The organism is Terrabacter sp. Root85 (assembly GCF_001429185.1).
Lineage (GTDB): Bacteria > Actinomycetota > Actinomycetes > Actinomycetales > Dermatophilaceae > Terrabacter.
Map to the genome: position 1 here is coordinate 626,726 of NZ_LMIW01000001.1, position 57,208 is coordinate 683,933.

At 72.7% G+C, this 57,208-nt stretch carries 55 protein-coding genes (2 of these 55 cut by a window edge); 19 read left to right on the forward strand and 36 right to left on the reverse strand.

The annotated features are described in order from the left end of the window. The 14 genes from ASE25_RS02975 to ASE25_RS03040 form a co-directional block, all read right to left on the reverse strand. Positions 1–771, reverse strand: the 5' portion of a protein-coding gene (locus ASE25_RS02975; RefSeq protein WP_056772078.1) for a lipopolysaccharide biosynthesis protein. 516 nt of this gene lie to the left of the window's left edge; the window shows 771 of its 1,287 coding nt (coding positions 1–771); it begins with the start codon at positions 769–771; its stop codon lies beyond the left edge, outside the window. 1 nt (position 772) lies between these two features. Next, entirely contained in the window at positions 773–2,164 is a 1,392-nt protein-coding gene (locus ASE25_RS02980; RefSeq protein ID WP_056822601.1) for an O-antigen ligase, read from the reverse strand. Then, positions 2,161–3,162, reverse strand: a complete 1,002-nt coding sequence (locus tag ASE25_RS02985) for a phosphotransferase family protein (protein WP_056822603.1) — start codon at positions 3,160–3,162, stop codon at positions 2,161–2,163. Before ASE25_RS02985 ends, ASE25_RS02980 begins: the two co-directional genes overlap by 4 nt. Then, positions 3,159–3,581 (reverse strand): hypothetical protein, encoded by a 423-nt coding sequence (locus tag ASE25_RS02990; protein WP_157623297.1) that lies wholly within the window; start codon positions 3,579–3,581, stop codon positions 3,159–3,161. The genes ASE25_RS02985 and ASE25_RS02990 overlap by 4 nt, the downstream gene beginning before the upstream one ends. Next, the gene (locus ASE25_RS02995; protein ID WP_056772095.1) at positions 3,578–4,753 is read right to left on the reverse strand and encodes a glycosyltransferase; all 1,176 of its coding nucleotides are present in this window, start codon (positions 4,751–4,753) and stop codon (positions 3,578–3,580) included. The genes ASE25_RS02990 and ASE25_RS02995 overlap by 4 nt, the downstream gene beginning before the upstream one ends. Beyond that, positions 4,750–5,808 (reverse strand): hypothetical protein, encoded by a 1,059-nt coding sequence (locus ASE25_RS03000; RefSeq protein WP_157623298.1) that lies wholly within the window; start codon positions 5,806–5,808, stop codon positions 4,750–4,752. The genes ASE25_RS02995 and ASE25_RS03000 overlap by 4 nt, the downstream gene beginning before the upstream one ends. Next, positions 5,805–7,157 (reverse strand): hypothetical protein, encoded by a 1,353-nt coding sequence (locus ASE25_RS03005; RefSeq protein ID WP_056822610.1) that lies wholly within the window; start codon positions 7,155–7,157, stop codon positions 5,805–5,807. Before ASE25_RS03005 ends, ASE25_RS03000 begins: the two co-directional genes overlap by 4 nt. A gap of 28 nt (positions 7,158–7,185) precedes the next feature. Continuing rightward, on the reverse strand, positions 7,186–8,649 hold the full coding sequence (locus ASE25_RS03010) for an RtcB family protein (RefSeq protein WP_056772103.1): 1,464 nt from the start codon (positions 8,647–8,649) through the stop codon (positions 7,186–7,188). 34 nt (positions 8,650–8,683) lie between these two features. Further along, positions 8,684–10,177 (reverse strand): polysaccharide biosynthesis protein, encoded by a 1,494-nt coding sequence (locus ASE25_RS03015; RefSeq protein WP_235508514.1) that lies wholly within the window; start codon positions 10,175–10,177, stop codon positions 8,684–8,686. Further along, positions 10,174–11,298, reverse strand: coding sequence for a DegT/DnrJ/EryC1/StrS aminotransferase family protein (locus ASE25_RS03020; protein WP_235508515.1), 1,125 nt, complete (start codon positions 11,296–11,298; stop codon positions 10,174–10,176). Before ASE25_RS03020 ends, ASE25_RS03015 begins: the two co-directional genes overlap by 4 nt. A 155-nt stretch (positions 11,299–11,453) precedes the next feature. After that, positions 11,454–12,161, reverse strand: coding sequence for a DNA-binding response regulator (locus ASE25_RS03025; protein WP_082622654.1), 708 nt, complete (start codon positions 12,159–12,161; stop codon positions 11,454–11,456). An 85-nt stretch (positions 12,162–12,246) separates the two neighbouring features. After that, positions 12,247–12,897 carry a response regulator transcription factor gene (locus ASE25_RS03030; RefSeq protein WP_156415433.1) on the reverse strand — a complete coding sequence of 217 codons (651 nt, stop codon included), beginning with the start codon at positions 12,895–12,897 and terminating at the stop codon, positions 12,247–12,249. Further along, on the reverse strand, positions 12,894–13,574 hold the full coding sequence (locus ASE25_RS03035; protein ID WP_056772116.1) for a sensor histidine kinase KdpD: 681 nt from the start codon (positions 13,572–13,574) through the stop codon (positions 12,894–12,896). Before ASE25_RS03035 ends, ASE25_RS03030 begins: the two co-directional genes overlap by 4 nt. 445 nt (positions 13,575–14,019) lie before the next feature. After that, on the reverse strand, positions 14,020–14,796 hold the full coding sequence (locus ASE25_RS03040) for an SDR family oxidoreductase (protein WP_056822622.1): 777 nt from the start codon (positions 14,794–14,796) through the stop codon (positions 14,020–14,022). Between the two features lie 52 nt (positions 14,797–14,848). Here ASE25_RS03040 and ASE25_RS03045 point away from each other — a divergent pair, with 52 nt between their 5' ends. Then, positions 14,849–15,673 carry an exodeoxyribonuclease III gene (locus tag ASE25_RS03045; protein ID WP_056822624.1) on the forward strand — a complete coding sequence of 275 codons (825 nt, stop codon included), beginning with the start codon at positions 14,849–14,851 and terminating at the stop codon, positions 15,671–15,673. Then, a complete protein-coding gene (locus ASE25_RS03050; RefSeq protein WP_056822627.1) occupies positions 15,670–16,560 on the forward strand; it encodes an alpha/beta fold hydrolase in 891 nt (296 codons plus the stop codon). Before ASE25_RS03045 ends, ASE25_RS03050 begins: the two co-directional genes overlap by 4 nt. Before the next feature lie 98 nt (positions 16,561–16,658). Here the strand turns inward: ASE25_RS03050 and ASE25_RS03055 are convergent, their stop codons facing one another. Continuing rightward, a complete protein-coding gene (locus ASE25_RS03055; RefSeq protein WP_056822629.1) occupies positions 16,659–18,410 on the reverse strand; it encodes an MFS transporter in 1,752 nt (583 codons plus the stop codon). 7 nt (positions 18,411–18,417) lie between these two features. After that, positions 18,418–19,128: an LppX_LprAFG lipoprotein gene (locus tag ASE25_RS03060; RefSeq protein WP_056822630.1), complete on the reverse strand. Its 711-nt coding sequence runs from the start codon at positions 19,126–19,128 to the stop codon at positions 18,418–18,420. 120 nt (positions 19,129–19,248) lie between these two features. On the opposite strand from ASE25_RS03060, the gene ASE25_RS03065 reads away from it, so the two are divergent. After that, complete coding sequence (locus tag ASE25_RS03065; protein WP_056822632.1) at positions 19,249–19,908, forward strand: hypothetical protein; 660 nt, start codon at positions 19,249–19,251, stop codon at positions 19,906–19,908. Next, positions 19,905–20,501 (forward strand): HAD family hydrolase, encoded by a 597-nt coding sequence (locus tag ASE25_RS03070; protein ID WP_056772135.1) that lies wholly within the window; start codon positions 19,905–19,907, stop codon positions 20,499–20,501. Before ASE25_RS03065 ends, ASE25_RS03070 begins: the two co-directional genes overlap by 4 nt. Positions 20,502–20,511: 10 nt before the next feature. Here the strand turns inward: ASE25_RS03070 and clpB are convergent, their stop codons facing one another. The 10 genes from clpB to ASE25_RS22190 all read right to left on the reverse strand — a co-directional run bounded on the left by clpB (position 20,512) and on the right by ASE25_RS22190 (position 32,729). Then, on the reverse strand, positions 20,512–23,073 hold the full coding sequence (clpB, locus tag ASE25_RS03075; RefSeq protein WP_056772136.1) for an ATP-dependent chaperone ClpB: 2,562 nt from the start codon (positions 23,071–23,073) through the stop codon (positions 20,512–20,514). Positions 23,074–23,171: 98 nt separating this feature from the next. Next, on the reverse strand, positions 23,172–23,603 hold the full coding sequence (locus tag ASE25_RS03080; protein ID WP_056823798.1) for a VOC family protein: 432 nt from the start codon (positions 23,601–23,603) through the stop codon (positions 23,172–23,174). Between the two features lie 9 nt (positions 23,604–23,612). Next, entirely contained in the window at positions 23,613–23,870 is a 258-nt protein-coding gene (locus tag ASE25_RS03085) for a hypothetical protein (RefSeq protein ID WP_056822634.1), read from the reverse strand. Positions 23,871–23,879: 9 nt separating this feature from the next. After that, entirely contained in the window at positions 23,880–24,569 is a 690-nt protein-coding gene (locus tag ASE25_RS23355) for an ANTAR domain-containing protein (protein ID WP_056822635.1), read from the reverse strand. Positions 24,570–24,757: 188 nt separating this feature from the next. After that, entirely contained in the window at positions 24,758–27,907 is a 3,150-nt protein-coding gene (locus ASE25_RS03095) for an ATP-binding protein (protein WP_056822638.1), read from the reverse strand. Between the two features lie 117 nt (positions 27,908–28,024). Then, on the reverse strand, positions 28,025–28,477 hold the full coding sequence (locus ASE25_RS03100; protein WP_056772738.1) for a heat shock protein transcriptional repressor HspR: 453 nt from the start codon (positions 28,475–28,477) through the stop codon (positions 28,025–28,027). A 17-nt stretch (positions 28,478–28,494) separates the two neighbouring features. Further along, positions 28,495–29,505 carry a DnaJ C-terminal domain-containing protein gene (locus ASE25_RS03105; RefSeq protein ID WP_056772146.1) on the reverse strand — a complete coding sequence of 337 codons (1,011 nt, stop codon included), beginning with the start codon at positions 29,503–29,505 and terminating at the stop codon, positions 28,495–28,497. A gap of 89 nt (positions 29,506–29,594) precedes the next feature. Beyond that, positions 29,595–30,290, reverse strand: coding sequence for a nucleotide exchange factor GrpE (locus ASE25_RS03110; protein ID WP_056772148.1), 696 nt, complete (start codon positions 30,288–30,290; stop codon positions 29,595–29,597). Beyond that, complete coding sequence (gene dnaK, locus ASE25_RS03115; RefSeq protein WP_056772150.1) at positions 30,287–32,200, reverse strand: molecular chaperone DnaK; 1,914 nt, start codon at positions 32,198–32,200, stop codon at positions 30,287–30,289. The genes ASE25_RS03110 and dnaK overlap by 4 nt, the downstream gene beginning before the upstream one ends. Positions 32,201–32,381: 181 nt before the next feature. Then, positions 32,382–32,729: a hypothetical protein gene (locus tag ASE25_RS22190; protein ID WP_082622655.1), complete on the reverse strand. Its 348-nt coding sequence runs from the start codon at positions 32,727–32,729 to the stop codon at positions 32,382–32,384. Here ASE25_RS22190 and ASE25_RS03125 point away from each other — a divergent pair. Beyond that, positions 32,719–33,705: a sorbosone dehydrogenase family protein gene (locus ASE25_RS03125; protein WP_082622656.1), complete on the forward strand. Its 987-nt coding sequence runs from the start codon at positions 32,719–32,721 to the stop codon at positions 33,703–33,705. The genes ASE25_RS22190 and ASE25_RS03125 overlap by 11 nt on opposite strands. A gap of 34 nt (positions 33,706–33,739) precedes the next feature. Next, positions 33,740–34,087: a hypothetical protein gene (locus tag ASE25_RS23125; RefSeq protein WP_056772156.1), complete on the forward strand. Its 348-nt coding sequence runs from the start codon at positions 33,740–33,742 to the stop codon at positions 34,085–34,087. A 98-nt stretch (positions 34,088–34,185) separates the two neighbouring features. Here the strand turns inward: ASE25_RS23125 and ASE25_RS03135 are convergent, their stop codons facing one another. Genes ASE25_RS03135 through ASE25_RS03145 form a run of 3 tightly spaced genes read right to left on the reverse strand, consistent with a single transcriptional unit; the run spans position 34,186 to position 37,455 of the window. Continuing rightward, positions 34,186–35,028 carry a hypothetical protein gene (locus ASE25_RS03135; RefSeq protein WP_056822643.1) on the reverse strand — a complete coding sequence of 281 codons (843 nt, stop codon included), beginning with the start codon at positions 35,026–35,028 and terminating at the stop codon, positions 34,186–34,188. 4 nt (positions 35,029–35,032) lie between these two features. Further along, positions 35,033–36,718, reverse strand: coding sequence for an alkaline phosphatase D family protein (locus ASE25_RS03140; RefSeq protein ID WP_235508516.1), 1,686 nt, complete (start codon positions 36,716–36,718; stop codon positions 35,033–35,035). After that, positions 36,715–37,455 carry a dienelactone hydrolase family protein gene (locus ASE25_RS03145; protein WP_056822646.1) on the reverse strand — a complete coding sequence of 247 codons (741 nt, stop codon included), beginning with the start codon at positions 37,453–37,455 and terminating at the stop codon, positions 36,715–36,717. The genes ASE25_RS03140 and ASE25_RS03145 overlap by 4 nt, the downstream gene beginning before the upstream one ends. 49 nt (positions 37,456–37,504) lie before the next feature. On the opposite strand from ASE25_RS03145, the gene ASE25_RS03150 reads away from it, so the two are divergent. After that, positions 37,505–38,341 carry a DUF3626 domain-containing protein gene (locus tag ASE25_RS03150; protein ID WP_056822649.1) on the forward strand — a complete coding sequence of 279 codons (837 nt, stop codon included), beginning with the start codon at positions 37,505–37,507 and terminating at the stop codon, positions 38,339–38,341. Here ASE25_RS03150 and ASE25_RS03155 read toward each other — a convergent pair. Both ASE25_RS03155 and ASE25_RS03160 read right to left on the reverse strand, forming a co-directional pair. Then, a complete protein-coding gene (locus ASE25_RS03155) occupies positions 38,308–38,958 on the reverse strand; it encodes a hypothetical protein (protein WP_056823803.1) in 651 nt (216 codons plus the stop codon). The genes ASE25_RS03150 and ASE25_RS03155 overlap by 34 nt on opposite strands. 32 nt (positions 38,959–38,990) lie before the next feature. Next, complete coding sequence (locus tag ASE25_RS03160; protein ID WP_056822650.1) at positions 38,991–40,691, reverse strand: alpha/beta-hydrolase family protein; 1,701 nt, start codon at positions 40,689–40,691, stop codon at positions 38,991–38,993. Positions 40,692–40,818: 127 nt separating this feature from the next. On the opposite strand from ASE25_RS03160, the gene ASE25_RS03165 reads away from it, so the two are divergent. The 5 genes from ASE25_RS03165 (at position 40,819) to ASE25_RS03185 (ending at position 44,624) form a co-directional block, all read left to right on the forward strand. After that, positions 40,819–41,658 carry an alpha/beta fold hydrolase gene (locus tag ASE25_RS03165; RefSeq protein ID WP_056822652.1) on the forward strand — a complete coding sequence of 280 codons (840 nt, stop codon included), beginning with the start codon at positions 40,819–40,821 and terminating at the stop codon, positions 41,656–41,658. An 85-nt stretch (positions 41,659–41,743) separates the two neighbouring features. Then, positions 41,744–42,463, forward strand: a complete 720-nt coding sequence (locus ASE25_RS03170; protein WP_056822654.1) for a DsbA family oxidoreductase — start codon at positions 41,744–41,746, stop codon at positions 42,461–42,463. 38 nt (positions 42,464–42,501) lie between these two features. After that, a complete protein-coding gene (locus ASE25_RS03175) occupies positions 42,502–42,909 on the forward strand; it encodes an MmcQ/YjbR family DNA-binding protein (protein ID WP_056822657.1) in 408 nt (135 codons plus the stop codon). Between the two features lie 75 nt (positions 42,910–42,984). Continuing rightward, on the forward strand, positions 42,985–43,776 hold the full coding sequence (locus tag ASE25_RS03180; RefSeq protein ID WP_056822659.1) for a CAP domain-containing protein: 792 nt from the start codon (positions 42,985–42,987) through the stop codon (positions 43,774–43,776). 20 nt (positions 43,777–43,796) lie between these two features. Continuing rightward, positions 43,797–44,624: a 2-phosphosulfolactate phosphatase gene (locus ASE25_RS03185; RefSeq protein ID WP_056822662.1), complete on the forward strand. Its 828-nt coding sequence runs from the start codon at positions 43,797–43,799 to the stop codon at positions 44,622–44,624. On the opposite strand, the gene ASE25_RS03190 is transcribed toward ASE25_RS03185, so the two are convergent. From ASE25_RS03190 to ASE25_RS03200, 3 genes are all read right to left on the reverse strand, one after another. After that, positions 44,617–46,221 (reverse strand): GntP family permease, encoded by a 1,605-nt coding sequence (locus ASE25_RS03190; protein WP_082622658.1) that lies wholly within the window; start codon positions 46,219–46,221, stop codon positions 44,617–44,619. The two genes, ASE25_RS03185 and ASE25_RS03190, sit on opposite strands and share 8 nt — an antisense overlap. Next, positions 46,221–46,760 (reverse strand): gluconokinase, encoded by a 540-nt coding sequence (locus ASE25_RS03195; protein ID WP_056772184.1) that lies wholly within the window; start codon positions 46,758–46,760, stop codon positions 46,221–46,223. The genes ASE25_RS03190 and ASE25_RS03195 overlap by 1 nt, the downstream gene beginning before the upstream one ends. 144 nt (positions 46,761–46,904) lie before the next feature. Further along, a complete protein-coding gene (locus ASE25_RS03200) occupies positions 46,905–48,287 on the reverse strand; it encodes an FAD-binding oxidoreductase (protein WP_056822664.1) in 1,383 nt (460 codons plus the stop codon). A 152-nt stretch (positions 48,288–48,439) separates the two neighbouring features. Here ASE25_RS03200 and ASE25_RS03205 point away from each other — a divergent pair, with 152 nt between their 5' ends. Beyond that, complete coding sequence (locus ASE25_RS03205) at positions 48,440–49,795, forward strand: aspartate aminotransferase family protein (RefSeq protein ID WP_056772187.1); 1,356 nt, start codon at positions 48,440–48,442, stop codon at positions 49,793–49,795. An 18-nt stretch (positions 49,796–49,813) separates the two neighbouring features. On the opposite strand, the gene ASE25_RS03210 is transcribed toward ASE25_RS03205, so the two are convergent. Both ASE25_RS03210 and ASE25_RS03215 read right to left on the reverse strand, forming a co-directional pair. Continuing rightward, on the reverse strand, positions 49,814–50,572 hold the full coding sequence (locus tag ASE25_RS03210) for a YqjF family protein (protein ID WP_082622660.1): 759 nt from the start codon (positions 50,570–50,572) through the stop codon (positions 49,814–49,816). Between the two features lie 44 nt (positions 50,573–50,616). Further along, positions 50,617–51,099: an AAA family ATPase gene (locus ASE25_RS03215; RefSeq protein ID WP_056822667.1), complete on the reverse strand. Its 483-nt coding sequence runs from the start codon at positions 51,097–51,099 to the stop codon at positions 50,617–50,619. A gap of 56 nt (positions 51,100–51,155) precedes the next feature. Between ASE25_RS03215 and ASE25_RS03220 the strand changes: the two genes are divergently transcribed. The 6 genes from ASE25_RS03220 to ASE25_RS03250 all read left to right on the forward strand — a co-directional run. Further along, positions 51,156–52,136 carry an L-lactate dehydrogenase gene (locus ASE25_RS03220; RefSeq protein WP_056822669.1) on the forward strand — a complete coding sequence of 327 codons (981 nt, stop codon included), beginning with the start codon at positions 51,156–51,158 and terminating at the stop codon, positions 52,134–52,136. 7 nt (positions 52,137–52,143) lie between these two features. Continuing rightward, positions 52,144–53,202, forward strand: coding sequence for a glycerophosphodiester phosphodiesterase family protein (locus tag ASE25_RS03225; RefSeq protein WP_162260583.1), 1,059 nt, complete (start codon positions 52,144–52,146; stop codon positions 53,200–53,202). Positions 53,203–53,236: 34 nt separating this feature from the next. Continuing rightward, entirely contained in the window at positions 53,237–53,947 is a 711-nt protein-coding gene (locus tag ASE25_RS03230) for a TetR/AcrR family transcriptional regulator (RefSeq protein WP_056772195.1), read from the forward strand. 30 nt (positions 53,948–53,977) lie between these two features. Continuing rightward, positions 53,978–54,802: a thioesterase family protein gene (locus tag ASE25_RS03235; RefSeq protein WP_056772197.1), complete on the forward strand. Its 825-nt coding sequence runs from the start codon at positions 53,978–53,980 to the stop codon at positions 54,800–54,802. Positions 54,803–54,986: 184 nt separating this feature from the next. Continuing rightward, positions 54,987–56,363, forward strand: coding sequence for a L,D-transpeptidase family protein (locus ASE25_RS22195; protein ID WP_157623300.1), 1,377 nt, complete (start codon positions 54,987–54,989; stop codon positions 56,361–56,363). Between the two features lie 69 nt (positions 56,364–56,432). Beyond that, a protein-coding gene (locus ASE25_RS03250) for a helix-turn-helix transcriptional regulator (protein WP_056772203.1) crosses the window boundary here: on the forward strand, positions 56,433–57,208 show its 5' portion. The gene runs 148 nt beyond the window's last position; 776 of the gene's 924 nt are visible here — the first part of the coding sequence; its start codon is at positions 56,433–56,435; the stop codon falls past the right edge of the window.

Consider the following 57,208-nt stretch of genomic DNA (forward strand, 5'->3'; position numbering starts at 1 on the left):
GATGGAGCCCAGGACGAGGAAGTCCAGGCGCAGGTTGAGCAGGTTGACCAGGCCGCCGACCTGACCGAGCAGGCCGAACGACACGATGCTGCGGCCGAGCGGGCGGTCGGGACGCCCGGTCATCCGCATCCCCCGGCCGTGCACCTGGCGCACGAGACGGGCCCACCCCGCCCCGGCGACGACGACGTCGGCGACGATGAGCACGACGACGAGCAGCAGGGGCCCGCGCAGTCCGAGCAGCCAGGCGACACCGAAGGCGGGGAGGAAGGCTGCTTCCTCCCCGGCAGTGACCGCGTTGGACCCCTTCCGGTCGTCGAGCCCCTGGAGGCTCGACTTGGCGACGGCGAGCGGCAGCTGGGTCGCGACACTGACGCCGGCGAGGAGCATGACCAGCGGGCTCGCCGTCGGGAGCAGGACCGCATGGATGACGGGAACGAGCAGCAGCCACACCGCGGTGCCGATCCCCATGCCGGCGCCGAGCAGCACGAGGATCGTGGGCCACAGCCGCGGGTGCCCGGCGTGGGGGCCGGCGAGGAAGTAGCCCATCGCACCCGGCAGACCACAGGCGGCGAGGACGCCGACCAGACCCGGCAGGACGCGCAGCAGGGCGAGGACCCCGACGTCCTCGGCGCCTCCGACCCGCGCGACGAGGATCGTGCCGATCCCGAGCGCGACCACGGCGACGAGCCGGGCGCCGAGGTTGTCGAGGACGGCCCGCCCCGGGATGCGGAGGCGACGGGAGGCGTGGCTCGGGTTGAGACGCACCGACACGTCATCGCCTCCCCGGAACGGAGGCGGGCAGGACCTCCGGAGCCGGTCGCCGCGACACGGCCACATCGGCGAGGATCAGGTCGAGACCGGCGACGAGGCCCAGGACCGCCCACAGGTGCCGGAAGTGCAGCACCTCGTAGAAGAGGCCCGACATGAGGAACGCCGCGCCGAGGGCGGCGAGGAAGTGCGGCGACGGGACGAGCCGCGTCACCGGCCCCGGGTCGCCGCTGCGTCCCCGACCTCCCTCGGCCACGCCACGTCCCCGGCGTCCCGCGACGCGCGCCAGCCGTGCCGCCACGGACGCGAGCAGGACGACGAGGCCGACGCCTCCGATGAGGCCGAGCTCGACGAGCGTCGCCACGTAGTCGTTGTGCGCCTCCTTGACGTAGGGAGCAGGGATCGACGCCAGGGCCTCCTTCGTCCGCCCGGGACCGACACCGACCAGGGTCCCGTCCCAGAAGAGCCGGACGCCTTCGGAGAAGAGGACCTGCCGGTCCTGGCTCGACGAGTCCCCCCGACCGAACGAGTCGTGCAGGACCGGACCACCGGCGGCGGCGCTCGCCTGCACCGACCCCCAGTCGACCGAGGTGACGACCAACCCGGCGGCCGCCGCCAGGACGCACGCGAGCCCGGTCGCGGCGATGGCACCATGCGACCGCCATGACCCGACGACGACCCCGACGCCGAGGCCCACCAGCATGCCGAGCATGGCGCCGTTCGACCCGGTGAGGACGGTCGCGACGACGAGGAGGAGCACGGTCGCAGCGCGCGCGAGGCGGCGGCGCGGGTGTCGCGAGGCGAGGACGACGAACAGGCAGGCGACGAAGTAGTTGCCGGCGAGGTTGGGGTCGCCGAAGGTCAGGGCGGACCGCGAGCCGTCCCGGGTGGTCTGGCCGGCGAGCCACGGGATCCCGGCGAGGCGACCGGCCACCAGCAGGCCGGCGCTGACGATCCCGCTCCAGCACCACGTGACGCACACGAGTCGGACGAGGGAGTGGTCGGCACGCACGGCGTTGGCGATGGTGGCGGCCCAGAGCAGGAGGAACAGGTCCTGTCCGAGGACCGTCGTCGAGAGGAGGTCCCGGCTGGCGAGCGCGGCGACGGCACCGGCCAGGACCAGGAGCCACATGCCTGCGGCGTACGGCACGTGGAGGCGTACGCCGTTGCTCGACAGCCAGAGGAGCACCCCACCCATCGCGAGGAGGATGGGCAGGTCCGCAGGTGAGGTGTTGCCGGGACCGGTGGGCGTGAGGACCGGCATGCACGCGATGGCTGCGGCGATGAGGAGGCGCACGGACCGTGACGCCGGCACCACGGTCCGGCGCGCCGGCAGCGGTGCGGACGCAGCGGCCCGTCCTGTCGTCGTGGGCGCAGCGGCCGCCGTCGTCGTCACGACCCCACCTCCGCGAGGAGGGACGCGTGGGCGCGGGCGAACGGCGGTGAGTCGCTCGTCGTCGCCACCTCGCCGAGACCCACGAGCACGGCGTCCCGCCAGGCCGTGGTGCTCGGGTCGCGCCCGAGCGCGGGCGCGATGAAGTCGGCCACACCGGCGGCATACCACCCCTCGCCCCTCAGCAGATGCCGCACGGGGTCACCCCATGCACCCGCGCGGAGGCCCGCGTGCCCGTGGACCCGGGCACCGCTCGGGGTGTGCCGGTCGAGGTAGAGCGTGTAGGCGAGGGCGAAACGCACGCGGTCCCACAGTGGGGATCCACCGAAGCGAGCGTGCTCCCAGTCGACGACGCCGGTGACCCGACGACCCGTCCGCAGGAGGTTGCCGCACCAGAAGTCGCCGTGGGTGACGTGACCCGTGTCGAGGTCGCCCACCCGAGCCCTGGCGCGCCGGCACGCCTGCGCCGCCGCCATCCCGGCCTCGTCCGGCCAGCGGCTCTCGAGCGCAGCGGCGCCGTCGACCTCCGGCTGCGGCGGGACCGTGAGGCCGTGCAGCTGGGAGAGCCACCCGGCCGCCGCGTCGAAGTCGGCCCGCACGTCACGGCGACGGCCCGTGTGGTGCCAGCGGTGGTAGTCGACCGAGAACGGACGACCCGACGAGACCGTCGTGACGAGGAACGTGCCGGCCACGGTCTCGTGCAGGGCGAGCAGGCGGGGGACCGTCCCGCCGACGAGACCGGGGTCGAGCTGCCCCAGCTGATCGAGTGCGGCGGCCTCGGCACGGACCGACCGGGCGGCCCCACCGGTCAGGGCCACCTTCACCGCGAGGACCGGCGTCGTCGCACCGGAGGGTGTCGCCATGACGACCGCCTTGGGATGGTCGTCCCGCGACATGGCCACGACCGCGAGCCGGACCGTCCGGTCGTCCAGGTGCCGCCGCAGGACGTCCTCGACGGCCCCGAGGTCGGGGAACGCCGTCTGCCTCGTCGACGTGGTCATGGTCGGTGGACGATGACCATGCGCCCGGCCACGAGCGGACCGACCCAGCGGACGAGGTGGCGGTTCCGGCCGAGGCACGTCGTGGCCGTGATGAGCAGGGATCCGCGGGACCGCCCCGGGGGGACGGTCGCGAAGGCGTTCCAGAACCACGTCAGGCTCTCGACCGAGTCCTCGACGACGAAGGCTGCCGTCCTCAGGCCCGGCAGCACGACGAGCTCACGGTCGACGACGAGGCCGGCGTCCCGTGCGAGACGTGTCAGGCGCCTGGCGCTGAGCCGCCGCCCGTCGAGGAGGACGAGCCGCTTCGCCGACGACACTCCCGCGATCGCCGCCGCCGAGCCCCGTCGGGAGCCGCGGACCTCGACCACCGGCGTGCCACCCGGCACGAGCAGGGCCAGCGCGGCCTCGAGGGCGCTCACGACGCCCTCCCCCACCCGGGCACCGACGTCAGCAGCGGCCGGCGGACCTCGGGGTCGCCGGTGTAGACCTCCTGCAGGGTCGCGCCCAGGGTGCTCGCGTCGTAGCGGGTGCCGAGCTGGGCCCTGGCCCGCTCCGCCCAGGCAGCGGCCTGTCTCGGGTGGGTGAGTGCGTGGTCGAGCGCCCGGGCCAGCTGGTCCGGGTCCTGGGGCGCCACGAGCAGACCGGTCACTCCGGGGACCACGACGTCGGAGACCGCGTTCACCGACGTCGCGACCACGGGTATGCCGCACGCCTGGGCTTCGACGATGGCGCACGGCAAGCCCTCGTAGCGGCTCGACATGGCGAAGACGTCGAACGCCGGCAGCAGCTCGGCCACGTCCGTGCGGTGACCGAGCAGCAGCACGCGACGTTCGAGGCCCGACGCCTGCGCTCGACGGGCGGTCTCCTCCAGGAGGGGACCGCCACCGACCCAGACGAGCACGGCCGGCGTCGCCATCCGGGCCAACGCCTCGAGCATGACCTCCGGCGCCTTCTGGAAGTCCATCCGTCCGACCGTGCCGACGACCGTCGCGTCGGCGGGCAGCCCGAGCAGCGCCCGCGCGCGCAAGCGTGACGCCGGCGACGCGGTGACCGACGCGGGCTCGACCGCCGGACCGATCGTGACGAGCTGCTCGGGGCGGACCACCTTCCGCCGCAGCGCCTCGACCGCGACGCCGGTGCCGATGGCGAGATAGGCGTCCGTGACGTGCGAGAGCTCGCGCTCGGTACGGATGTAGGCGTGCCGCACGGCAGCGGACTGGAAGTCGTGCCAAGGGAATCCGTGCAAGGTGTGCACGATGCGGGGCACGCCTGCTCTCGAGGCCGCCACGCGTCCCAGGACGCCCGCCTTGGCGCTGTGGGTGTGCACGACGTCGAAGCCCTCGGCCCTGAGCAGCCGCGAGATCGACCGGAAGGCCCTGGCGTCCTGGGCCGGGTTGATCGGTGAGACGAGCTCCGGCACGACGACCACGTCGACGCCGCTCGAGCGGGCGACGTCGAGGAGAGCGTCACCCGAGCCGACGACGAGAGTGCTCGCGTACAGCTCTCGGGGCAGGCTCACCGCCCCGCGCACGGCGACCCCGCCGGCCCCGGCGACGCACCGGGTGATGATGTGCGCGACACGCTGCGTCATGCCCGCGCTCCTGTCATCCCCGGGTTCGTCGCTCGCCCGGCTCGCGCGGCCTGCTCGGCGCGGTCGACGAGCTCGACGAGGGACGTCCCCGGACGTGCCGGGAGGACGACCTCGACGCAGTGGAGGGACCGGGCGAGGCGCTCCGACTCGCCCACGATCGACGGATGCGCCGGGCCGAGGCCGGTGCCCAGTGCCAGCGTCGCGGCGAAGGCCCAGTACCGGCGCAGCTCGCCCGCGGCGTACGTGCCCGTGGCGAGGGCTCTCGCGGCGACCACCGGCGGGACCGGCCTCACCGAGGGTCGCGCCCCGGAGCCACGTCGGAGCACGAGGAGCAGGGACGGCGTCATGGCGGGCAGCGTGCCGTCCCACGGCTGCTCCACCCGGCCGTGGGGCATCGACCGACGGCCGGCCCGGACCGGGCCCGCGTCGACGCGTCGGGGCTCACGCAGCCCGTAGATCATCGCCCCGTCGTAGGTGCAGAGGTTGTCGCTGACCGACGCGCCCTGGTCCGGCCCGAGGCCGGCGACGAGCGTCGACTTGCCCACGCCCCCCGGCCCGGCGAGGAGCACGCCCAGACCTGCGACCTGCGCCGCCGAGACGTGCAGCGGAACGGCTCCCCCGACACCGGCCCACCACAGGGTCGGGTACTGCAGGAGCGCGGCACGCCAGAGCAGCTCGGTGCGCCCGGGAGCCACGAGGCGCAGGGCGCGGTGGGAGGGCCCCGGGCGGGAGCGTGCCGTCACCGAGACTGCCCTCGGCGACGGCTCGACGAGCAGGTCCAGACCGCTCGCGCAGGCGTCGGTGAGCACGACGCGACGGCCGTCTGCGAAGGCACCGCGGGTGAGCGGCGTCAGGCCGTGCACCTCGAACGGCTCGCGAGAGGACTCCAGCTGCACGACGACATCGGCGTCCCGGCCCGGCTGCGGCACCTCGGCCCGGTGCGGCGCCTCCGCTCGAGGAGGGTCGCCGAGGGCGCGGTCGATGACCTGCGACCAGCCGCGTGGCACCGACCGGACCTCCAGGGTCAGGCCGCAGGACTTGGCGCGCCGGCTCACGGCATCCTCCACATCTTGTGGCTGCTCAGGGCCCCGTGGTCGACGCGACGTGGCTCGGGGACGCCGTCGGCCGGATCCACCGGGATCTCGGGGGTGACCTCCGTGAGGGGGGTGATGGGGGGACGGTGGACCCGGCCACCCTCCGCGAGCGTCTGCCGGTCGATGAGCCACCGGCGCCGGAAGGTGAGCACGCCGACGACGGGCCAGTCCATCACCGCGGCGGTGCGGGCCAGCTCCTCGAGGCGGCGCTGCGCCTCGACGGTCGGGCTGAGCACGATCACGACGGGGTCGGCAGGGCGACCGACGTCCTCGGCCGGCCGCGCGACCGTCGCGTCGGGGGCGTGGTCGACATGCAGGCCGGTGAGCGCCTCGAGCTCGGCGCAGACGCGCGCAGCCCACCGGTCGTGCTTCCTCTCGACCGGGAGCAGCAGCAACGGCCGCCCGGTGAACCGGGCGGCGAGCACGGCTGCAGCACCGCCGAACTCACGCAGGGCGCGGGCACCCCGTGGTCCCCCGAGGTCGAGCGTGGGCAGGTGCCCGAGGAGCGGGGCGTGCAGCTCGGCCGCCACCCACCGACGGCCCCGGACCCGGGGGTGGAGTGCCTCGAGGATCGCCACGAGGCCCAGCGCGAGGATCAGCGCGGCCAGACCCGCCAGAGCCACGAGCTGGCCGACCTTTGGGCCGACCGGATCAGAGGACGCCGTCGCGGGATCGAGCAAGCCGATGCTCGATCGCTCCGACGCCGCCAGGACGAGGTCGGAGCGCTGCCGCAGCAGGTCCGTGAGGGTCGGCGCGTCCGCCGCGATCCGCGCCTGCAGCTCGAGTACCGCGCCCGGGGCAGCCGCCGCCAGCTGGTGGATCAGGCCGTCTCGCTCCTTCGTGAAGCGGCTGATCTGGTGGTCGAGAGCGGTCATCTTCACGGCGTCGCTCTGGTGAGCGGTGTTGGCGTACTTGAGAGCCTGCTGGACGAGCGAGTTCGCGACGATGACCGAACGGTCCGCGTTGCCCGTGGTGACGAGGACGTCGTTGACCGTGGAGACGCCCACTCGGTTCACGACGATCGAGTGGGTGGCGAAGGGAGTCGGGTCGCCCTCGAGCCCAGCTGCAGCCATGGCGTGACGCACCGTGTTGGGGGTCGTGATCACACCCTGGAGCCACTGTGTCGCAGCGTCCGCCTGGACATTGGTGCTGGCGAGACCACCGGACATCTGGACCCGCGCCGAGGCCTGGTACTGCAGGTCCTGGTTGGTGGCGTAGACGCCCGCCGCCAATGACGCCACCAGGACCAGCAACCCGATCAGCCACCAGTAACCACCGATCATGCGGCGGAAGGCTTCATCGATGCGCATGTCTTCTCTCTCTCAAGACGTCCGGGAATCAGTGCAGGACGGCGAACGGCCGCATCCGCGCCACCGGGCGGATGATCCGGTGCGAGGACAGGACCGACATCGCCGCGTTGACGCCGGCGTCGTCGAGGTGCGCCGTCTCGCTCGGAGCGGTGTCGTCGTAGCGGAACCGGAGCGTGGAGCGCCCCGCGGGATCGGGCTGGGAGGCCCCGCTCGTCGCGAACTGGTCGATGACGGTGCCCGCCCCGTGGCAGGCGGAGTGGAGGCTCTGGCCGCTGGACGGGCCGGCGACCGCGAGGTACGACGACGTCCGGTGCGTCCCGGGCAGCAGGACCGCCTGACCCGTCTGCGCGAAGGTGGTCCCGGGCACCATGAGGTGCGCCGGGTAGGCGCGGCACGAGTTGTGGCGGTGCACGACGGCACGTTCGCCGGCGACGTCCTCCTCGTAGATCGAGTTGTGGGGCGAGTCGACGACGAGCCTGCCCGGGGCGCCGCCGAAGGCGTCCGCCGCCAGCTGCCGGAGTGCCTGGTAGGTCGCCATGCGGAAGGCGAAGCCGTAGTTCATCGCCGCCGCGTTGGCGAGCATGAGCCGCTTCCCCTCGTCCGAGTCGAGACCGACCGGCGGGCACGCCGAGCTGAAGAAGAGGCGCATCCGCTCGCGGACCTGCTGGGTGGATCGCGCCGTGGCGAGGTGGAACAACGGCTTCTGGACCGCCATCGCCGCCCTCATGACGCGGGCGGTGTCACGCCGGCGGGCGAACAGGTGACCGATCTCGCCCGTCAGCACGCCGCCGCCGGCGTGGTACTGCAGCGTCACCTGGCCCTCGTGGACGCCGAGCTGCCGGGCGGCGACCGGGTCGAGGATCTCCTCGACCACCTGCAGCTCGACGAAGTGGTTCGTCGGACCCACGGTGCCGAAGCGGAGCCGGGCCAGCTGCCACGTGAGCGCGGGGACCTCGGCGACGAGACGCTCGCTGCCGCCCCACGCCGCGAGGTCGATCCGGCCGCTCTCCTCCACCCGCTCGAGCTCGGCGGGGTCGACCCCGTTCCGCTCGACGGCGAAGCCGGCGCCCTCGGTGGCGGCGGCGACCACGTCCCGATACGACAGGTCGCGCCGGTTGGTCGTGGGATAGGGGTAGCGCTCGCGCACCCGGCGGTAGAAGTCGCTGACGGCGGCATCGCTCGGTCGGTCGCAGCCCAGGGCGATGAGCGCCATGCCGCAGTTGACCGAGGAGCTCGTCAGCGTCGGTCGGATCGTCCCTGCCGTCGCCACGGCGATGCTCGAGGGCATCTCCATGGCCGACTTGTGGTGGAAGTCGGGAAGCACGACCGGTGGCGCCACGAGGTCCATCCCGAGCGTGGCGGAGTTCAGCGACGCGACGAGGTCTCGGTCCGCCGGGACGCGGTCGCTGTCGAACACGCGTGCCTCGTGGTGGCCTGCCGGCCGGACCGACGTCGGCTCCGCGGCGCGACCGGCGATGACGGTGATCTTCATGGGGCGAACCTGTCCTCGTGGGGTGCGGGCTGCATCAGTAGTCGTCCGGGTACGGGGCGGACGTCTGGAGGGCGAACACGTCGCCGGGTTCGGGGCGGTAGACCGGCAGCACCGCAGCGAGGGCGCGGCGCACGTCGTCCGCCGCGTTCCGCCGGGCGGCGTCGTAGAGCGCGAGCATCAGGGCGTCGAAGTGCTCGTGCACGGGGACGGCCTGCGCGCCGAAGATGCGTGGATGACTCGTGGGGAGGCATTCCTCGTCGTCGCTGAACAGCGACTCGTGGAGCTTCTCCCCGGGACGGAGCCCGGTGAACCGGATGTGGACGTCGCGGACGCCGAGCTGCCGTGCGAAGTTGGCCACGAGGTCGACGATCCGGACGGGTGAGCCCATGTCGAGCACGAACGTCTCCGAGCCGGTCGTCAGGTGCGCGGCCTCGAGCACGAGCCCGACCGCCTCCTCGATCGTCATGAAGTACCTCGTGACGTCCGGATGCGTCACGGTCACGTCCCGTCCGGCCGCCATCTGGGCCACGAGCACGGGAAGGAGCGAGCCGCGGCTGCCGAGCACGTTGCCGAAGCGTACGGCCGAGACCACGGTGCGGCCCCCCGCGTGCTTCTTGACCACCTGCTCGGCCAGGGCCTTGGTCGCTCCCAGGACGGAGGTCGGGTCAGCGGCCTTGTCGGTGGAGATGGCGACGAAGCGCTCGACTCCCGCCTCGACCGCGGCGACCAGCACGTTCTCGGTGCCCTGGACGTTCGACTTCACGCCCTCGCACGGATGCTCCTCGAGCATCGGCAGGTGCTTGAGCGCCGCCGCGTGGAAGACGACCTGCGGCTTGTACTGCCCCATGACCTGCCGCATGCGTTCGGCGTCGCGGATGTCGGCCACGACGGTGTCGTGCGACTCGAGGAACGCCTCTCCCCGCAGCTCGAGCTGGAGGCGGTGGAGGTTGGACTCGTCGTGGTCGAGCATGACGAGGCGGTGGGGCACGAAGCCGTTGACCTGGCGGCACAGCTCGCTGCCGATCGAGCCACCGGCCCCGGTCACGAGCACCGTTCTGCCCGTGATGATCTCGGCAACCTCCGGTGACGCGACGTGGAGCTCGCAGCGGCCGATCAGGTTGGCGACGTCGAGCGAGCACATGTCCGTGCCCACGACGTCGCGTCGCAGCAGGGCCACGAAGGACGGCAGCCTGCGGACACTCGCCCCGACGCGGGCGGCGGCGGTGGCCAGCCTCGTCACCTCGGCCTCGGGAAGCCCCGGGATCGCGAGGACGACGACGTCGATCCGCTCGGCCGTCGCGACCCGCAGGACGTCGGCCAGCCGGCCGAGCACGGGGAGGTGGCGAACCCGGCGCTTGTCGGGGTCGTCGTCGAGGAAGCCCACGGGACACAGCCCGAAGTCGTCGACTCGCTGCAGGTCCCGCGCGAGAGCCTTGCCTGCTGCCCCGGCTCCGACGATGAGGGTCCGGAGGCTGAGTCCCGGACCGGCGCTGCCGAGCCCCGGCAGGGTGACCAGCTGTGACGTCATCGCGTGCCCCCGATCCGCCAGAGCGCCGCACAGACCTCGTCGACGTCGTCATCGGTGAGGTTCTGGTCGAAGGGCAGCGACAGGGTGGTGGCGAAGACGGCGTCGGCGCCGGGAAGCCCGCCGGCAGGCACGACGCAGTGCTCGACGTGCCACGTCAGCCGGTGCAGGGGGATGAAGTGCACCGAGGTCCCGATGCCCTGGTCGTTGAGCCGGTCGATGAGCTCGTCGCGGGCGACCGGGAAGCCTGAGTGGACCCGCACCGCGTAGAGGTGCCAGGCGTGTCGGCCCTCGACCGGGCGCGGCGGCAGGCTGACCCAGGGGAGGCTGCTGAGCTGCGCGTCGTAGCGCGCCGCCACCTCGCGACGGCGTGCCTGGTCGGTGTCGAACCGGCGCAGCTGCGCACGACCGATCGCTGCCTGGACGTCCGTGAGGTTCGCCTTGAGGCCGTCGTCGGCCACGTCGTAGCGCCAGCTCGCCCCGGGCGAGTAGCGGCGCCAGGCGTCGCGGGACATCCCGTGCAGCCGGGTGCGGGCCATGACCTCGGCGAAGTCCTCGTCGAGGGTCGTCACCATGCCGCCCTCCCCGATCGCCAGGTTCTTCGTGGCGTAGAAGCTGAAGCAGGTCGCGCGGGAGATCGACCCGACCGGTCGCGTCCCGACGCACGTGCCGAGCGCGTGCGCGGCGTCCTCGATGACGTGGTCGAGTCCGATCCCGGCTGCCGCGGCGGCGGCCTCCACGTCGACCGGGTTGCCGCCGAGGTGCATGACGACCATGGCCGACACGCCACCGACGTCGCGCACGGCAGCGCGGATGTGCTCCTCGGCCGGGACGGCCGTCCAGGGGTCGACATCGACGAGGACCGGCACGAGGCCGGCATGGGTGATGGCTCCGGCTGCGCCGCAGAACGTGTTCGTCGACATCAGCACGCGCGACCCACGGGCCAGACCCAGGCCCCGCAGAGCGAGCTCCAGTCCCGCGGTGCATGAGCTGACCGCGACGCCCCGGGCGGCACCGACGTGGTCGGCGAACTCTCGCTCGAAGTCGGCGACCTGCTGCCCCGTCGTCACCCACCCCGACTCGAGGACCTGGGCGACGGCGGAGCGGGCATCGGGACCGATCACCGTGCGCGCGAAGGGAATCGAGCGAGCCGCGGCCACTCGTGGTGCGGATGTGTGGACCGTCATGGCTACCCCTGGACGTGAAGAGACTGCGAACGTGGGCGCGGGTGGTGCCCGCTCCCTCGACGGTAGGAACAGGGCGGCAGCCCCACACCCGCTCAGCGCCCGAGTCCGCCTACGCCATTCGCGGTAGACGCTCCCTCGGCACTCCGACCGAGGAGCCCACCGCGGCGGGCCTCCGCCACGGCCGCGAGCGTCGAGTGGACCTGGAGCCGCCGCAGGATGGCTCCCACGTGCGTGCGGACGGTGTTGGGCGACATGTCGAGCAGCCGTCCCGTCTCGTCCCGCGAGCACCCGTCCATGAGGCAGCGCAGGACGTCCTGCTGACGCGGAGTCAGGCGCAGGAGAAGGCGGTTCGACGCGTCCGACGTCGTCGGGACGCTCTGTGGGGCCAGCACGGCGGTCATCCGGGACACCGGCATGAACACCTCGTGCGCCCCGACCTCGCGAACGGCGGCCACGAGTCGGTCGAGCGACTCGTCGCTGCACACCCATCCACGGATGCCGGACTCGAGGGCGTCACGCACGAGGTCGGCCGCGCCCGCCTCGGTCAGGAGCACGATCCCCAGGTCGTGATCGCGTGCGAGTGCAGTGCGCACGAGGTCGGACGACAGCTCCTGGCGCGTGACCGCGTGCAGGACGAGCACGTCCACCCGGCCCGAGCCGAGGAGCTGGGGCAGACCCGCCGACGTGCTCGTGCGGCCCACCACCCGCATGCCGGGTCGCGTCTCGAGGGCCTCCGCCAACGCCTCCAGTACCAGCTGCTGTCGGGCGAAGACCGCAACCCGAACAGGTTGGGGCGCCATCGACACAGCATCGTTCGGGACGGTGCCTCGCGCACCCGCCGTCTGGACGACCTCCGGCTACGTCACATGGCCGACCGTGTCGTCCTCAGGCGCGCAGTCGCGCCGGCCAGATCGCCGCGCTCCCGTGGTCGGCGAGCAGCGCTGCAGCCTCGAGCCGGGAGTGGACCCCGAGCTTGGTGAGCAGGTTCTGCACGTGCGTGCGCGCCGTGCTGTTCTGTACGCCGAGCCGGTGGGCGATCTGCTGCGTCGCCAGTCCCCTCGTGATGCACCACAGCACGTCCCACTCCCGGTCGGTCAGGAAGCGGAGGGCCCAGAGCGGGTCGTGGGCGGACGGAGGCAGGAAGGCGCGCTGCAGCAGCGTCGCCTCCACGGCGACCTGCCCCTCGACGGCCCGGTCGAGCATGAGGCAGATCGCATCGAGGGACATCGCCTTGCAGAGGAAGCCGGCAGCACCGACGGAGAGGGCCCCGACGACCGCCTGGGGGTCGGCCGTCGCCGAGAGGACGACGACCTTGGTGCCCGGATGGCGTGCCGTCAGGACGCGCACCGCCTCGAGGCTCGTCCCGTCCGGGAAGTGCAGGTCGATGAGGCACACGTCGGGTGCGTACTCGGCGACCGCGGCGACGGCGGCGTCGGGCGCCAGGGTCAGCGCCACGACGTCGTGGCCGCGGGCCTCGAGGGAGGCGCCGAGAGCCTCGAGCAGGAGGCGATGGTCGTCGCAGACCACGATCCTCATCGCGCCTCGGCCCACGGCAGGAGTGGCAGCTCGACCGTCGCGACAGCGCCCCCGTGGACACCGTTCTCGAGCCGGAGCCGTCCACGACACTCCTCGAGGACAGCTGCCACCGTCACGAGACCGATGGAGTGCTGGGGCACGAGGCGCCCCAGCCCCGGCCCGTCGTCGACGACGGTCAGCACGGCCCACGGGGCGTTCGCACCGACGGCGACCGCCACGTGCCCGTCCGTTCCTGCGGCCCGAGCAGCGTTGTCCAGCAAGCAGATCAACGCGCGGACGAGCGAGATGCGCGACGCGAGCACGGGCACGGGCCCCTCCGCCTCGATCGTGACCGTGGACGACGTGACGAGGGCACAGCACGACACCGCGTACGTCGCGACGTCCCTCAGGTCGAGCAGTCCCGGGTCGTCTCCGGGTGCGTCCCCCAGGACGGATCCCACGAGCTCGGTGAGCCAGGCGACCTCGTGCTGGATCCGGCTCAGGCGCTCCTTGCTGTCGAGGACCTGCGGGTCGGCGAGCAGGCTGATCGTGGCCAACGGCTGGATGAGGTCGTGGCACAGCGCGCGCATCGCGTCATCGCCACCCGGACGACGCGGCGCCCGGTGACCACCCTCGATGAGTACGTCGCGACGAGGCTGCGCCTCACGACGGATGTAGTCCGACTTTCGGTTCGACATGCGGTCCCCCCGGACTTGTCTTGTGTACTCAGGCCGAGAACCCCGCTCGGCCCGGGTCAGGCGGTGACACGGCAGAGCACCGTCGCGTCCGGCGACGGATCATCACCCATCCCAACGGGTGACGTGACGGGATCTGACCGACGCGGCGGCAGCCGCCGGGCGCCCCAGCACCCGACGCACATCCGACCCCCCAGGTCGGAAGGCTGCCGTCTCACTGTCATCACTCAGGTCCAGAACTGTAGGAGCCAAGGCCCACTCCCGGCCCTCCGCCGGTCGTGGACCTAGTGGTGAGGAGTCGGCGACCTCCTGCCGTTTCACGGTAACACCGGGTGACGGCGACTGAGCACGATCGAGCGAGGATCGCCGAGTTCCCTTGCACGAACTGGACATCCGACACAACTCTCCCGTTCGCAGGCGCAAGAACGCCGACGAGGAGATCCTCGGCTCAGCGGCGGACGAGACGCGCCCGGCGGCGCACGACCGACCGAGGCACGACGCGGAGCAGCCCGACGATCGCCTTGTACTGCAGGCCAGGGACCGAGACGACCCGGCCCTTGTCGACGTCGTCGAGGCAGTCGGAGACGAGCCGCGTCGGGTCGAGCCACATGAAGTCGGGGCCCGGCTTGCTGATCCCCGCGCGCTGCTGGAACTCGGTGTTGGTGAAGCCGGGGCACAGGGCCGTCACCGTGACCCCCGAACCGGCGAGCTCGCTCGCGAGCCCCTCGCTGAAGGTCGTGACCCACGCCTTGGCTGCGGAGTAGGACCCGGAGGCGATGAAGCCGGCCACCGACGAGACGTTGACGATGCGGCCCCGGCCGCGCTCGCGCATCGCGACACCGGCCGCGTGCGAGAGGACGAGCACCGCCCGCGTCAGCACGTCGAAGGCGGCCTCCTCGACGGCGACGTCGTTGCGCAGGAAGCTGCGGCGCTGGCCGTAGCCGGCATTGTTGACGAGCACGTCGACGGGACGCTCGGGGTCGGCGACGCGGTCGGCGACCGTCTGCAGGGCCGACCGGTCCGAGAGGTCGGCGACGAGCACCTCGGCCGTGACGGCGTACCTGCTCGTCAGCTCGGCGGCGACGGCGTCGAGGCGCTCACGGTCGCGCGCGACGAGGACCAGGTCGTGCTGGCGGGCGGCGAGCTGCCGCGCGAACTCGTGTCCGATGCCGGCGCTCGCGCCGGTGACGAGGGCCGTGGGTCGCGTCGTGCGCGGTGCAGTCATGTGGCTCACCCTAGGGATCGGCCGTCGGCGCGGCGGTCTAGGGTGGCCGACTGTGCGCATCGCCACCTGGAACGTCAACTCCATCCGATCCCGCGTCGACCGCGTCGCCGCCTGGCTCGAGCGCAGCGACGTCGACGTGCTCGCGATCCAGGAGACCAAGGCGCGCGCCGACCAGTTCCCGCTCGAGCGGTTCGAGGCTCTCGGCTACGAGGTCGCCCACCACGGGCTGAGCCAGTGGAACGGCGTCGCCGTCGTCTCGCGCGTCGGTCTCGAGGACGTGCAGGTCGGGTTCGACGGGATGCCGGGCTGGGGCGACCCGGTCGCGCCCGAGGCGCGCGCCATCAGCGCGCTGTGCGACGGCGTACGCGTGTGGTCCCTCTACGTCCCGAACGGCCGCTCGCTCGACGACCCGCACCTCGCGTACAAGCTGGGCTGGCTCGAGGCGCTGGCGGCTGCCGGTCGCGGATGGCTGGCCGACGACCCCGGGGCGCAGATCGCCCTGCTCGGCGACTGGAACATCGCGCCGACCGACGCCGACGTGTGGAGCGTCCCGTACTACGAGGACAAGACCCACACCTCGCCCGGTGAGCGCGCCGCCTTCCAGGGCGTCGTCGACGCCGGCTTCAGCGACGTCGTGCGCCCGCACACGAGCGAGCCCGGCACCTTCACCTACTGGGACTACACGCAGCTGCGCTTCCAGAAGCGGCAGGGCATGCGCATCGACTTCGCGCTGTGCTCCCCCGCCCTCGCCGACCGCGTCGTCGGTGCCGCCATCGACCGCGAGGAGCGCAAGGGCAAGGGTGCCTCCGACCACGCGCCCGTCGTCTTCCAGGTCGGCAACGCCGAGCCCGTCGGGACGACGGGGTCCGACGCGTGAGGCGCCACGACCGCCGCGGCATCGTCACGCCGGACGGCGCCATCCTGTCGGTGCACACCCACGTCGACCCGGAGCTGCCGTCGGACGCGCCGACGCTCGTCCTTGCCCACGGGTGGGCCGTCGACCACGAGAACTGGATGCCGGTCGTCGAGCAGCTCGCCGACGAGCCGATCCGGGTCGTGCTGTGGGACCAGCGGGGGCACGGACGCTCGACGCTCGGGCTGCGTCGGGCCGAGATCGCGTCGATGTCGGTCGGGCACACGGGACGCGACCTCGAGGTCGTGCTGCGCAGTGTCGTGCCGCCCGCCTCCCCGGTGCTGCTCGCCGGACACTCGATGGGCGGCATGACCGTCATGGCGCTCGCCGAGCAGCGGCCCGACCTCTTCGGCACACGCGTGCGGGCGGCGCTCCTCGTCGCGACCGCGGCCTCCCACGTCGCCCTCGGCGAACGCACCGGTGAGGCGGCCGTCATGCGGCTGGCCGCCCGCGGCCTGCCCCTTCCCCCCGGCGGCAACGCCAGGATCCGCGCCCTCGTGCGCGGCCTCTTCGGCGAGGACGCCGACCCGGCGGACGTGGAGACCGCCTGCGAGCAGGTGGCCGCCACGAAGCTGACGACGTTCGCCGCCTTCTACGGTGCGCTGCTCACCGTCGACCAGCGGGCCGGCTTCCCCGCCCTCGAACGCGTGCGTGTCGCCATCGTCGCCGGCCGCCTGGACCCGCTCATGCCGGTGACGCGGGCGCGCGCGCTGCGCGTCGCCCTGCCGCACGCGACGTTCGTCGACATCCCCCGCGCCGGCCACATGCTGCCGTGGGAGGCGACCGACGTCGTCGCCGACGAGGTACGCGGTCTGCTCGCCGAGCTGCGCGCCCGGCCCGCCACCGTCTGAGTCCCGGGCAGGACGTCCGAGCGGCGTCGCCTCAGAGGGCGACGAAGCGGGGCCCGCCACCGTCTGAGTCCCGGGCAGGACGTCCGAGCGGCGTCGCCTCAGAGGGCGACGAAGCGGGGTGCGTCGGCGTCTGCAGGCTCGGCAGCGCTCGTCCGGCGGCCCACCCCCAGGGTGAACGCCACGCCGGCCCCGAGCAGGGCGGCGATCGCGCCCCCGAGGAAGACCGTCTGCACCTGCACGACGCCGGCCCCGATGAGCGCGTCCGTGTCGAGCTGGTCCGGCAGCCGGCGCACCGCGTCGAAGTAGCGGTTGAGCCCGATCGACGTGAGGAGCGCGAGCCCGACGACCATGCCGACCATCCGGGCCACGACGACGAGCGAGCTCGCGACCCCGTGCGCGTCGGCCGGGGAGTCTGCGAGCGCCGCGTTGTTGACCGGTGCGAGCGCGAGGCCCATGCCCAGGCCGACGACGACCAGGACGACGGTCGCCGGGACGGTGTCGCCGACCGACGCGAGCGTCCAGCGCGACATGACGACGAGGCCGACCCCGGCGAGGAGCAGCCCGGCGCCGGCGACGGCACCGTCACCGAGGCGGCGCAGCGACCAGCCGCCGACGAGGGCCCCGACGGGCACGGCGAGGAGGAAACGGACGAGGACGAGCGCCGCACCGGTCTCGTCGTAGGTGTCGGTGAGCCGCGCGAGGAGCGGCACGTCGACGACGACCGAGACGAGGGCCGCCCCGACGAGGAGGCTGACGACGAGCGAGCGGCTGCCACGGGCCCCGACGACGCCACGAGGGATGAGCGGGTCGGCCGCGTGACGGTGCCACCACACGAGGGCGACGAGGGCGACGGCGCCGACGGGCAGCAGGCTGTAGCCGAGTGGGCCGACGACCTCCTTCTCCGGGTCGGAGGACGCGAAGGTCAGCACCAGGCTGCCGAGCGCGACGGCCACGAGCAGTGCGCCCACGAGGTCGGCCCGCCGCAGGACGGCCCACCACCGGGGCGCCGTCAGCACCGCGACGACGACGAGCAGCGCGAGGCCGACGACACCGACCGGGGTCAGCACGCGCGAGCTGCCGGCGAAGGGCACGAAGGGCGCGCCGAGGGTCACGTCGGTGACGAGCGCCTCAGGAGCCGCGAGCGCGAGCCCGGTCACGGCGAGACCGACGACGAGCAGCACGGCCGTGATCGCCGACAGGACGCGGCGGCTACCGGAGGGCGTGGGGCGCGGCACGTCAGCCGACCCCTGCGTGCCCGCGCGGGGACCGAGGAGGTGGATGACGGCATACAGCACGAGGGCAGCGGCGACGTTGAGCCAGAAGATCGCCCGCCATCCGGACCACGCCAGCACGACCGCGCCGAGGACCGGCCCGAGCACCGAGCCGAGCTCCTGCACGGCGCCGACGACCCCGAGTGGCGTCCCACGACGGTGCGGCGGCCAGAGGTCCGCGACAAGGGCGAGGGTGGCCGGGACGAGACCGCCGCCACCGATGCCCTGGAGCACCCGACCGGTCACGAGCACCGGCATCTCGACGGCGAGCGCCGTGACGGCCGAGCCGGCGACGAAGACGAGGAGGCACCCGAGCAGGATGCGCCGGCGGTCGAGCAGGTCGGAGAGCCGGCCGATGAGGGGCAGCACCGCGATGTAGCCGAGGAGGAAGCCGGAGATGATCGGTGTCGCCCGCTGGAGGGCGTCGATGCCGATGCCGACGCCGGCCATCATGTCGGTGAGCGCGAGGACGACGACGTACGTGTCGGCGGCGGCCAGCGCGACCGCGGCGGACGCGGCCGAGAGCAGCGCGAGGCGATGCGTGCCGGCAGCGGCCCCGGACGGGTGTGGTGTCGTCACCGGCGCGTCAGGGCTTGGTGATGGTGACGGGCTGGCCGTACTGGTCGAGCGTCAGGGTGTAGGTCGACGTCGTGCCGGCGCCGAAGAACGGGCCCGTGATGACGACCTGGCGCAGCTCCTGGGAGTCCGTGAGGCCGTAGGTCGCCTGGAACGTGCCGTTGGGGTCGCCGATGAGGAAGAGGTCGGTGACGGCCTTGCCGGGCACGGTGCCCTTGATCGTCGTCAGCACCTCGGAGCCCTGGCGCACCTTCTCGCCCGCGACCGGGGAGGTCGTCGCGGTGAGGAGCGTCGTCAGCCCCTTGTCGGGTGAGAAGAGGACGGCCGGGTCGGGAAGGCCGAAGGTCTTGGGGTCGATCTTGTTGGTGCCCGGGACGAGCGGCAGCTTGGCGTAGACTTCGCCGTCGAGCGAGGTGATCTCGGCGTCGGCCTGGATACCGTTGAGCGTCACCTTGAAGGTGCCCTTGAAGGCCGGTGGGTGCTTGCCCCAGCCGTCCGCCGACACGACACCGCTCGCACCCTGCGGGACGTTGCTGCTCGCGAGCCCCAGGTGCACGGACGGTGCGGCGTCGACCGTGGCCTTGGCGGCCGCGAGCTGCTGGGCCGGCGAGAGCTGCGACGCGCTCGGCGTCGACCCGTCCGGGCTGCTCGAGCAGGAGGCCACCCCGACGACGCAGAGCGCCGAGAGGGCAGCGGCGGCGAGCGTTCCCGTGATGCGCATGGGGGTCAGGCTAACCGAGGAGGCTCCTCCCCTCGGTCCGCCACGGCAATGTGGGTATGGCTAGGGTCGGGGACGATCACGGCGGGACAACCCTGCCACCAGACGAAGGAGCACGAACCCATGGCCCTGCTCGGAGTGATCCTGCTGCTCGTCGGCGCCGGAGTCGGCGTCGTCTCCTACCTGGCGACCCACGCCGCCGCCGGGACGGTCGCCGTCACGGCCTTCGGCTTCACGCGCAACGCGACGCCGCTCGAGCTCGTCGTCTACGGCGCCGCCGCGGTCCTGCTCTTCGCGCTCGGCTGGGCCATGGTCTCGGCCGCCGCCCGCCGCCGTGCCCGCCTGCGCCGCGAGGACAAGGAGGCGACCCACGTCACCGAGCTCGAGGAGAACGCCGAGGCCGCACGCCTCGACCACGAACGCCGCTTCGAGGAGGCCGGCCTGCGGGACGAGGACCTGCGCCGCCGCGAGAGCGAGCTGTCGGCCCGCCACGAGGGCCTCGACACCCGTGAGGCCGAGCTGTCGCGCCGCGAGGCGGAGTGGCGCGAGCGCGAGGGCCCGTCGGTCGCCGACGTCGTGACCGGCCGCGCCGACGGGAGCGTCAACGAGGGCACCGCGTCGTGGGCGGACGAGCCGCGTTCGGCCGGCAGCGTCGAGCGCCCGGCCGAGACGCGGGGCAGCCGTCGCACCGACCGCACCGACGCGCTCGACCCGACTGACACGGCTGACACGGCTGACACCAGCTCCTCCGACGAGCGCGAGCAGCGCGACTCGACGGTGTGAGGGACCACACCGCCTACGTCTTCGACCTCGACGGCGTCGTCCGGGACTTCGCCCCGGGCGACGCCGACCCCGCGATCGAGGCAGCGCTCGGGCTGCCCGCGGGGCACGTCTCGGCGACGGCGTTCCGCAGCGAGCTGCTCCTGCCGACCATCACGGGCCGGCGCACCTTCGACGAGTGGTATGCCGCCATCTGCGCCGCGCTCGAGGAGGTCGTCCCCGAGCCGGCGCGGGTGCGCGAGCACATGGCGCAGTGGCACGCGAACCGCGGCACGGTCATCGACGAGACCGTCGAGCGCCTCGAGCAGCTGCGTGCGGACGGCCACCGCACGTACGTCTTCACCAACGGCACCGACCAGGTGCCGCAGGAGATGGAGCTGCTCGGGATCACCCGGCTCTTCGACGGCCTGCTCAACACCGCCGACTTCGGCGTGGCCAAGCCCGACCCGATGGCGTATGCCGCCGCTCACCGCGCCATCGAGGCCGACCTCGGGCGCGGGGTGGCCCGCGCCGAGGTCTGGTTCACCGACGACCGCGAGGACAACGTCGAGGCCGCCCGTGAGTTCGGTTGGGACGCAGAGCTCTTCACTCGCTGAGTGCCGTGTGTCAGACGAGGTCGAGCGCCTCGCCGTCGGGGTCGACGCCCACCGCGACCGTCGAGCCGTCGCGCACCTCGCCCGAGAGCAGGCCGCGGGCGAGGCGGTCGCCGATCTCCCGCTGCACGAGCCGGCGCAGCGGCCGGGCGCCGTAGGCCGGGTCGTAGCCGCGGGCCGCGAGCCACTGGCGTGCGTCGTCGGTGACCTCGAGGGTGATGCGCCGGTCGGAGAGCCGCTCGGCGAACGCCCGCACCTGCAGGTCGACGATGTGGGCGAGGTCGTCCCGGCTCAGGGCGTCGAAGACGACGACCTCGTCGAGGCGGTTGAGGAACTCGGGCTTGAACGACGAGCGCACCACACCCATGACCGACTCCCGGCGTGCGTCGGGGCTCAGCGTCGGGTCGGTGAGGAACTGCGAGCCGAGGTTGGAGGTCAGCACGAGGATGACGTTGCGGAAGTCGACGGTGCGGCCCTGGCCGTCGGTGAGGCGTCCGTCGTCGAGGACCTGGAGCAGGATGTCGAACGTCTCGGGGTGGGCCTTCTCGACCTCGTCGAGGAGGATCACGGAGTAGGGACGACGGCGGACGGCCTCGGTCAGCTGGCCACCCTCCTCGTAGCCGACGTAGCCGGGGGGCGCCCCGATGAGGCGCGCGACGGAGTGCCGTTCGGAGTACTCCGACATGTCGATGCGGACCATGGCCCGCTCGTCGTCGAAGAGGAAGTCGGCGAGGCTCTTGGCCAGCTCGGTCTTGCCGACACCGGTGGGTCCGAGGAAGAGGAAGCTGCCCGTCGGCCGGTCGGGGTCGGAGACCCCGGCGCGCGTGCGGCGCACCGCGTCGGAGACCGCACGCACCGCGTCGGCCTGGCCGATGAGCCGGGCGCCGATGTGCTGCTCCATGTGCAGCAGCTTCTCGGACTCGCCCTCCATGAGCCGGCCGGCGGGGATGCCGGTCCAGGCTGAGATGACGTCGGCGATGTCGTCGGCGCCGACCTCCTCCTTGACCATCGGCTCCTCGTCGCCGGTCGTGGCCGCGGCCTCGCGCTCCTGGGCGGTCGCGAGCTCCTTCTCGAGGGTCGGGATGTCGCCGTAGAGGATCTTGGAGGCGGCGCCGAGGTCGCCCTCGCGCTGGAGCCGGTCGGCCTGGGTGCGCAGGTCGTCGACGCGGGCCTTGAGGTCACCGACGGCGTTGAGCCCGGACTTCTCGGCCTCCCACCGGGCGTTGAGGGCGGCGAGCTCCTCGGAACGGTCGGCGAGGTCCTTGCGCAGGCGCTCGAGGCGGTCCTTGCTCGCCGCGTCGCTCTCCTGCTCGAGGGCGAACTCCTCCATCTTGAGCCGGTCGACGGCACGCCGGAGCTCGTCGATCTCGACGGGGCTCGAGTCGATCTCCATGCGCAGCCGGGAGGCGGCCTCGTCGATGAGGTCGATGGCCTTGTCGGGCAGCTGGCGGCCGCTGATGTAGCGGTCGGACAGGCTGGCCGCGGCGACGAGCGCCGAGTCGGCGATCGTCACCTTGTGGTGGCCCTCGTAGCGCTCCTTGAGCCCACGGAGGATGGCGATGGTGTCCTCGACGGAGGGCTCGCCGACGAAGACCTGCTGGAAGCGGCGCTCGAGGGCGGCGTCCTTCTCGATGTGCTTGCGGTACTCGTCGAGGGTCGTCGCGCCGACGAGACGCAGCTCACCGCGGGCGAGCATGGGCTTGAGCATGTTGCCGGCGTCCATCGCGCCCTCCCCGCCGGCGCCCGCGCCGACGACGGTGTGGATCTCGTCGATGAAGGTGACGATCTGGCCGTCACTGCCCTTGATCTCCTCGAGGACGGCCTTGAGACGCTCCTCGAACTCACCGCGGTACTTCGCCCCGGCGATCATCGAGCCGAGGTCGAGGCTGTAGAGGGTCTTGTCGCGCAGGCTCTCGGGCACGTCGCCCTCGACGATGCGCTGGGCGAGGCCCTCGACGACGGCGGTCTTGCCGACGCCCGGCTCGCCGATGAGGACGGGGTTGTTCTTCGTCCGGCGCGAGAGGACCTGGACGACGCGGCGGATCTCGGCGTCCCGGCCGATGACGGGATCGAGCTTGCCCTCTCGCGCGCGGGCGGTGAGGTCGGTGCCGTACTTCGACAGCGCCTCGAAGGTTCCCTCGGGGTTGTCGGACGTCACGGGACGCCCCCCGCGCAGCTCGGGGATGGCCCCCTCGATGGCGTCGGCGTCGAGGCCGAACTGGCCCGTGCGCGCGAGCGCGAGCAGGAGGTGGTCGGTGGAGACGTAGGAGTCGCCCATCGCCGTCATGTACTGCTGGGCCTGCTGGACCACGCGTCCCGCCGTCGCCGAGAGCTGCGGCTGCTGGGCGCCGCCGGTGACCTGCGGCATGGCGGCCATGGCCCGCTCGGCGACGGCGGTCGCGGCGGCGACGCTCGAGCCTCCGGCGGTGAGCAGGGCCGGGGTGGTCGTGCCGCTCTGGGCTGCCAACGCGAGCAGCAGGTGTGCCGGCTCGATGTTCGGGTGGTGCTTGCCCGTCGCGGTCGTCGCGGCCTGGGCGAAGGCCTCCTGAGCCTTGTTGGTCAGCTGTAGGTCCATGCGTACTCCTGGTGAGGGGATCGGTTCACTGGGGTCAACTGGCGCTGACTTGAGTCTATTCCACTCAACTTCGTGCCTGACCTGACGGTGACCGGCCTTCAGGTCAGGCAGAACTCGTTGCCCTCGGGGTCCTGCATGACGAGGTAGTGGTCCACCTCGGTGAGCGTCTCGCGCACGACCGTGGCGCCGAGGGCGACGAGTCGGTCGGCCTCCGCGTGCAGCTGCTCGCCCTTGCCCTCGGCAGGACCGGGCACCCCGCTGACCCGGACGTCGAGGTGCAGGCGGTTCTTCGCCGTCTTGCCCTCCGGCACCTTCTGGAGGAAGACCCGCGGCCTCGCTCCGTCGGGGTCCACGACGGCATACGCGTCGTTGTGGCGCTCGGGCGGCAGCCCCCAGGCGGTGAGCGCTTCGGTCCACGTCGCGAACCCCGGCGGCGGGGCGTCCTCGACGTAGCCGAGCACCTCGGCCCAGAAGCCGCCGAGGGAGCGCGGGTCGCTGCTGTCGATCGTCACCTGGAACGCGCGGGACATCGTCACTCCTCAGTCGTGCGGATCGGGGTCGTACCAGCCGTCGTGGACCGCGGCGAGCGCCTGGAAGCGGACGGCATACGCCCGGTCGGACGGGGTGCGCACGTAGACGGCCCACTCGTGGGCCTCGGAGTCGTCCTCGCCCGCGAGCGCCTCTCGCACGACGCGGACATCGGCCAGCCCCTCGGCCTCGAGCTCGTCCGCGAGCTCCTCGGCGGTGTCACGCTCCGGCAGCACGATGAGGTGCTGGGCGTCGTCGGTCGGGCTCACGCGCCCAGCCTAGGACCGACCGACGACCTCGTCCGGCTCGGCGCCGGTCTCGATGACGCGCTGGGCGACCTCGCGCAGCTTGACGTTGTGGTCCTGGGACGCGCGGCGGAGCACGTCGAAGGCCTCCTCCGACACGATCCGGTGTCGCTCGATGAGGATGCCCATGGCCTGGCCCACGAGCCGGTGGCTCTCGACGGCGCGCTCGAGGTTGGCCTCGTTCTGGCGGAAACGGTCGACCGTGACGATCCGGTCCACCGCCTGCGCCAGCGAGTGCAGGAGCAGCTCTGCGACGGTCCGCTCGGCCACACCGGGAGACGGCGTCCGGCCGACGCCGGCCCACACCCGACACGTGGCGTGGATCCCCGACGACTCCATGAGGACGCCGCGGGTCCCCGCGTCCGCCGGGTCCACCGTCGCCCCGTCGAGGTCGACGGGTCCGGAGAGCACCTCACGGACGGCCGGGGGCAGCGCGGACGGCGGCACGACACCGGAGGCGCCGGCGAGCAGGTCGTGCTGGGTCGCGGTCACCCGGATCACGGCCTCGCCGACGAGCGCCTCACCGATGGCGGACGCGGCGAGCGAGAGCGCCTCCTCGAGGTCCTCGGAGCGGACCAGCAGCCGCGCTGCGGCGGCGATCCGCGCCGCGGCGTCGAGCCAGCGGTCGTCGTTCGCTGCGGTCGCCGGACGCAGGTCGGTCACGGGCCCTCCAAGGTATGCGTGGGAAGGCCCGCGAACTTGGAGGCAGGACAGTGTTGCATCCCGTGACGCCGTCGGACAAAGCACGACACGAGGCAATTGCGAGGAGCGACCAATTCCCGCGCGGCACAAGGCCGCACGCACGCGACCTCCGGAGCTGGGCCCCGGAGGTCGCGTCTCGACAGCGGCGGTCAGGCCTGGTCGGGGTCCTGCCCGCTCTCGACGACGCGCGCCGCGATCTCGCGCAGCTTGACGTTGCGGTTGAGCGAGGCCTGCCGCAGCATCTCGAAGCTCTGTGTCGCCGTGATGCGGTGGCGCTCGATGAGGACGCCGACGGCGTGGCCGATGAGCCGGTGGCTCTCGATGGCCTGCTCGAGCTGGTGCTCCTTCTGCGCGCGCGCCTGCCGCGCGACGACGCGGTCGACGGCCTGGCCGAGCGACTGCGCGAGCAGGTCGCCGACGATGAGCTCGTCGCTCGAGACGAGACGCGGCTCGTCGAACTGCACCCAGGTCCGGCAGTCCGACTCGTGCGCCGTCGGGAGGAGCAGCAGGCCCTCCCGCTTGTCGCCGACCAGGACGTCGTGGCGGTGCGGCGAGGAGTCGAGCCCCTGCCGGATGCCCGGTTCGAGGTCGCCGACGGCCACCCGTCCGCGCGGGGACAGCACGACCGGCTGCCCCTTCGTCGGTGAGACGCGCAGGGTCACCGCACCGTCGAAGAGCACGGTGAAGCCGGTGACGGCCGTGGCGAGCACCTGGTCGAGCTCCTCCGCCGTGGCGAGGTCGACGGCGATCCGGGCGGCGAGCTCGCGCCGCAGACGGGACTCGCGCTCGCGCGTCTCGTCCCGGACGACGACGATGACGAAGCCGTCGTGCTCCGCCGTGCCCGGCACGCCCGCCGACCGGACGTGGACCCAGGCCTCACCGCCGCCGCGCCGGAGGATGCGGTAGCGGTCGTCCTCGACGGGTCGGCCGGACTGGAGCAGCTCCATGCGTCGCTGGTGCTGGTGGTGCTCGTCGGAGGACTCCGACTCCGGGATCCACCACGGGTACGGCGGCACGAGCGGACCCTCCGCGAGCGACCAGCCGAAAGTCCGGGTGAACACGTCGTTGACCTGGACGACGAGGCCCTCGGCGTCGACGACGACGAACGGCTCCTGGATGGCTCCGAGGATCGCCCGCAGCCACGCGGCGTCGCGCGACCGCGATCGCGCCCGCACGAGGTTGGCGGCGAGGCGCGCGCGGAGCTCCTGGGGCTGGAACGGCTTGATGACGTAGTCGTCGGCACCCTCGAGCAGCCCGGTGGTGCTGGCCTCGACGCCGGCCCGCGCGGACAGCAGGACCACGGGAAGGTCGCGCAGGCTCGCGTCGGCCCGGATCTCGCGCACGAGGGTCAGGCCGTCCATGCGGGGCATCATGACGTCGGCGAGGACGATCGACGGACGTCGGGCGCGCAGGTGCTCGAGGGCCTCGACCCCGTCGCGCACCGACACGACGTCGTAGTCGACGACGCAGTGGCGCGCGATGTAGTCGCGCATGTCGTGGTTGTCCTCGACGACGAGCAGGGTCGGACGCACGCCGTCCGGCCGCGTGGCCGGTGACATCGGGCCGGGGAGCTGCTCGGCTTCCGCGGACGACGCCTGCATCTCGGCCGCGACCGCGTCGCGCACGACCCAGCTGCTCGCCTCGTGGATGAAGGACTCGGCCGAGCGCGGCGTGATCGAGGGGCGCAGCGCGGCCCGCTCCGCGGGCCGGCCCCACGGGAAGGACACGGTGAAGGTGCTGCCCCTCCCCTGCCGTGACTGCACGGCGACGCGGCCGCCGAGCAGGTCGACGAGCTGGCGCACGAGCGACAGGCCGATGCCGGCGCCCTCGCGCGATCGTCGGTCGTCGCCGCGGTCGAGCTGCCGGAAGCGGTCGAAGACGAGGTCGAGGTCCTTCTCGGCGATGCCGATACCGGTGTCGGTGACCGAGACGGCGAAACCGGTGTCGGTCCCGCCCAGGTGGAGCGAGATGCGTCCGCGCGCCGTGAACTTCAGGGCGTTCGACAGCAGGTTGAGCACGATGCGCTCGAACATGTCGACGTCGACGTAGGCCTCGTGGTCGAGGTCGTCGCACACCACCTCGAACTCGAGTCCGGTGCGCTCGATGGCCGGGCGGAAGTTCGCGCCGATGCCGGTGACGAGCTCCTCGACGTCGGCCTGGACCCAGTGCGGCTCGACGGCCCCGGCCTCGACCCGCGTGAGGTCGAGGATGCGGTCGACGAGGCCGGCGAGACGGTCGGTGTTGCGGCGGATCAGCTCGAAGCGCTGGCGCTGCTCGGGGTCCAGGCCGTCGGCGGTGAGAGCGTCCTGCACCGGTCCGGCGATGAGGGTCAGCGGCGTGCGCAGCTCGTGGCTGACGTTGGCGAAGAAGTCGGACTTGGCGACGTCGAGCTCGGCCAGTGCCTCGGACCGGTGACGCTCCTCCTGGAGGCGGCGGATGCCGCTCAGCGCCATCGCGACGTGCGCGGCGCACAGCTCGGCGTAGACCTGGAGCTGGGCGTCCCACGGGCGGCGGGGGTTCTCGGTCAGCAGCAGGTGCGCGGTGGGCTCGAGCAGCCCGGGCTCGACGGCGGGCACGACGCGCACCGTCCGGCCCTCGTCGTCGACCCCGTCAGGAGCCGGGTCCCCCGGCGCGCACCAGCGCAGGTCGATCGCGAGGTGGTCGAAACCGTCCGAGCGGAGCACCTCGAGGGCACGACGGCGTACGTCCTCGGCGTCCTCGGCGTCGGCCAGCGAGGCGAAGAGCCGCGACGCGACGTCGGCGCGGCGCTCGGCCACCACCTTCGCGGTGGTCTCGGTCGCGACGTTGAGCACGCCGACGACGGAACCCGAGTCGTCGTGGATGGCGCCGTAGGACCACGTGAAGTAGGCCTCCTCGAGGTAGCCGGCGCGGTCGACGACGAGCAGCTCGTCCTCGACCCACGTCGCCGGGCCGCCACTGGTGACCCCCTCGAACATCGGGCCGATGACGTCCCAGACCTCGGGCCAGACGGCCCGCACCGGCCGCGCCCACGCGTCGGGGTGCTTGCTCTCGCCGAGGAGGGTGCGGTAGCCGTCGTTGTAGAGCATGAGCAGGTCGGGTCCCCAGCAGACGAGCATGGGGAACCGCGACGACAGGCAGACGTCGACGAGGATCCGCAGGTTCGCGGGCCAGGACTCGACCGGCCCCAGCGAGGTCGCCGACCAGTCGGTGCGCAGGAACAGGTCACGCATGCTCGTCGGGGACGAGGGCACGCCGAGGCTCGAGGCGTTCGTCGTGGGGGCGCCGGGCAGGGCGCCCTCAGGGTGGTGCGGGGTCACACGACCTCCGGGACTGGGGTCAAGAAGCTGCCTCCGGCGGCATTCCACAACGGCGCGCCCCGTCTGCTTGAGGCGTCCACAGTCTGACACACGAGCACCGCCTCGGGCGGCGGAGACCTAGCGCTCGGGCCGCCACACGACGAGCGCCTGCGACGACGGGGCGCGGGGCGGGCGCTGGCCGGGTCGGACCGCCACGACCTCGCCACGTGGACCGACCGCGAAGACCCGGGCGCCGGCCGACAGAGCCGCCTGGGCCGCCGCCAGGTCGGCGGCGAGCTCCTCGACCCGTGACCGGAGGGCGGTCACGTGGTTCTCGAGGTCGAGGATGCGCTGGATGCCGGCCAGCGAGACACCCTCCTGTGACAGGCGCTGCACGTCGCGGAGCAGCTCGACGTCGCGCGCGCTGTAGCGCCGTCCGCCCCCGCGCGTGCGCGACGGGGAGACGAGGCCGAGCCGGTCGTACTGCCGCAGCGTCTGCGCGTGCATGCCGGCCAGCTCGGCCGCGACGGAGATGACGAAGACGGGTGCGTCGTCGTCGTGCCCACCGGGGCGGGCACTCTTGCGGGCCATCGTCGTCACCTCGCTCGTCAGGCTCGGGCGCGCTGGAAGAGGTCGGCCCGGGGGTCGTGGCCGTTCTCGGCCGCAGCCATCCGCTCGATGGCCTCGCGGGCCTCGTCGGTCAGCCGTTGCGGCACGACCACCTGCACGCGGGCCAGCAGGTCGCCGGCGTGGTCGCCCCGCTTGACGCCGCGCCCCTTGAGCCGCAGGACGCGGCCGCTCGGCGTGCCCGGCGCCACCTTGACCTTGACCGACCCGCCGTCGAGCGTCGGGACCGCGACGGTCGCGCCGAGCGCGGCCTCCGCGAAGGTGACGGGCAGGTCGAGGGTGAGGTTGTCGCCCTCACGTCCGTAGACCGGGTGCTTGTCGACCCCCACCGTGAGGATGAGGTCACCGGCCGGCGCGCCGGGGTCGCCCTGGCGACCCTTGCCGCGCAGGCGGATCCGCTGCCCGTCCTTGACGCCCGCCGGGATGCGGGCATTGATCCGACCGAGGTCGGGGGAGCTGAGCGAGACCGTCGAGCCCTCGACGGCGTCGCGGAAGCCGATGCGCGTGTTGGCCTGGACGTCGGACCCGGGGCGCGGACCGGCCGTCGCGCCGTAGCCGCCGTAGCCGGCGCCGGGTGCACCACCGCCGAACATCTGCCCGAGGATGTCCTCGAGGTTGGGCTGGCCGCCGGCGCCACCGGTGTCGAAGCGCACGCGCTGCCCACCGGGACCACCCGCCCCGCCGAAGGCGGAGAAGATGTCCTCGAAACCGGCGCCCTGGCCGCCCGCGCCGCCCGCGGTGAAGCGGGCACCGCCGTGGGACATGGCGCGGATCGCGTCGTACTCGCGCCGCTTCTCGGGGTCGGACAGGACGGCATACGCCTCCCCGACCTCCTTGAAGCGCTCCTCGGCCTTGGGGTCGCCGACGTTGTGGTCGGGGTGCATCGTGCGCGCGACCTTGCGGTACGTCTTCTTGATCGTCGCGGCGTCGGCGTCCTGGGGCACGCCGAGGATCGCGTAGAAGTCCTTCTCGAACCAGTCCTGACTAGCCATGGCGCACCTCCTCGTTCACGGTGACTCTCACGCTGCTCCCATCATCGGGTATGCCGCCGGGCTGCGTGCGCAGCCCGGCGGCGGACGTCTCAGGCGGGGTCGGCAACCGAGACCCGGGCGGCGCGGACGAGCCGGTCGCCGATGCGGTAGCCCGGCTGGAGCACCTGGACGACGGTCGTGCCGGTCGCCCCCTCGGGCAGCTCGGCCTCGACGTGCATGAGGGCCTCGTGCACGTTGGGGTCGAACTCCTGTCCGGCCTCGCCGACGCGCTCGACGCCGAAGCGACCGAGGGTCGCCTCGAGCTTGTCGGCGATCGCGGCGAAGGGGCCACCGGCGAGGTCGCCGGCCTGGCGGGCCATGTGGATGTCGTCGAGGACCGGGAGCAGGGACTCGACGACGCTGCCGACCGCGGTGTGGCGGATGACCTCGCGGTCGCGGTCGACGCGCTTCTTGTAGTTGACGTACTCGGCCTGCAGCCGCTGCAGGTCGGCGAGCAGCGTCGCGGCCATGGTGTCCTCCTCGGCGAGGGCCACGCCCTCGGTCTGCGAGGACTCGCCGGCGTCGCCGGTCTCGTTGGAATCGGTTGCGGTGTGGTCGAACTCGTCCTCGCCACCGGGCTCGGACGACGCGCCTGCGCCGCCCTCGTAGTACGTGTGGTGGCGCTCGCCGTGGGCGGAGTCTGCCCGCGGCGGGGTGCCGGCGGCGTCGCCGCCGGCACCCGTCGCGCCCGTCGCGGTCACGTCAGGCTGCTCGCCGGGCGTGCCGTGCTTCGGGGACTCGGTCACTTGGCTTCCTTGGCCTCGTCGTCGTCGACGACCTCGGCGTCGACGACGTCGTCGTCGGACGCGCCGGACGCACCGGGCGTGGTGTCGTCGGCAGGAGCGCCGTCCTGCGCCCCGGCGGCACTCGCAGCGTTCGCGGAGGCCTGCTCGGTGGCGTACACGGCCTGTCCCATGGCCTGCGACTTCGTGTTGAGGTCCTCGACCTTCGCCTTGATGTCGTCGGCGCTGGCCTCGGACCCCTCGGCGATGGAGGCCTTGAGGTCGGCGAGCGACTCCTCGACCGGCGTCTTGACGTCGGCCGGGACCTTGTCGCCCGACTCCTTGAGGAAGGACTCGGTCGAGAAGACGAGCTGCTCGGCCTGGTTCCTCACCTCGGCCTCCTCGCGACGCTTCTTGTCCTCGTCGGCGTGCGCCTCGGCGTCCTTGACCATCTTGTCGATCTCCTCCTTCGACAGGGCCGAGCCGCCGGTGATCGTCATCTTCTGCTCCTTGCCGGTGCCCTGGTCCTTGGCGGAGACGTTGACGATGCCATTGGCGTCGATGTCGAAGGTGACCTCGATCTTCGGCACACCGCGCGGCGCCGGCGCGATGCCGGTCAGCTCGAAGGTGCCGAGCGACTTGTTGTGCTGCGCGATCTCACGCTCACCCTGGAAGACCTGGATGAGGACCGACGGCTGGTTGTCGTCGGCGGTGCTGAAGATCTCGGAGCGCTTCGTCGGGATCGCGGTGTTGCGCTCGATGAGCTTGGTGAACAGGCCACCCTTGGTCTCGATGCCGAGCGAGAGCGGCGTGACGTCGATGAGCAGGACGTCCTTGCGCTCACCCTTGAGGACACCGGCCTGCAGGCTCGCGCCCATGGCGACGACCTCGTCGGGGTTGACGCCCTTGTTGGGGGCCTTGCCGCCGGTCAGCTCGGTGACGAGGGCGGTGACGGCCGGCATGCGGGTGGAGCCACCGACGAGCACGACGTGGTCGATGTCGGCGACCTTGATGCCGGCGTCCTCGATGACCTTGTGGAACGGCGCCTTGGTGCGGTCGAGGAGCGACTTGGTCATCTGCTCGAACTGCGCGCGGGTGAGGTTCTCGTCGAGGTGGATCGGGCCCTCGGGCGTCATCGAGATGTACTGCGCCGAGATGTTGGTGCTCGTCGCGGTGGAGAGCTCCTTCTTGGCGCGCTCGGCCTCGTCGCGGAGGCGCTGCATCGCGATCTTGTCCTTGGACAGGTCCTGGCCGGTCTTGTTCTTCACCTGCGTGATGAGGTGCTGGACGACGACGTCGTCCCAGTCGTCACCACCGAGGTGGTTGTCACCGTTGGTGGCGCGCACCTGGATCGTGGCGAAGCCGTCCTCGGCGTCCTTGCCGACCTCGAGGAGGGACACGTCGAACGTGCCGCCACCGAGGTCGAAGACGAGGATGAGCTCGTCCTCCTTGCCCTTGTCGAGGCCGTAGGCCAGCGCGGCCGCGGTGGGCTCGTTGACGATGCGCAGGACGTTGAGGCCCGCGATCTCACCGGCCTCCTTCGTGGCCTGGCGCTCGGCGTCGTCGAAGTACGCGGGGACGGTGATGACGGCGTCCGTGACGGTCTCACCGAGGTAGGACTCGGCGTCGCGCTTGAGCTTCTGCAGGATGCGCGCGCTGATCTCCTGGGCGGTGTAGGTCTTGCCGTCGATCTCGGGCGACTTCCAGTCAGTGCCCATGTGGCGCTTGACCGAGCGGATCGTGCGGTCGACGTTCGTGACGGCCTGGCGCTTGGCGACCTCGCCGACGAGAACCTCGCCGTTCTTGGAGAACGCGACGACGGAGGGGGTGGTGCGCCCGCCCTCGGCGTTCGCGATGATGCTCGGCTCGCCGCCCTCGAGGACGGAGACGGCCGAGTTGGTGGTACCGAGGTCGATTCCGACGGCACGTGCCATGGGTGACTCCTTGATGATCTAGGTGGAGACCGTGGTGCTGGTGGTCCGGGTGAAACAGGTCCTCGCTCAATCTGCTCCCGCTCCGACGTGATTGTCAAAACCGGACTCGCAAATCTTGCGTTCACCCGACTCAACTCTGGGCTCTCGCGGATTGTTCCCGTCCGAGACACAGTCTTGGTGGCTAGCGTCGTGACCGGAGGTGCCTCATGCCGACGCACATGACTCGCACCGCGCTCGCCTCGACCATCGCCGTCGGCCTGAGCGCGCTCTCGCTGGCCGCCTGCTCCGCCGGCGCGCCGAGCACCGCCGGCGCCACCTCCGCGGGCACGTCCTCGACGTCGTCTCCGGCCGCCTCGACGGTGGCGACGACCAGCGCGACGAGCTCCCCGATCACCTCCCCGATCACCTCCCCGACCACGGGGACGACGCGTACGCCCTCGGCGACCTCGAGCGGGCCGGCCACCCCGACGGCCGCGCCGGCCACCTCGACGCCGGGCCGGGCGACCGGGACGGCGACGGTGGTGCGCACCCTGGCCACCGGGATCGACGTGCCGTGGGGCCTGGCCCGGCTGCCCGACGGGACCGTCCTCGTCTCGGCGCGCGACAGCTTCCGGGTCTACCGCCTCGACGTCGCAGCGGCCCGGCTGGCCCGGGTCGGCACGGTGCCGGGCGTCGTCTCGAACGTCGCACAGCAGGGTGAGGCTGGCCTGCTCGGCATCGCCGTCTCGCCCACCTTCACCCGCGACCACCTCGTCTACGCCTACTACTCCACGGCGGGCGACAACCGCATCGCGGCGATTCCCTGGGACCCGTCCGCGCCGGCCGGTCGCCAGCTCGGGACGCCGCGAGTGCTCGTCAGGGGCATCCCCCACAACGTCCACCACAACGGCGGCCGGATCGCGTTCGGGCCGGACGGCTACCTCTACGCGACGACCGGGGAGGCGCAGCAGCCGGCGCTCGCCCAGGACAAGGGCTCGCTCGGCGGCAAGATCCTGCGGATGACGACCGCCGGGCGCCCGGCCCCGGGCAACCCGTTCGGGACGCTCGTGTGGTCCTACGGCCACCGCAACGTCCAGGGCATCGCCTGGGACGCCGCCGGTCGCCTCTGGGCGTCCGAGTTCGGTGACCACAGCGAGGACGAGCTCAACCTCATCCGCCCCGGCCGCAACTACGGCTGGCCGCAGACGGAGGGGCGCACGAGCCGGGCGGGCATCACGGGCCCGGTCGCCCAGTGGGGCCCACCGGAGGACTCGCCGAGCGGCATCGCGATCGCGCAGGGATCGGTGTGGATGGCGGCCCTGCGCGGGCAGCGGTTGTGGCGCATCCCCCTCGACGGCTCGGCGACCACGGGGACGCCCCAGGACTTCCTCGTCGGTCGCTACGGGCGGCTGCGCAGCGTGCTCGCCGTCGGATCGGACACCCTGCTCGTGACGACGAGCAACCGCGACGGGCGGCAGAGCCCGGCGACGGGGGACGACCGCATCCTGCTCGTCCGGGTGATCTGAGCCTCTTCAGATCGACAGGCTGGACGTCGCCGGCATGGTCCTGTTCGCCGTCACGCTGACCGCGCTGCTGCGCTTCCTCATGGAGCCCGCGGTGACGCACTGGCCGCTGCTGCTCGTCGTCGCCGTCGCCGGCGCGGGACTGGTGGTGCAGGGGCTCATCGGCCTGGCCAACCAGAACGCCCTCTACCGTCAGGCCGACCCCGACCGCCTGGGCTCGTCCGCCGGCCTGCTGCGCACGTTCATGTACCTCGGCGCCATGCTCGCCGCCGCCGCCAACGCGGCAGCCTTCCCCGACCGCGCGGCCCACGAGCACGGCTACCACGTGACGCTCGCGACCGACGCGATGACCGATCTCGACGCGCGTCCCACGAGAGCTCCGTGACGCGGATCTTCCCGCGCCTCGGCGAGACCGCCACGACCGACGAGGTCCTCGCCCTGCTGCCCTGAGCCACGGCGACGCGCCACGGCCGCCCCCGACCCCTAGGCCCCGACGACGCGTCGCTGCTCGAACGCCGCCCGCAACGGGCCGACGTCGGCCTCGGGCACCCGCTCGTGCGCGAGGTCGTACGTCTCCTCGACGAGGGCGACCAGGGTCGCGACCGCGTCGTGCGGGGACGCGACGAGGAGAGACCGGATGCGCTCGACGAGACGGTCGGGCCGGTGGGCGAGCAGGGTCGCCTCGCGGTCCAGCCACTTGTGGAAGGGATGGGGCATCCACACCCGGTTGACGGCGAAGAGCGCGTCGAGCACCCCCTGCACGCCGTCGAGCAGGTCGCGGTGGAGCAGCACGACGTCGTCCCGGGCCGCAAGCATCTCGAGCCGCTCGCGGGGCCTCAGGTCGAGGGCCTCGAGCACCTGGGCGACGGCCAGCGCCTCCGGGTAGACGTCGCACCGCGTCCGCCACGCCTCGATGACCGCGTGGCCGTGCAGGGGTATGCCGTCGCGCAGCGCCGTGACGCGTACCTGCAGCTCCGCGTCGGTGTCGCCCGCGAGCACGCGGTCGAGATAGGTGTCGATGGTCGACGTGACGAAGCCGCTGACGTCGGTCTTGACGCCGCCGACGAGCAGGCCGTCGGCCCACTCGTGGTCGTCCTCCTCCGCATAGACGCGGGTGAGCCCGGCGCCCTCGATCGCCGCCTCGCGGTCGGCGACGGTCGGCGGGGAGGACCAGTAGACGTCGAGCTCGATGTCGGACGACGCGTCGGCGAGCCCGCGCGCCACGGACCCACCGATGAGCGCCGCTGCGACCTTGGGGTTCGCGGCATACGCCCGGACAGCCCTGCGCGCCAGCGCGATCCGCCGGTCGACATCGTCCACGGACATCCCGTCAACCTGCTGCAGGGATGCGCACGCTCGACACCGTGGTCAGCACCGGGTGGGCGTCGTCGCCGTCGCGGATCTCACCACCGCGCCAGACGATCGAGAGGTCCCGACCCTGGACGGTGAGCTCGGCGAGACAGTTGTCGAACCACGGACCGTCGGTGACCGCCCACGGGTAGGCGGGGTCGGGCACGTGCTTCGAGCGCTCGGCGACGAACCGCATGGGGCGCACCAGCCCACGGGCGAACGCGGACATCATGACGCGCACCATCCGCGGCATGGGGTTGCGGATCGGCGAGCAGACGGCCTGGATGACGCGGGACGTCGCGCCGTGGCGGGTCCTCGCGTCGACGACCTCGGCGACGTAGGAGTTGTGGACGTCGCCGGAGAGGAAGACGACGCTGGCCGGAGCCGCACCGCGCTCGCCCCGCGCCACCTGCATCACCATGTCGAAGACCTCGACGAAGCCGTCGTTGAAGGCGGCCCAGTGCTCGAGGTCGATGGACTGCCGGACCTTCTCGGCCCGGTCGGCGACGACACGTCCGTGGGTGCCCATGGCGAGCACCTCGTCGATCGCCTCGAGGTCGTGCAGCCCGGGAGGGAGCATGAACGGCAGGGACGTCCCGATGAGCAGGTGCTCGACGTCGCCGGTCAGCTGCTCGTCGAGCCAGCTCATCTCGTCGGGGTCGAGCATCGAGCGGTGCTTCGGCTCGAGGACCCGGGCGGCGCGCGAGTCGACGACGACGAGCCGGACGTCACCGAGGTCGCGCCGGAAGCTCCAGCGGTACACCTCGGGGTGGCGGTCGGAACGGCGGGCGAGGTCGAAGACGGCCTCGGTCAGGTCGAGCTCCTCCCCGCCGGGGTCGGCACCGGCGATGACCTGCGCGTAGATCTCGTCGTCGGCGAGCTGCGACGGCGAGAGGTTGCCGATGTGCTGGTAGACCCAGTACGAGGAGAGGCCGCCCATGAGCCGCTCGTGCCACCACGGGGTGCGGTTGATCTCCTCGTGCCAGGTCCACGACGTGTTCCAGTCGTCGCGGATGTCGTGGTCGTCGAAGATCATGCAGCTCGGCACCGTCGAGAGCAGCCAGCGGTTCGCTGCGTCACCCCACGCGAGCCCGTAGAGGTGGGCGTACTCCTCGTAGTCCTTGATCTCCTCACCCGGTGGCTCGGTGATGTCGCGGCGGGAGGCGATGAACTCGCGCATCGCCTCGGACGTCTCGTCGGCGTAGACCTGGTCACCGAGGAAGGCCACGAGGTCGGGCCACACCTCCTCGCCCCGGGCCAGGGCGAGCGCGAGCGTGCGCAGCGCGTCGACGCCGTTGGTGCGGTGCCCCTCATGGTCGTGCGGCACGGTGGTGCGGCAGGAGCCGAAGAGCAGCCGCGTGGATCGGCCGCGGTCGATGGTGCGGATGCGTGGGGGTGGGAAGGCGCTGTCGGGCTGGGGCCAGACCGGTGTGTCGTCGATGCTGACGGTGTAGTCCCAAGACCCGCCCGGCTCGAGGCCATCGACGGCGACGAGCGCGTAGTGGTGGCCCTTGACGGCGAAGGTCGGGGCCGTCCAGTCGCGGCCGTCGGCGTGCACCGCGACGACTCCCGCACCGGAGGTCTCGACCCACACCGTCGCATCGGTCTCACCGATGTAGCGCAGCATCGGGCCGAGGACGAGCGGCGCGATCTCGTGGCCGGTCACGACGGCAGGTTCTCGTCGAAGAAGGCGAGCGTCCGGTCCCACGCGTCGGCCGCCACCTCGGCGTTGTACTTCGACGGCGAGGTGTCGTTGAAGAAGGCGTGCCCGACGCCGTGGTAGACCCGCGCCGTGAAGTCGACGCCCGCCTGCTCCATCCGTGCCTCGAGCTCGGGCACCCCGTCGGTGATGCCGTGGTCGTCCTCGCCGTAGAAGGCGAGGACGGGGCACCCGATCGTCGCAGGGTCGGCGTTCTCGGGGAGGTGACCGTAGAAGGGCACCGCCGCGCGCAGCCGCGGGTCGGCAGCCGCGAGGGCGAAGGCGTACGTCCCGCCGAAGCAGAAGCCGACGACGCCCACCCGGCCGTCGACGCCCGGCTCGTCGACGAGCGCGTCGACGACGGCGCGCAGGGCCGGCACCGCCCACGCGGCGAACTCCGGCTGCCGCGCCGGCGTGGTGGCCGCGCGCATCTGCGGCTGGGCCGCGAGCCGGTCCTCCTCCGACGCGCTGAACATCAGCTCGAAGATCCGCGCACCCACCTCGGGCGTCAGTCCGACGTGCCCGAGCAGGTCGGGCGCGACGGCGACGTAGCCCTGCGCCGCGACGCGGTCGGTGACGTCCTTGACGTGGTCGGCCAGACCCCAGATCTCCTGGATGACGACCACGGCGCCGCGCGGCGTCCCGGTCGGGTCGGCGCGGTACGCGGTGAGGTCGTGGTCGGGGAAGTCGATCATCGTGCCCATGCCCCATTCCTACCCCCTGGCGCCGGGTCGCGGGTGTGAGGATGGCGTCGTGCCCACCCAGCCCGCCGCCGTCACGAGGGCGCTCGCGCACGTGCGCGGCCTCTCGACGGGACGCCCGCTCGACCCGACGTTGCGCGTCACCCTCAACTTCCACCCGGACCGGCTCGTGCGCGGCGAGCCGATCCTCGCCGTCATGGCCCGCGACGGCGTCTACCGCTCCCAGTTCGAGACGGGCACGGGCAACGGTGGGCTGACGGCGCACCCCGGTGGTGACCGGTGGCGCTGGGAGAGCCGGATCTTCGGCGGCGCCTACGACGACGCCGAGCCGGCGCTGCGGCCGAAGTACGGCGCCCTCGACCTGCACCGGAGGCCGTACGGCGCCGCGCCACGCTTCGGGTCGGCCCACGTGCGGCTGGCGGCGCACACGCTGGACCGGACGACGTTCTGCTTTCCCGACAGCGTCTTCGAGCCTGAGCACTTCGGCACCGCAACGGCCTTCGCGCTCGGCGAGCATGCCGAGGCCGCCGACCACGACCTCCTCGACGACTACGTCGAGGCCCACGCCCACGGGGTGCTCGACCTCGCCCGTGACGTCGAGGCGCTCGTGCTCGACCCCGGTTATCGAGGCACCGACGTCGAGGCCGACGCGCTCCGGCTCGGCGTGCCCGTCGAGTGGCACCCGGGCTACCGGCTCGACGTCGGGACCCTCCGTGCCCACCCGGGCTACCGCGGGCCGGAGTTCGTAGCGCTCGGTGAGTCGCTCGCCGTCGACGGCGTCGTCACCCCGCAGGTCGTCGGGGACGCCTCACGAGCAGGGCGGCACGACGAGCAGTCCCTCAAGCGGGTCTGGCACTACGTCGCGCGGTTCGGATCCGTTTCTGCCTGAAGGGTGCCCGCCTCGTCGCCGGTGACCACGGTCGTCACGACCGATGTCACCGACGGGCGGCGAGGCGTCGACGAGAAGCCGAACCGGCAGGGCGGGTCGACCGGTGCGAGGCCACCCAACACCGCGCCCTCGAAGCAGCCGTCGAGCGCCGTCACCGCGTGCAGGTCGGTGGCTCCGTAGAACTCCTGACGGTCCTCGAGCGCCGTGCCGCGGGTGCGGACCCCGCGCAGGACGACCCGGGCGACAGGGTCGACGACCGTCGCCCACCTCGGACTCGACGCGACGCGCGCGGGCACGGCCCGCAGGAGCCGGCCGAGCGGCCTACGCCCTCCGACCGTGAGGTCGAGGGACAGGGAGGGCGAGCTGACCTGCCAGCGGTCGCGGCCGGCGCGCACGGTGATCGGCTCGAGGCGCACCTCGTCGAAGGCGTACGTCGCCTCGATGAACGCCGCGACCTCCGGGGTCGGGGCGACGAGCACCCGGTGCCCGTCGGCCGTCTCGACCATCGCGTCGCCGAACGACCCGAGCGGCGTGCGCAGCCACGACCCGACGACGACCCGGACGCCGGACGTGGAGCCGACGCCGACGATCTGCCCGTGGAAACGCTGCGCTGGCACGGTCCGAGCGTAGGTCAGCCGCGGAGCCGCACTCACTCGACCCGCGAGACGGTGTCCTCGATCCCTGCGACGAGCTTCGAGTAGTCGTCGGTGGGCGAACCGCCGAGGACCGAGCCCCACGCCGGGACGAGCTCGGGACCGTAGCGGTGGCCGTAGCCGTCGGGCGGGTCGTGGCCGACGGCCATGTCGGTGGTCAGCTGCCAGAACGTCACGAACGGGATCCAGGTGACGTCGGGGTTGACGTCGTGACCCCGCGGCTCGCGCAGCCAGTCGGGCTCGGCGCCGAGCAGGGCCGGGTTCCACCAGACGACGGGGTCGGACGGGTGCTGGGCGTAGACGAAGCGCGGGAAGTCCCAGGCGCCGTAGTCGCGACCGTAGGAGTCGTGGGTCAGCTGGTCGCCGCTCGCCGCGAAGCGGATGTGCAGTCCCGCGTCGACGACCGGGACGATCTCGGGCGACCCCTCGTTGCGCCGGGCCGTCAGCGACTCCGCGATGTCGGTGAAGCTCGGGGTCCCCACCCAGACCCCGCCCTGGGCGCGCGCGAGCATGTCGTCGGCGTCGGTGAACGCCGCCTGGCCCCCGTAGGACCCGAGCGACTCCCCGCCGACGACGAGCTGCGGACGGTCGTCGGGCGGCAGCGTGCGCCACACGGCATACACCTTGTCGAAGAGCGCCTTGCCCGCCTCGCGAGGGGTGTCGCGGTCGGTCATCATCGACATCGCGCTGGGCAGGTAGGAGTACTGCATCGCAGCGATCGCGCTGTCGCCGTTGCTGAGGTACTCGACGGACTGGGCCGACCAGTCGTCGACCCACCCGGTGCCGGTCGTCGTGAAGACCGCGAGCACCCGGCGGTTGAAGGCCTTCGTGCGCTGCAGCTCGGCGACCACGGCGTCGGCGACGTCGTTCACCGTGCGCCCAGGCGTGCGCCCGGCGTAGACGCGGATCGGCTCGATGGCCCCGCGGTCGGTCGCCGCGGTGATCTGTGCCGGCGTGGGCGCGCTCGTGACGAACATCTGGCCCTGGAAGCCGAGGCTGTCCCACGACTCGAGCGACCCCGGACCGCCCGACCGCAGCGGCGACGTCGGCGCGGCCCGACCGGTCGGGGCGGTGTTGACCTGGGCCGCGACGCCGGCGAAGGCCTGCATGCCGCGGTGGAAGAGCACGCTGTCGGTCACCCACGCCGCCGCGAGGGCCACGACGACGACGGCGGTGAGCGTCGCGATCGTCTTGGGCAGCACGTGACCGGCGGCCTCGGCGAGCTGGTGGGTCGCCCCGCGCAGACCCCGCGCGATCGCGAGGAAGAGGACGGCGACGACGGCCGCGAGCGCGAGCGCCAGGGCCCAGTCGAACGGGTCGAGGGGCGTCAGCCGGACGAACGCCGCCGTGCGCGCCTGCGAGCGCACGTTGGCGACCGTCAGCCCGAGGACCGCCACCGCCCCGAAGAGCGGCGCTGCGACGAGCAGCCAGTGCCGGGCCTCCCCGCTCACCGTGACGTGCAGGTCGATGAGGCGGGCCACCCGACGGACGACCCACGCGACGAAGACACCCAGCGCGTAGCCGACCACGGCGCACAGGCCGCTGATGAGGCCCTGGTAGTACCACGTGCGCGGCAGCAGGCTCGGGGCCATCGACGTGAGGAAGTAGGCGGCGCCGAAGAACAGCCCGGTGCGCGACACGTGCCACCAGGCCCGGCTCGCGCCGGGCTGGATGCGCTGGTCGGACACGTCGGGCATGGATCCACAGTAGGTCGCCCCGCTGTCGCGCCGCCTCGGGTTTGGCCCCTAGGTGACGACCCTGGCCCGGGCAACCAGCCGGGCACCCTGCCGGGCACCCGTCGGCCCGCCGGGGCACGATGGGGACATGCGAGCCCTCGAGAGCCGGATCACGACCTACAGCCGCGACGGGCTGCGCTTCGACGTGACCGACGCGGGGCCCCTGGACGGTGACGTCGTCGTGCTGCTCCACGGCTTCCCGACCGACCGCACGAGCTGGGACCGGGTCGCCGCCCGGCTGCACGAGGCGGGGCTGCGCACCCTCGCCCCGGACCAGCGCGGCTACTCCCCCACGGCCTGCCCGCCGGACCGGGACGCCTACCGCCTCGACGAGCTCGTCGCCGACGTCGTCGGTCTCATCGAGGCCTCCGGGCGGGAGCGGGTCCACCTCGTGGGCCACGACTGGGGCGGCGCCCTCGCGTGGCTCGTCGCCGGCAACCACCCGACCCGCATCGCGTCACTGACCGTCCTGTCGACGCCGCACCCGGCCGCGATGTCGCGGGCCTGGCGGTCCGGCACCGAGCAGAAGCGCAAGTCCTGGTACATGGCGGCCTTCCAGGTGCCGCGGCTGCCCGAGCGGGCCCTCGCCGCCCGCTTCGACCGCCTCATGGCCCGCTCGGGCCTCCCAGCCGCCGACCGGAGCAGGTATGCCGTCCGGCTCGGTCACGCCGAGGCGCTCACCGGGCCGATCAACTGGTACCGCGCGGCCCGGCACTCCGGCGTCGCGGCACACCGCGTCGAGGTGCCGACGACCTACGTCTGGGGCTCGCGCGACCCGTTCCTCGGCCGGACCGCGGCCGAGCTGACCCACGAGCACGTGACGGGCGACTACGAGCTCGTCGAGCTCGACGCGGGGCACTGGCTGCCCGAGACCCGGGATGCGGAGTCCGCCGCGGCGATCCTGCAGCGGGTCGCGCGAGCCGGCTGAACGGCATACGCCCGCTCACCCGGAGGGTGACCGACGCCTCGCCCGATGCGGGGAACACGGGCGCGCGCGGGTAGGTTGCACGACCGTGAAGATCGACATCTGGTCCGACATCGTGTGCCCGTTCTGCTACCTCGGCAAGCGCCGGCTCGAGACCGCGCTCGCGCAGTTCGAGCACGCCGACGAGGTCGAGGTGCAGTGGCACAGCTTCGAGCTCGACCGCGGCGCCGCCCCCGTGTCCGACCGGCCGCTCGTCGACCTCGTCGCCGCGAAGTACGGCACGACGCGCGAGCAGGCGGTCGCCCAGCACGAGTCGATGGCCTCGGCGGCCACCGAGCTGGGTCTGACCTTCAACTGGGAGCACGCCCGCTACGGCAACACCTTCGACGCGCACCGGGTCGTCCACCTCGCCGCCGAGCAGGGCCTGTCCGACGCCGCCCACGAGCGCCTCATGCGTGCCTACTTCACCGAGGGCCTCGCGGTCGGTGACCGCGACGTGCTCGTGCGGCTAGCGACCGAGATCGGTCTCGACGAGGGCGCCGTGCGGGCCATGCTCGAGTCGGACGACTACGGCAACCACGTGCGCAGCGACGAGGCCACGGCCAAGATGCTCGGCATCGAGTCCGTCCCCTTCTTCGTCCTCGACCGGAAGTACGGCGTCTCGGGCGCCCAGCCCGTCGAGGTCTTCACCCAGGCCCTCGAGACCGCGTGGTCGACCCGGCACGAGGTGCCGGAGCCGGTCCCTGCCGGCGGCGGGTGCGGCGGCGGCTGCGGCGCCGGTGGCTGCGGCGGGGTCTGCGGCGCCTGAGGAGCCTCTGAGGGGTGCCGCGGCCCTACCGTGGTCGGGTGGCCCACCCCCTGATGTTCGACGGCGCGGACCCCTATCTGGCTCGGGTCCGCGAGATCTGCCTGGCGCTGCCGGGCGCCGACGAGAAGGTGTCGCACGGGCGGCCGAGCTTCTTCACGACGAAGGTCTTCGTCACCTACGGCGGCACCGTCAAGGGCGACCACGACCCGGAGCCCTACCGCCAGTCCGTCCTCGTGCTCCCCGACGCCGCCGAGCGGCCGGCCCTGCTCGGTGACGGACGCTTCTACGACCCTGCCTACGTGGGTCCGTCCGGCTGGGTCGGGCTCGACCTGCGTGCGTGCGGCCCGCCGGAGGAGGTCGACTGGCAGGAGGTCGCCGAGCTCGTCGACGCCTCCTACCGGCTGACGGCACCGCCCCGCCTCGTGCGCGAGCTCGACGCCGGCTGAGCGCGGGCGCGCCCATCGTCCTCCCGCGGCCGCGGGGCGCGTAAGGTACCGCTCGCTGGACGACGAAAGGCGCACATGGGACGGCACACCGATCCCGCGGCCATGGGGTCGCGGCGCGCCGCGGTGGTGACCCTGACGCTGTCCGCGCTGCTCGTCATGGGCGGCTTCGCGATCCTCCACGAGTCCGGTGGGCTGCGTCCCGGCCACCGGTCGACGCCCTCCACGCCCTCGGTGCCGGTGGTCACCCCGAGCAGCCGCGTCGCCGACGCCACCGAGCCCGGACGCACGCCCTCGACGCCGGCGACGACACCATCGACCTCGACGTCGACGTCGTCACCCCAGCCCTCGCTCACCACCCGCGCCCCGGCTCCTCTCGTCACCGCCCCGCAGCCGGCTCCGACCTCCTCCCCGCAGCCGTCGGGAACGGCCGGCCCGACGAGCCCGATCGGTCCAGCGCCCTCGACGAGGCCGGCGCCGCCGGAACGGGCCGGCGTCGCCCGGCAGGTCGTGGCCCTCGTCAACGTCGAGCGATCCCGCGCCGGCTGCGGCCCGGTGTCGGCGAACGCCGCCCTCCGGCGCGCCGCGCAGGGTCACAGCGACGACATGGCGAGCCGCGACTACTTCTCGCACACGAGCCCCGACGGGGTGACCTTCGCCCAGCGGATCCGCGCCGCGGGCTACGACGGCGGCGCCATCGCCGAGAACATCGCGGCCGGCCAGACGAGCGCCAAAGAGGTCATGCGCGCCTGGATGGCGAGTCCCGGGCACCGGGCGAACATCCTCGACTGCGCCTACCGGGACCTCGGCGTCGGCTATGCGACGGGCGGCACCTACGGCACGTACTGGACCCAGACGTTCGGCGGCTGAGCCACCCCTAGGTTGGTGCCATGCAGCCGTGGCACGCGCAGGACCGGCACGTCGTCCGACTCGACTGGGGACCCGGCGCCGCCGAGGCCCAGACGGCGTATGCCGTCGCCGCGGGCTCGCCCGTGTGCGCGGTCGTCGTCGACGTCCTCAGCTTCACGACGTGCGTGTCCGTCGCCGTCGACGCGGGCATCCGGGTGCACCCCTACCGCTGGAAGGACGGGTCGGCCCGGGCCTTCGCCGACGGGGTGGGCGCGACGCTCGCCCGGGGTCGGTCCGAGGCCCGCGTCGACGGCGGGGTCAGCCTGTCCCCGGCCTCGATCCGTGCGGCCGGACCGCTGGGCGACCTCGTCCTGCCCTCGCCCAACGGCTCGACGACCACCGCCGTGCTGGCCGGCGCCGGGGCCTACGTCGTGGCGGCCTCGCTGCGCAACCGCGCTGCGGTGGCCGGCTGGATCGTCGACTGGCTCGACGCGTCCCGGCGGTCGCACGGTCCGGCGTCGCAGCCGGCGGTCCTCGTCGTCCCGAGCGGTGAGCGCTGGCCCGACGGGTCCCTGCGCCCGGCCGTCGAGGACCTGTGGGGTGCGGGAGCGGTCGTCGCCGCCCTGGCCGGCCTCCTCGAGCACCGAGGCGGACCCCTCCTGCTCAGCCCCGAGGCCGAGGCCGCCGGCGCGGCGTGGCTCGCCGTGGAGCACCGGGTCGACGAGGCCCTGCACGCGTGCGCGAGCGGCCTCGAGCTCGTCGAGCAGGGCTGGCCCGACGACGTGGCGGTCGCGGCCGAGCTCGATGCGTCGTCGCTCGTGCCGGTGCTGACGGACGGCGCCTACACCGGACGCGCCTCGGTCAGGTGACGATGACGCTGGCCACCATGACGAGGGCAAAGCCGAACACCGAGATGACGGTCTCCATGACGGACCACGACTTGATCGTCTCGCCCACGGTCAGACCGAAGTACTCCTTGACGAGCCAGAACCCGGCGTCGTTGACGTGTGAGAAGAACAGCGAGCCACATCCGATCGCGAGGACGAGCAGCGCGAGGTGGTTGGCCGACAAGGTCGGCGCGAGCGGCGCGACGATGCCCGCCGCGGTGATGGTGGCGACCGTGGCCGACCCCGTACCCAGCCGGATGAGCACAGCCACGAGCCATCCGAGCAACAGCACCGAGATGCTGACGCCCTCGGCCCAGTCCTTGATGACGTTGCCGACCCCGGCGTCGATCAGCGTCTGCTTGAACCCGCCACCGGCGGCGACGATGAGGATGATGCTCGCGATCGCGGGCAGCGCGGACCCGACCGAGTCGCTGACCTGGCCCTTGTTCAGGCCCGACCCGAGGCCCAGGGCGATGTAGCAGTAGAGCACCGCGATGAGCAGGGCGACGATGGGGGTCCCGATGAAGTCCATCGTCTGGCGGACCCCGGTCTCCTCGTCGGTGACGAGAAGCTTGGTGATGGCGTCGACCAGCATGAGGACCACCGGCAGGGTGATGCCGATGATGGCCGTCGCGAAGCCGACGCGCTTGCGCCCGGGCGCCAGCGGTTCCTCGAAGGAGCCCAGCCCGCGGTTGGCGCCGGCATCCTCACCGGTGGCCCCGCGCCGAGCGCCGCCGGTCTCAGGGCCATCGTCGCCGGAAGGACCTGCGACCGCGGTCCCGCGGCCCGTGGCCCGAGCGCCGGCGGGCACCGCGGTCCGGGACGCGGCGGTCGCGCCAGCGGATGCCGTGCCGAGCAGCACGAGGTCGTCCGCCGACTTGGGCACCCACTTGTCGACGAAGCGCGCGAGCAGCGGTCCGGCCACCACCACGGTCGGTATCGCGATGATGATGCCGAAGATCAACGTGCGCCCGAGGTCGGCGCTGAGCAGACCGATCGCGGTCAGCGGGCCGGGGTGCGGCGGCACCAACCCATGAAGCACCGAAAGCCCTGCCAGGGCAGGGATGCCGACCTTCATCAGGGACAGCCCTGTTCGTTGGGCCACGAGGACGACCACCGGCACGAGCAGCACCACGCCCACCTCGAAGAACAACGGCAACCCGAGGATGGCAGCGATGGCTGCCATCACCCAAGGCAGCCGACCCGGCCCGACGCGTCCGACCATCGTCCCGACGATCCGGTTGGCGCCGCCGGAGTCCTCGAGCAGCTTGCCGATCATCGCCCCGAGCGCGATGAGGATGCCGACGGCCCCGGCCGTCGTGCCAAAGCCGGCCACGAAGCTCTTGACCGTCTCACCGGCCGGCATCGTCGCGACGGCTCCAAGCACCGCCGACCCGAGCATGAGCGACAGGAACGGGTGGACCTTCGCCCACGTGATGAGGACGACGACGGCGAGGATGCCGAGGATGCACGCCGCGACGAGCTGCGCGTTGCCGGCATACACCGGGGGCGCGTCGGCGGCCGGCAGTCCGCCCGGAATGGCCGTGGACACTGCAGCGGGAACTGCGATCAGAGACATCAGGCGTGCTCCTTCCGGTGGCCGAGGGCGGTCAGCGCCCGGTCCAGGACCTGAGCGGCGCTCCCCTCGTTGGTGATGGTCACTCCGGGCTCGTCTTCTTCGAGCGGCTCGAGCGTGGCCAGCTGGCTGGGCAGCAGGGACGGTGGCATGTAGTGGCCAGGGCGGTGCTCCATCCGCTCCTGGATGACATCGGACTCCGCCGTGACGTGCAGGAACCGGACGTGTGGTCTGCCCTCGCGGAGCAGGTCGCGGTAGACACGGCGCAGGGCCGAACACGTCACCACCGCCGACTCGCCCCGGCTCTCCTTGCGCGAGATCCACGCCCCGATCGCCTCCAGCCACGGCCAACGGTCCTCGTCCGTCAGCGGCGTGCCGCTGCGCATCTTCGCGACGTTGGCCTCGGGATGAAAGGCGTCGCCCTCGGCGAACTCCCACCCGAGGACGGTCGACAGACCCTTGGCAACCGTCGACTTCCCGCTCCCGGAGACTCCCATGACGACCACCACGTCGGGGTCGGGACCGCTCTCGCTGTCCAGCATTCTCCGAACCTAGCGCGCCGTCGCATGACGGAGGCCGTTGTGGCGGCGGGCATCTGGCAGGGTTCGGTGACACCGACGCGGAGCCCGGGTGCCACCGGACAGGTGATGGGGTCACCGGTGGCCGCCCATCGGGGCGGATGGCAGCTACTGGCCGAGCGCCGTCCAGAAGGCCGAGGCGGCCCGGGAGGGGCGGCCGGTGCGGCGCTCCGACCAGTCGGCCGAGGTCATGAGCGCGGTGACGGCGTTGACGCCGAGCCAGCGCAGCGGCTCGGGCTCCCAGTCGCGCGACGTCCGCCCCGCCCAGGGCAGCGTCGCCAGGCCCTCGGGGTCGTCGCCGCGGATCATCGCGGCCAGCGTGCGGCCCGCGAGCGCCGAGGTGGCCACGCCGTCACCGACGTAGCCGCCCGCGAAGGCGAGGCCGGTGTGGCGGTCGTGACGGACCGACGGGAACCAGTCGCGTGGCACGCCGAGGTTGCCGCCCCAGGCATGCGTGAAGGTGACGCCGTCGAGGACGGGGAAGAGCTCGAGGAGGATCCGGCGCAGGGCTGCGTGAACGCGCTCGTCGCGGTCGTAGAGCGGGGAGACCTTGGACGCGTAGTGGTAGGGAGCGCCTCTGCCGCCGAAGGCGATCCGTCCGTCCCGGGTGCGCTGGCCGTAGATCGTCAGGTGCCGGTTGTCGGCGAAGGTCGTGCGCTTGTCGAGGCCGATCTGCGCCCAGGTGTCGTCCGGCAGCGGCTCCGTCGCGGTCATGAGCGAGTAGATCGGTGCGATGGCGCGGCGGCGACCCGCGACGGTCGGCGTGTAGCCCTCGGTCGCGAGCACGACGTGCTCGGCACGCACCGTGCCGTGCGGCGTGACGACGCGTCGGCTGCGCACGTCGACGGCCGTCGTGCGCTCGTGGACGACGACGCCGCGGCGCTCGACGGCATCGGCGAGCCCGCGGACGAGCCGCGCCGGGTGGATGGCCGCGCAGTGCGGGGTGAACGAGCCGCCGAGCGCGTCGCTGACGCCGGCGACCGCGGTGACCTCGTGCGCGTCGAGGAGACGGTGGTCGTCCTCGCCGAAGCCCCACTCGCGATGGTCGGCGACCTCCTCGCGGACCCGTTCGAGCTGGGCCGGGTTGCGCGCGACCGAGAGGTAGCCGCCCTGGTCGAAGTGGCAGTCGATGCCCTCGGCGTCGGCGATCCGGCCGACGTCGGCGACCGTGTTGTGGAGCAGGTGCTGCATCCGCACCGCCGCGTCGCGCCCGCGCTCGGCGGCCATCCGCTTGAGCGACGCGGGGAAGAGGGCCGAGCACCAGCCACCGTTGCGGCCCGAGGCGCCGAAGCCGGCCACCTCCTTCTCGATGACGGCGACCCGGATCGTCGGGTCGGCAGCGACGAGGTGGTAGGCCGTCCACAGGCCCGTGTAGCCGGCCCCGACGACGGCGACGTCCACGTCGATGTCGGTGTCGAGCGACGGGCGCGGCTCGATGTCGTCGATCGTGTCGTGCCAGAGGCTGAGGCCGCGGTAACCGCTCGGGGGCATGGGCGGGATCATGCCACCTCCCAGGCCCTCCGCAAGCCCTGGGAACCTGTGCCTTTTCGCTTGAATCCCCTTCTAACACCTACGGAATCCGCGGTCCGGCAAGATTTGGGCCATCACTTCCGCCACGTCGCTCGGCGGGGCATGATGCGGGCATGAGCACCGTGGATCGCGCCCGTCTCGCCGAGCTGCACGCCCGAGAGCGGACAGCCTTCTCCGGGGCGCGGCCACGCTCCCGGGCCCTGGCCGAGCAGGCGGCCGCACACATGCCCGGCGGCGTCCCGATGAGCTGGATGGTCAAGTGGCCGGGCGACTTCCCGGTCTTCGTCGAGCACGCCGAGGGGGCGCACTTCACGTGCGTCGACGGCATCGACCACGTCGACCTCTGCCTCGGTGACACGGGGGCGATGATGGGGCACTCCCCCGCACCGACGGTCGAGGCCGTGACCCGTCAGCTCTCCCGCGGGATCACGACGATGCTGCCCACCGAGGACGCCATCGCGGTCTCGACCGGCCTCGCCGAGCGCTTCGGTCTGCCCTACTGGCAGTTCACGCTGACCGCCACCGACGCCAACCGCCACGCGATCCGCTACGCCCGCCACCTCACCCGTCGCAGCAAGGTCGTCGTCCACAACTGGTGCTACCACGGTTCCGTCGACGAGGCCTTCGCGACGCTGGGCCCGGACGGCTCGACGGTCGACCGGCGCAGCAACATCGGCGCCCCGGTCGACACGTCGGAGACGACGCGGGTCGTCGAGTTCAACGACCTCGAGGCGCTCGAGCGCGCCCTGGCCCACGGCGACGTCGCGGCGATCCTCGTCGAGCCGGCCCTGACCAACATCGGCATCGTGCTGCCCGACCCCGGCTACAACGAGGGCGTGCGCGAGCTCGCCACCCGCTACGGCGCAGTGCTCGTCAACGACGAGACGCACACGATCTGCGCGGGCCCCGGCGGCTACACCGGCGCGCACGGTCTCGATCCCGACCTGCTCGTCATCGGCAAGTCCATCGGTGGCGGCATCCCCTGCGGCACCTTCGGTTTCACCCGGGACATCGCCGACCGGATCGCTCGTTCCATCGAGCTCGAGGACATCGACGTGGGCGGCATCGGCGGCACGCTCGCCGGCAACGGGCTGTCGATGGCGGCCATGAAGGCCACGCTCGAGCAGGTCATGACGGCCGAGGCGTTCGAGCACATGGTGCCGCTCGCCGACGCGTGGGCCGACGGGGTGCAGGCCGGCATCGACGCGGTCGGTGCCGACTGGCACGTCACGCGGCTCGGCGCGCGGGCGGAGTACAACTTCTCGGGTCGACCCTCGCACGACGGCCAGGAGGCGCACGACGCCGACGACTTCGAACTGCAGCAGTACCTCCACCTCTACGCCCTCAACCGCGGGATCCTCCTGACGCCCTTCCACAACATGGCGCTGATGAGCCCGGCCACGAGCGCCGCCGACGTCGAGGCGCACACGACGATGTTCGGCGAGTGCCTCCACGAGCTCTTCGCCTGAGCCGTCACGACCTGGGCGTCACGCCACCCGGGCCGGGCCCCCGAACCGCGTGGCCACTCCGGGTGACCACAACGCGCGCAGCCGCGGCCCGGCCGGGGTGACACCGCTCGCCCCGAGAAGGTCGTCGGCGAGCTCGACGACGTCGGCGGCATACAACGGCCACGGCCCGTGCTCGTTGGGCACCCAGAGCGTGCGCCCGGCGACGCGGGTGTGGGCGCCCCAGCGGGCCGTGAGCCAGGTCTCGAGCGGCGTCGGCTCGACCGGCTCACCGACGCGGACCGTGAGGAGGCTGCGCAGTCCGCGGGCCGGGGCTCGGCGCCGGCTCGTGTAGGTCACGACGTCACCGTCGCGGCGCAGCCGCATCCGGGCCCACGTGTAGGGGATCCCGAGGCCGGCGCGAGCGCCGAGGACGACGAGGGCGCGCTCGGTCTCGAGCGAGCGGAAGAGCACACCGTGCCGCCCGGCGTCGTCGACCGAGTAGAGCCGGATGTTCGTCTCGAGGAAGCTGCCGAGCCAGGGCAGCCGAGGTGAGGGCGCCCGACCGAGCCGCATGCCGTCCATGACGAAGGGGACGAGCGCGACGTACGTGCGCCCGTCGGCGAAGACGTCCGGGCGCGTGCCCGCAGGGAAGAGGTGGCGCACGGAGCCCGGGTCGACGGGCCAGTGGACGAACGTCAGGTCACGCCAGATCTGGTCGAAGACGACGGGCGGGCGCAGCGGCGGGGGCGCCACGGGATACCCGTCCAGCGACGGGACGGCATCCACGGGCAGGTCCACGACCCCATCGTCACACGCCGGGACCCGCCGGCCCTCGACACGCGTCAGGAGCCCGCAGGGGCGTCGTAGCGGGACCGCTCCTCCTCGGACGGGGCGTGCCACCACGGCAGGTAGGCGTCGAGCTGTGCGCGCGTGATCGGCACGGAGCCGGGGGAACCGTCGCGGTTGCGACGCTCGATCCGCGCCCAGAGCTCCTCGACGGGAAGGTCGAGCACGTGCAGCTCGACCCCGACGCCGAGGGCCCGGGCCGCGACGCGCTTCTCCTCACGCTCGGCCTCGGCCCAGAGCCCGTACTCGAGCACGACGCTCACGCCGAGGCGCAGGAGCCGTCGGGTGTCGTCCCAGAGCCGGTGCTCGAGCAGGTCGCGGAAGGTGCCGTCGAGCGGGTCGATGCGCAGGTCGCGCAGCCACTCGTCGGGGCTCATCCGCACGGCGGGACGCTCGGTCTCGAGACGCCTCGCCAGCGTCGTCTTGCCCGCGCCGGGCAGCCCGACGACGAGGACGAGCCGCGGTCCCTCACCAGTCATGCCGTCAGGCTGACACACTCGCAGCGACGACGTGCACGAGCGACGGAGGACCGACGATGACCGTGGAGACACCGGCAGGCAGCACCCGCCGCCGCACGACGAAGCTCGGGATCGTCGGGGCCGGCGCCGTCGGCGCCACGCTGGCGTATGCCGCGTTGATGCGTGGTGTCGCCCAGAACGTCGCGCTGTTCGACGTCAACAGCGCCAAGGTGCGCGCCGAGGCGCTCGACCTCAGCCACGGCATCCAGTTCGTCCCGATGGCTCACGTCGACGGCTCCGACGACGTCGAGGTGCTGGCCGACTCCGACGTCATCGTCTTCACGGCGGGGGCCAAGCAGAAGCCCGGGCAGTCCCGGCTCGACCTCGCCGAGTCGACGATCGGCATCATGCGGGCGATCCTGCCGCGGCTCGTCGAGGTCGCTCCCGACGCCGTGCACGTCATGGTGACCAACCCCGTCGACGTCGTGACGTATGCCGCGCTCCAGGTGTCCGGGCTGCCGGCCGAGCGGCTCTTCGGATCGGGCACGGTCCTCGACTCGTCGCGGCTGCGCTTCCTCCTCGCCGGGCACACGGGCGTCGCAGCCCAGAGCGTGCACGCGTACGTCATCGGCGAGCACGGAGACTCCGAGCTGCCGCTGTGGTCGTCCGCGACCATCGGCTCCGTGCCGCTCCTGCAGTGGCGCACGTCGGACGGACGCATCGCCCTCGACGAGGAGGCCCGCGACCGCATCGCGACCGACGTCGTGCAGTCGGCCTACCGCGTCATCGAGGGCAAGGGCGCGACGAACTACGCGATCGGCCTCGCCGCCACGCGCATCATCGAGGCGGTCCTCTACGACGAGCGCCGCATCCTGCCCGTCTCGTCGCTGCTCGACGACTACTACGGCATCAGCGACGTCTGCCTGTCGGTGCCGGCGATCGTCCACGCCGGCGGCGTCGGCGACCGGGTCGAGGTGCCGATGACCGACGATGAGCTGTCGGGCCTGCGGGCGTCCGCGGATGCCGTGCGTGCGACGGCCCGGCGCTTCGGTTTCTGACGACGTGGTGGACACGCGAGGAGTGCCGCGTCCGGGTGCCGTGACGGCGCTCGGCGGCGGGATCGTCCTTGCCCTCGCTCTCGGCGTGGCCGGCTGCGCGGGCGACGGAGGGGCTCCCGCGGACGCCCCGACCAGACTGGCCCGCACCTTCGACCTCCAGGCGCACCGCGGCGGCGCGGACCTGACCTCGGAGAACACCCTGGAGGCCTTCTCGCGCGCGCTCGACATCGGCGTCACGACCCTCGAGCTCGACGCGCAGGTCACCCGCGACGGTGCCGTCGTCGTCGCCCACGACAACCGGGTCAACCCCGACACGTGCCGCGACACGTCGCCGGCGGCCCCGTCCGACGACCTCTTTCCTTACTCCGGCAAGCCCTTCCGGCTCCTGACGCTCGCGCAGGTGCGCACGCTCGACTGCGGCTACCAACCGACCCCCGAACACCCGGACCAGCGCGCCGTGTCCGGCGCGACGGTGCCCGAGCTCCGCGAGGTCGTCGACCTGCTGCGCGAGCGCGGCGCCGACGACGTCGGGCTCAACGTCGAGATCAAGGTGCAGGCGGACGACCTCGGGCTCACCGTGCCGCGCGCCGAGTACGCGGCGAAGGTGTGGGCGGTGCTCGACGAGGGCGGCGTCGCGGGCCGGGCGACGATCCAGTCGTTCGACTGGGCGAGCCTGACCGCGGTCCACCGCATCGCGCCCCGAGCCCGGCTCGTCGCCCTCGTCTCCCCCGAGCGGCTCGAGCGGGGCCAGGAGGGCGCGTCCCCGTGGCTGGGCGGCATCGACGTCGACGACGTGGGCGGCGACGTCGTGCGCGCCGCCTCCCGCATCGCCGGTGTCGTCGCCCTGTCGCCGCGGGAGGACCTCCCCGTCGATGCCGCGCTCGTCCGTTCGGCGCACGCCACGGGGCTCGCCGTCGTGCCGTGGACCGTCGACGACGAGGACGACATGGGTCGTCTCGTCGACCTCGGCGTCGACGGTCTCATCACCAACCGCCCCGACCTGCTCCGCACCGTGCTGACCCGGCGCGGCCTCGCGACACCCCCGTCCCATCCCGCAGCCGGGTGAGGCCCGTCGGGACGCCCCGGAGCATGATGGGGCTGTGAGCACGTCCGCCGCCTTCGACGCCGACCCGGCACCCGGCACGGCACCCGACCCGTCGGGCACCCCGCCGGCGCGGGCGACGTACCACCACGGTGACCTGCGCCGGGCCCTGCTCGAGGCGGGCACCGACCTCGCCCGCGAGGGCGGGCCCGACAAGGTCGTCCTGCGCGAGGCGACGCGCCGCGTCGGGGTCTCGGCCAATGCGGCATACCGCCACTTCGCCGACCGTGACGCGCTGCTGGGCGAGGTCGTCTCCCGCGCCCAGGCACGTGCCGCCGACGTCATCGGCGCCACGATGGACGCCGTGCCCGACGACCTCGAGACGGGCCAGCGGGCGCGTGCCCGCTTCCGGGCCGTCGGCGTCGGCTACCTGCGCTTCGCGATGGACGAGCCGGGGCTGTTCCGCGCGGCGTTCGCCGTTCCGGTCGACCTCAGCCGGGCCGCCTCCCCGGACGCGGCCGGCACGGGCGGGCGCACCCCCTTCCAGCTGCTCGCCGACTCCCTCGACGCCATGGTCGACGCCGGCGTCATGTCCGACGACGAGCGTCCCGGTGCCGAGCTGCTCGCGTGGTCGGCCGTGCACGGCATGGCGATGCTCGCCCTCGAAGGCCCGCTGCGCGACCTGCCGCCCGGCGCCGTGGACGAGCTCGCGCCGCGCCTCGTCCGCATGGTCGACCTCGGGCTCGGCCTCTCCGACGGCGCGGTCTGAGCGGCACCCACCGACACCTAGGGTGGGCGGGTGACCAGCGAGACCCGCGACAGCACCGGCTTCGAGCTCGACCGCGACACCCCGGCCTTCTACCGTCGGCTCGACCGCGGCCGCTACGCCCCGACCGTGCACGTGCAGGGCGCCTGGCGCGACGACGAGCAGCACATGGCTCCCGTCAGCGGCATCCTCGCCCACGAGATCGACCTCCACGAGCCACGCGAGGGGATGCAGCTGGCGCGCATCTCCTTCGACATCCTCGGCATGATCCCGGCGCGACCGAGCCGGGTCGAGGTGCGCACGACGCGCCCCGGTCGCACCATCGAGCTCGTCGAGGCGACGTTGCTCGTCGACGACCGCCCCGTCGTGCGCGCCCACGCGTGGAGGCTCGCCGCCCACGACTCCGAGCCCGTGGCCGGCGTGGAGCTCGAGCCGATCCCCCGACCCGACGAGATGCGCCCCTGGGAGGGGGCCGACACCTGGGAGGGCGGCTACATCGAGGGGCTCGAGTTCCGGGTCGACGCCGAGCGTCGCCCGGGCCGGACCCGGGCCTGGATCCGCGCGCTCAATCCCCTCGTCGACGGCGAGACCTGCTCTCCCACAGCCGATCTCGTACGCCTCGCCGACACCGCCAACGGCATCGCCGTGCGCGTCTCGCCGCGGGAGTGGATGTTCCCCAACGTCGACCTCAGCGTGCACCTCTTCCGCGAGCCGGTCCGCGGATGGGTCGGTTTCGACACCCGGGTGACGATGGGCCCGACAGGTCTCGGGCTGACCTCGACGACGTTGCACGACGAGCGCGGCCCCGTCGGTCGCGCCGAGCAGATCCTCACGGTCCGCCGCCTCCCGGGAGCCTGACCCCCTCCCCTCCGGACCGGTCGCCGGACCGCGACAACCTTTCGGCACGCCGACGCGTCCGGGGAGGTGTCGGCACGCCGCGCCAAAGCCCGGTTCGCCTGCCACAATGAAGGGCGCGATCGCGCCGACTCACACCCGCCGTCGCGCGGTCAGGACACCAGGGGACACCATGAGGACCATCCGCATGGACAGGAATCGCACCGTGGGCAGCGTCGCTGCCACGCTCGCGGTCATCGCACTCGCCGTGACGGCTCCGGCCGCCCGCGCCGACGACCTGACCGGCACGCCGACACCGCCCGGCACCTCGACGTCCACGGGCTCGACGGGCTCGACCGGCGGAAGCACCGTCGCCGACGCCACGACGACCACGACCTCCAGCAGCACGACGACGACCACGACGACGCCGTCCACCACGACGTCGACCACGACGACGTCGAGCCCCACGACGACGACCCCGCCGCCGCCCGCACCGAGCCCCGTCGTCATCGCGGCCGGCAGCTCCGGCTGGAAGGTCAAGGACCTCCAGGTGCGCCTGCGCCTCGTCAAGGCGTCGTACTGGACGTATGCCGTCTCCGGCTACTACGGCTGGACGCTCGGCCAGAAGGTCCTCGCCTTCCAGACCGACCAGTCCCTCCCTCGCACCGGCGTCGTCGACCAGCGCACCTGGAGCCGACTCGTCGCCCTCACCGCGACCGCGACCCGTCTCAAGGAGGGCTCGTCCGGCTACGCCGTCAAGGACCTCCAGTCGCGCCTGCGTGCCGTCAAGGCGTCCTACTGGTCCTACGCCGTGTCCGGCTACTACGGCTGGACCCTCGGCCAGAAGGTGCTCACCTTCCAGCGCGACCAGAACCTCCCCCAGTCCGGGGTGCTCGACCAGCGCACGTGGAGCCGGCTCGTCTCGATGTCGACGTCCCCGGTCGTGCTCGGCCGCACGGCGGCCGCCGCCAACGTCCGCGAGCTCCAGCGACGCCTCGGCGCCAAGGGCCTCTGGCCGTATGCGTTCTCCGGCACCTACGGCTGGACGCTCGGCCAGAAGGTGCTCGCCTTCCAGCGCGCCTACGACGTGCCGCAGTCGGGTGTCGTCGACAGCCGAACGTGGGCGCGCCTGCGGGCCCTGACCTACACCCCCGGCACCTTCGACCAGCACCGCTACTACGCGGGCCTGCGCCCGCTCGTGCCGACGCTCTCCTCGCTCGACAAGCGCTGCCGCACCGGCAGGGTCATGTGCGTCGACAAGTCGACCCGCACCCTGACGTGGGTCGTGAACGGCAAGCCGCTCACGGCCATGTGGGCCCGCTTCGGCCGTCCCGGCAAGGAGACGCGCGAGGGCACCTTCAGCGTCTCCCGGAAGTACGAGTACGTCATCTCCAACCTCTACTTCACGCCGATGCCCTACTCGATGTTCTTCTCCGGCGGCCAGGCCGTGCACTACTCGTCGAACTTCGCGCGGCTCGGCTACGCCAGCGCGAGCCACGGCTGCGTCAACATCGCCGACCACGCGCAGGTCAAGGCGCTCTTCTTCGCGGTGCGCATCGGTGACAAGGTCGTCGTCTACCCCTGAGCGGGCGTCCTTGCCGACAGAGCAAACCCGATCAAGTACGCGTGGGGCCGGGTCGCGCAGGATCGTGACGTGACCGGCTCCCGTGACACCTTCAGCGCCTGGCTGGACGTGCTCGTCGACACCCTCGACGAGCCCGACCTGACCGGCGAGCAGATCGCGGGCCGGCTGCACCTGTCACGGTTCCACCTCGACCGCATCGTCAGCGCGGGCGCAGGCGAGGCGCCGAGCTCCCTGCGCCGCAGGGTGCTGCTCGAGCGTTCGGCCTACCGCCTCGCGGCGAGCCGCCTCTCCGTCCTCGACGTCGCGGTCGAGGCGGGCTACGGCTCGCACGAGGCGTTCACCCGGGCGTTCCGTCGCGCCTACGGCACGACGCCGAGCGCGTGGCGCGGACGTCCGGGGACGATCCGTCTCGAGGCGGCCAACGACATCCACTTCCACCCGCCCGGCGGCATACGCCTCCCGGCCCAGCGAAAGGTCACTGCCATGGACCTCGTGCAGAGGATGGTCGAGCACCACATCTGGCTGACCGGCCAGCTCATCGAGTGCGCCGGCCAGCTCACCGACGAACAGCTCGACGAGCCGATCGTCATCAACGTCGACGACGATCCCGACCCGTCGACCCTGCGGCGCATCATCAGCCGGCTCGTCGGCCAGATGGCGATGTGGAACGCGACGATGGCGAGCCGCGACTACGACTTCTCCGTCGAGGAGCACGAGTCGCTGACGTCGGCGCGCCGCCGTCTCGCCGACGCCGCACCCGTCTTCCTCGGCCACGTGCGCGACGCGATCGAGGAGGGTCGGCTCGACGACGTCTTCGTCGACGCGTCGTGCGACCCGCCCTACGT

Bases quoted from the DNA above. Each gene is read 5' to 3' on its own strand.
- ASE25_RS03060 (WP_056822630.1), bottom strand. From the start codon at position 19,128: ATGCGCATCACGGGAACGCTCGCCGCCGCTGCCCTCTCGGCGCTCTGC.
- ASE25_RS23125 (WP_056772156.1), top strand. From the start codon at position 33,740: ATGGTCCTGTTCGCCGTCACGCTGACCGCGCTGCTGCGCTTCCTCATG.
- ASE25_RS03165 (WP_056822652.1), top strand. From the start codon at position 40,819: ATGCGAGCCCTCGAGAGCCGGATCACGACCTACAGCCGCGACGGGCTG.
- ASE25_RS03040 (WP_056822622.1), bottom strand. From the start codon at position 14,796: ATGACTGCACCGCGCACGACGCGACCCACGGCCCTCGTCACCGGCGCG.
- ASE25_RS03135 (WP_056822643.1), bottom strand. From the start codon at position 35,028: ATGTCCGTGGACGATGTCGACCGGCGGATCGCGCTGGCGCGCAGGGCT.
- ASE25_RS02995 (WP_056772095.1), bottom strand. From the start codon at position 4,753: ATGACGCAGCGTGTCGCGCACATCATCACCCGGTGCGTCGCCGGGGCC.
- ASE25_RS03010 (WP_056772103.1), bottom strand. From the start codon at position 8,649: ATGAAGATCACCGTCATCGCCGGTCGCGCCGCGGAGCCGACGTCGGTC.
- ASE25_RS03035 (WP_056772116.1), bottom strand. From the start codon at position 13,574: ATGTCGAACCGAAAGTCGGACTACATCCGTCGTGAGGCGCAGCCTCGT.
- ASE25_RS03145 (WP_056822646.1), bottom strand. From the start codon at position 37,455: ATGGGCACGATGATCGACTTCCCCGACCACGACCTCACCGCGTACCGC.
- ASE25_RS03160 (WP_056822650.1), bottom strand. From the start codon at position 40,691: ATGCCCGACGTGTCCGACCAGCGCATCCAGCCCGGCGCGAGCCGGGCC.
- ASE25_RS03185 (WP_056822662.1), top strand. From the start codon at position 43,797: ATGCAGCCGTGGCACGCGCAGGACCGGCACGTCGTCCGACTCGACTGG.
- ASE25_RS03065 (WP_056822632.1), top strand. From the start codon at position 19,249: ATGGCCCTGCTCGGAGTGATCCTGCTGCTCGTCGGCGCCGGAGTCGGC.
- ASE25_RS03195 (WP_056772184.1), bottom strand. From the start codon at position 46,760: ATGCTGGACAGCGAGAGCGGTCCCGACCCCGACGTGGTGGTCGTCATG.
- ASE25_RS03215 (WP_056822667.1), bottom strand. From the start codon at position 51,099: ATGACTGGTGAGGGACCGCGGCTCGTCCTCGTCGTCGGGCTGCCCGGC.
- ASE25_RS03200 (WP_056822664.1), bottom strand. From the start codon at position 48,287: ATGCCCCCGAGCGGTTACCGCGGCCTCAGCCTCTGGCACGACACGATC.
- ASE25_RS03105 (WP_056772146.1), bottom strand. From the start codon at position 29,505: ATGGCTAGTCAGGACTGGTTCGAGAAGGACTTCTACGCGATCCTCGGC.
- ASE25_RS03190 (WP_082622658.1), bottom strand. From the start codon at position 46,221: ATGTCTCTGATCGCAGTTCCCGCTGCAGTGTCCACGGCCATTCCGGGC.
- ASE25_RS03080 (WP_056823798.1), bottom strand. From the start codon at position 23,603: ATGTCCCGCGCGTTCCAGGTGACGATCGACAGCAGCGACCCGCGCTCC.
- clpB (WP_056772136.1), bottom strand. From the start codon at position 23,073: ATGGACCTACAGCTGACCAACAAGGCTCAGGAGGCCTTCGCCCAGGCC.
- ASE25_RS03005 (WP_056822610.1), bottom strand. From the start codon at position 7,157: ATGCGCATCGATGAAGCCTTCCGCCGCATGATCGGTGGTTACTGGTGG.
- ASE25_RS22195 (WP_157623300.1), top strand. From the start codon at position 54,987: ATGGACAGGAATCGCACCGTGGGCAGCGTCGCTGCCACGCTCGCGGTC.
- ASE25_RS03220 (WP_056822669.1), top strand. From the start codon at position 51,156: ATGACCGTGGAGACACCGGCAGGCAGCACCCGCCGCCGCACGACGAAG.
- ASE25_RS02985 (WP_056822603.1), bottom strand. From the start codon at position 3,162: ATGACCACGTCGACGAGGCAGACGGCGTTCCCCGACCTCGGGGCCGTC.
- ASE25_RS03180 (WP_056822659.1), top strand. From the start codon at position 42,985: ATGGGACGGCACACCGATCCCGCGGCCATGGGGTCGCGGCGCGCCGCG.
- ASE25_RS03015 (WP_235508514.1), bottom strand. From the start codon at position 10,177: ATGACGTCACAGCTGGTCACCCTGCCGGGGCTCGGCAGCGCCGGTCCG.
- ASE25_RS03205 (WP_056772187.1), top strand. From the start codon at position 48,440: ATGAGCACCGTGGATCGCGCCCGTCTCGCCGAGCTGCACGCCCGAGAG.
- ASE25_RS03100 (WP_056772738.1), bottom strand. From the start codon at position 28,477: ATGGCCCGCAAGAGTGCCCGCCCCGGTGGGCACGACGACGACGCACCC.
- ASE25_RS03030 (WP_156415433.1), bottom strand. From the start codon at position 12,897: ATGAGGATCGTGGTCTGCGACGACCATCGCCTCCTGCTCGAGGCTCTC.
- ASE25_RS03025 (WP_082622654.1), bottom strand. From the start codon at position 12,161: ATGGCGCCCCAACCTGTTCGGGTTGCGGTCTTCGCCCGACAGCAGCTG.
- dnaK (WP_056772150.1), bottom strand. From the start codon at position 32,200: ATGGCACGTGCCGTCGGAATCGACCTCGGTACCACCAACTCGGCCGTC.